The organism is Treponema berlinense, from assembly GCF_900167025.1.
Lineage (GTDB): Bacteria > Spirochaetota > Spirochaetia > Treponematales > Treponemataceae > Treponema_D > Treponema_D berlinense.
In genome coordinates, this window is the sequence record NZ_FUXC01000013.1 from 1 (window position 1) to 57671 (window position 57671).

Consider the following 57671-nt stretch of genomic DNA (forward strand, 5'->3'; position numbering starts at 1 on the left):
CAAACTGGCATAATTTCTGCAAACGGAATTATTCCGCAAGCTGAATCTGCTTATTTTCTTGTCGCGGAAAAATTCCGCAGCCTGCCAGAGCTTAATTCCGGCAAACGGAAAAATTCCGCACTCAAACTGGCATAATTTCTGCAAACGGAATTATTCCGAAAACTAAATTTGCTTTTTTTGCCACGGAAAAATTCCGCGAGCTGCCTCGAAAAGCAGGCTCCTGCCATTTACGTCCCTTGCGTTTCTAAACAGTTATTCCTATGCCAACACGTTGCAAGCCCGAAACAAATAAAAAACCCGGCAAGAGGCAAGTTTCCAAAAACGGAACTTTTGCCTTTTGCCGGGCTGGGATTAACTAAAAGTTAATTATGTAAAAATTAGATTTTTTGAACTAATTTGCAGCCTTTGTTTCAACTTTAAGAAGCTTCATACCGTTCATTGCAATAGTTGCGGTTTTTGCAGCTGTTGTTGTAAGGGTATACTCTTTAGTCCTGTCAGTATCACTTGCCATAGAGTCGGATTTATCTCCAACAGTAATACATCTTACTTTGTCAGCTGCATATGCACCTGCAAATTTATACGTAACGGTAACTGTAAAATCACTGTCTGCAGAAAGTGTAATCATATCTTCAGCAGAACTTCCGTTAGAAACCTGTAATCCACCATTATTCTTAACTTTGCGAGTTGAAGTTGCAACCCAAGTCCAAGTAATATCATTTGTTTCTGGAGCAGCAGTTGGAGCAGCCCAATCTGCTGATACAACAGTATCTGCTTTTGTTGGGAAATCGCTTGGAAGACCTTTAGTTAAATCATAAACAACATCAAGTACTTTTGTCGATGGTGCTGCAGCAGCTTTTACTGTTACATCAACTGCATCTGTTTTTTCTCCGGCTTTTGCTGTGATTGTGGCAGTTCCTGCCGCTACGCCTGTAACTTTACCTGTTGAATCAACTGTTGCAATTGCAGTGTCAGAAGAAGACCATGTAACAGTCTTGTCTGTTGCATCAGCTGGTGAAACTTCTGCTGTAAGAGTTATTGTTTCTCCTGCTGTTACTTCTTTTACTGTCGATGTGATTTTTACTTCTGTAACAGCTATGGTCGTCGTCTCGCCACCGCTAGTTGCAGCAACTTTTACTGTTACTTTAACTGTCGCATTTTTTCCGCCAGCGCTTGCTGTGATTGTAGCTTCGCCTGCTTTTACGCCTGTAACTACACCTTCTTTAACTGTTGCTACTGTAGCGTCAGAAGAAGTCCAGGTAACTGTTTTGTTTGTTGCATCAGCTGGCAAAACTTCTGCTGTAAGAGTTATTGTTTCTCCTACTTTTACTTCTGTTACTGTCGATGTAATTTTTACTTCTGTAACAGCAACGTCTCCATCATCATCGTCGTCGTTTTTACAACCAATAAAATTTGTCATTGCGAGCAGCGCAGCAAGTGCCGCAGCAATTCTCAACATTTTTTTCATATTTTTCTCCTCCAAAAAAAACATTTTGTTAGTAACTATAATAACATCGTTTTATTTTAAAATGGGGGGGGGTATTTGCACAATACTGACTTTTTAAAACAAAACTCTGCAAAAAAAATGTAGTAAAATAACCATATTTTAAAGGTTTTTTAACAAAATCCTGCTCCGTCCTGGAGCCATGCAAAGCAGTGGCAAAGCCACCGAGGGTTACTGAGTGGCGCAAGGACGCTTGAGCGCAATCTCAGCCCGAAATTTTATTTGCCTGTTTAACAGTTTTTTAATATCCTTTTAAATATGTCATAAGAGGCTCCAAATGTTTAAAACCCTTAAATTAAAGCAGTTTTTGCGTTCCAGTATTATCCGTCTTGCCGCAACTTTTTTGTCTTTTGGCGTGCAGTTTTTCTGGCTGTGGACTGTGAGCCGCTGGCTTAAATCGTATTCTGTCTGGATTAGCCTTGCTTCGGATTTTTTGGCTGCAGCCCTTGTTATTCACGTTTACAACAAACAGAATTACAGTGTTTCTCTTAAAATTCCGTGGCTTATTTTGATTCTGGTTTTGCCGATTGTTGGAATTACGCTTTATTTTTTGAGCGAAAATAATCACCAGTCCAAAAGAGTTAAAAATAATACGTCAAAAATCAAGGCGGAAAGCGTCCGGCACATTAAAAGCGACTCAAATGTTCTTAAAACGCTCGAAAATTTGGACAAGAGGGTTGCAAATCAGTTTAAATATTTGTCTCTCGTTGAAAAATTTCCGGCTTTTTTTAACACGGGCGCTAAATTTTATGGAAACACGGTCGAGTGTCTTGATCGCCAGCTTAAAGATTTGGCGACAGCACAGAAATTTATTTTTCTTGAGTATCATGCAATCGAAGAGGCAAAAGCGTTTGACAGGATGCTGCCGGTTTTGAAAGAAAGGCTTGCGGCAGGAGTTGAAATCCGCATTTTGTACGACGATGTTGGAAGCATTGGCTACATAAACAAAAAATTTATTAAACGAATGAACGGGATTGGCATTGAGTGCAGGGACTTTAACCCTCTTTCGCCTCTTTTCTCGCTTTTTATGAACAACCGCGACCACCGGAAAATTATGGTTATTGACGGAAAAATCGGTTTTACAGGCGGTTACAACCTTGCCGATGAGTATTTTAATTATTCGCATCCGTACGGACAATGGAAAGACAGCGGTTTGAGGATTGAAGGAAAAGCCGTAAACACTTTTACAGAACTTTTTTTGGAAATGTGGAACAGCCAGGAAAAAGGCAGGCTTGAAGATGTTTCAAAATATTTTATAGAAGAAACGGACGGGCCGGATAAAAACGGCGAGTTTGCGCTTAATAATGGAAATGGCGCAAAAAACAGCGGAAACAGTCAGCTCAACGAAAAAAATGAAAAATCTCCTGCTCAAACAGAACCTTTGCCTGCAAAAACGGACGGTTTTATTCAGCCTTATGCAGATATGCCGCTCGATTATTTGTATGTCGGCGAAAATGTTTATCTAAACCTCATAAAATGGGCAAAAGATTTTGTCTGGATTACAACGCCTTATTTGATTTTGGGCGACGAAATGAAGCGCGAACTTATTTTGGCGTCTTTTCGTGGCGTTGATATAAGAATTGTAACGCCTGGAGTTCCTGACAAAAAACTTGTTTACAAGATTACGCGTTCTTTTTACGGTGAACTTATCGACAGCGGAATAAAAATTTACGAATATACGCCGGGGTTTATCCACTCAAAGCAAATGATTGCCGACGGAAAACTTGCAACTGTCGGAACTGTGAATATGGATTTTAGAAGTTTTCATCACAATTTTGAAAACGGAGTTTTAATGTACAACACAAGCGCGATTTCCGACATTCAAAAAGACTTTGAGTCGCTTTTTAAAATCTCAGCCGACGTTACGGAAAAATACCACAACAAAAAGCACCATTCGATGAGTTTTACGGACAGGGTTTTGCGGCTTTTTAGCACCTTGCTTTAGTTTCTGTGCTAAAATGTGAATATGAAAAAAATTACGATTATTACAGGCGCAAGTTCCGGAATGGGAGCAGAATTTGCAAGCCAGCTTTTTAACGAATACGAATTTGCAAGCGACAAAAAAAGTGCCGCCCAAAACCGCGAAATCTGGCTCATTGCCCGCTCAAACGAAAAACTCTTGCAAACAGCGGAAAAAATTTTGAGCTCAAAAAGCCCGGATTCTCCTGCAAAAACAAAAATCAGGACTTTTTCGCTCGATTTAACCGGAACTCCGGGCGTTTATAAATTTGACGGGCTTTTAAAATCCGAAGCCGCCAATGAAGATTTTGAAGTTGAATGTCTTATAAACAATGCGGGTTTTGGAACTTATGGTCCTTTTGACGAGACTTCTTCCGAAAAAGAACTTGCTATGATTGAATTGAACTGCACCGCTCTGACAGGAATTTGCAGCTGCGTCCTTAAATATTTAAATTCCGGCTCGCAAATAATAAATGTTTCGTCGCTCGCCGCCTTTATGCCGCTTGGAAATTTTGCAGTCTATGCGGCCACAAAAGCATACGTTCTTTCTTTTACGGTGGCTCTGGCGGCAGAACTCGAACCAAAAGGAATAAAAGTTTGCGCTCTTTGTCCGGGCAGCGTAAGCACAAATTTTGCAAATGTGGCTTCCAACGGCAAGCGCAAGGAAGTTTTGCATGGAAGAGATCCTGTAAAAGTTGTGCGCCACTGTCTTAAAAAAGCAAAAAAAGGCAAAAAAATAATTTTGACCTTTCCAAAATGGAAATTTCTTTCGTTTGCAAGCCGCTTTGCAGGAAAATTTACTGTTGCCAAACTGACATATAAATTTGCAAAACGGCCGCATTAAAAAATTTCGGCAAAAAAATATTTGCGTTCAGGATATTTGCAAAAATCTTACAGAATGTCGATTATTTCGCCGGAAAGAGCTTTGTTCATGCTACGTACTGCGCAGAATTTTCCGCACATTGAGCAAGTGTCGCTGTGATCCTGCTCCGGAGCGCGGCTGTCACGGATTGCTCTTGCGGTTTTTGGGTCTATCGCACATTCAAACTGCTTTTCCCAGTCGAGCTTTCGGCGCGCATCTGCCATTTTGTCGTCTATATCCCTTGCTCCTGGAATTCCCTTTGCAATGTCTGCTGCGTGCGCGGCAATTTTGCTTGCGATTATTCCCTGCTTTACGTCGTCAACATTCGGCAAAGCAAGATGTTCGGCAGGTGTAACATAACAAAGAAAACTTGCTCCGTTCATTGCGGCAATTGCGCCGCCGATTGCAGAAGTAATGTGGTCGTAGCCCGGCGCAATGTCGGTAACAAGAGGTCCGAGAACATAAAACGGCGCTCCCATGCATATTGTCTGCTGAACTTTCATATTTGCGGCAATCTGATCCATTGGAACGTGTCCCGGTCCTTCTACCATTACCTGTACATTGTGCTCCCATGCACGTTTTGTAAGCTCTCCGAGGCGGACAAGCTCTTCTATTTGGCAGACGTCGGTTGCGTCGGCAAGACAGCCCGGCCGGCATGCATCGCCAAGGCTTACAGTTACATCGTACTTTTCGCAAATATCAAGAATTTCATCATAATATTCATAAAAAGGATTTTCATTTCCTGTCATTGACATCCACGCAAAAACCAGCGAGCCTCCACGACTTACAATATTCATCTTTCGTTTGTGGGTTCTTATCTGGTCTATCGTTTTTCTTGTAATTCCGCAGTGTAAAGTTACAAAATCAACCCCGTCTTCTGCATGAAGCCTTACAACATCGATAAAATCTTTTGCGGTCAAAGTTGCCAGATCACGCTGATAGTGAATTACGCTGTCATAAACCGGAACTGTTCCAATCATTGCAGGACATTCCTGAGTAAGTTTTTGACGGAACGGCTGGGTATTTCCGTGGCTTGAAAGATCCATAATTGCTTCTGCGCCCATATCCACGGCTTTGAGAACTTTCTGCATTTCGACATTATAATCTTTGCAATCCCTGCTTACTCCGAGATTAACGTTTATTTTTGTGCGCAATGCGCTTCCAACGCCTTCCGGATTAAGGCATTTATGGTTTTTGTTGGCAGGAATTGCCACCTTTCCTTCCGCCACAAGCTGCATGAGCTTAGAAAGTTCCATTTTTTCTTTTTTTGCTACGGTTTCAATCTCTTTTGTAACAATGCCTTTTCTGGCGGCATCCATTTGTGTCGTGTATTCCATTTTTTTCCTTATCCCCTTATTTTATATTCCAGTTGTGAGCCATTGGCCCGGAACCTTTTCCCAAATCAAGCATTGCGTTTAAAGCTCCGCTTATGTAAGCTTTTGCATTTTTTACGGCAGACACAATTGGCTCGCCTTTTGCAAGATTTGCGGCAATTGCGCTAGAAAGTGTACAGCCTGTTCCGTGAGTGTTCGGATTGTTTATTCTTTTTCCAAAAAACCAGATTCCGTCCGCATTTTTCAGATTTGCGTCGTCAACTTTGCCCGATTCGCCCAAAAACAGAAAATCATTCGCATCGTTAACGCTGTGTCCGCCTTTTAAAAGAACCGCGCTTCCATATTGCTCAAAAATTTTCTTAGCAGCGCTTTCCATATCTTTTTCAGACAAAATTTTAATTCCCGACAAAATTTCTGCTTCGGGAATATTTGGCGTAACCAGTGTTGCAAGCGGCAAAAGTTCAGTTTTTAGAGCCTCAAGGGCATCATCGCCCATAAGTTTTGCTCCGCTCGTTGCCACCATAACCGGATCAACAACCACATTTTTTAGTCCGTATTTTTTTACCGAAAAAGCGACAGTTTTTATCAGAGCGGCGGACGAAACCATTCCCACTTTTACAGAATCCGGAAAAATATCCGTAACAACGGCATCTATCTGTTTTTGCAAGAATTCTGGTTCAACTTCCATAATTCCAAAAACGCCTGTTGTATTTTGTGCGGTCAAAGCGGTAATCGCGCTCATTGCGTAAACTTTATTGCAGGTAATCGTCTTAATATCCGCCTGAATTCCCGCTCCGCCACAAGAATCGCTGCCTGCAATCGTCAATGTTGTTTTAATGATTCCTCCTTACCAGACTCAGTAAGGAACGTAAACAGAATATAGATTAGAAGTCTAAGATTTCCTACGTTGGCATTATCCAAATCAGGTACGGTCAAAGCGAAGAAGCTTCCTCTCAGCCGGTTTGCGCCAGCTCCCAAATTCATTTTTTTCATTCTAAAAAAAAACGGCATAATTTTCAATTAAAAAAACATCAAAAAAATTCTCATGCAAAAACCCCTCAAATGCTATTGCTTTTTTTTGCGTTTATAAACTATCATTCAGTTAATTGCATGGGTACTGTTCCTTTTGGAACGGTTGAGAAATACCATTTGAACCTGTCAGTTAACACTGTAGGAGGGAGCAAGATTTTTTTGGAAAATTTGGCCCGCCCTTGCGCGGGCTTTTTTTTTTGGAGTTTTTATGAATTCAAGCGAAATCAAACAAAGAATCGAAAAAGCGGTAAATGACGCAAAAGCAAAAAAACCGCTTGCACCAAGCATTACAAACACAGTAACCGTAAACCTCGTTGCAAACGCCCAGCTTGCGGTCGGAGGAAGCGCCGCAATGGTTTATCTTCCGGACGAAGGCGAATGTGTAGCGCAAATTGGCGGCGCTGTTTACCTGAATATGGGAACCCTATTTCCAATTTACGAAGAAACAATTCCGCGGACAGCAAAAAAACTTAGCGAACTCAAAAAAAATTGGGTTTTAGATCCAGTTGGCCTGGGAATCGGCTCTCTAAGAACCAAACTTATCCTCGGCTTAAAAGATAATCCTCCGACAATCATCCGCGGAAACGCCAGCGAAATAATCGCCGTTGCAAAATTATGGAACGTTTCAGAATTTGAAAATTCAAACGGACCGGTCGGAGTTGACTCAGTGGATTCTGTCGAATCCGCAGAAAAAGCCGCCCGCGCACTCGCAAAATTTATTCACGGAGCAGTCGCAGTAAGCGGAAAAGAAGATTTAGTCACAGACGGAACAACAACTGTCTTTTCAAAAGGCGGTTCGGCCTACCTGGAACAAATAACCGGAGCAGGCTGTTCTCTTGGCGGTGTATGCGCCGTTTATGCGGCAGTTTCCGATCCTTTTACGGCCGCCCTGACAGCAACACAAATCTACAACTTTGCAGGACAACAGGCAGAAAAAAAATGCCGCGGTTCAGGAAGTTTTCAGGTCTGCTTTTTGGACGAACTTAACAATGCGACCGCACAAGACGTTGCCGAAAATCCATTTACAATAAAAGAGGAATAAAAAATGAATACATTAGTTGCCGTAGCAATTGCGCCTTTTGGAGTCGGCGATGAACTTTCAAAAGAAGTTGCCGAAGTCGTAAAAGTAATCAGAGACTCAGGCCTTCCAAACAAAACCTACTCAATGTTTACAGAAATCGAAGGAGAATGGGACGAAGTTATGAAAGTCGTAAAAAATGCAACTTTCGTACTCGCAGAAAAAGGAATCCGCACCGAAGTCATCATGAAAATGGACATCCGCCCAGGCTACAACAATATGATGACAGAAAAAATCGACCGCATGGAAAATCAAATGCAAAAATAAGCAAAAGGACAAAAAAATGAAATTTGACATAAGCAAATATTTGATTTTGGGACGCGAAAACACAAAAAACAGAACAGTAGAAGAAGTAGTAAAATCCGCAGTCGAGGCAGGTTTTACCTTTATTCAAATCCGCTCCAAAGAAGAATCCGCGGTCGAAATGATAGAAGACTGTCTAAAAGTGTCCGCTCTCTTAAAAAAAATGGGCAAAAGCGAACAGGTTTCTCTCGTTGTAAACGACAGGCTTGACGTAATCCTCGCAGCCCGTGAACGCGGAGCAAAAATCGACGGAATCCATGTTGGCCAGACAGACATTCCAGTCGACATCTGCCGCAAATATCTTGGAAAAGACTCAATTATCGGTCTGAGCGCTCCAACCAAAGATTTAATTTCTTACGTAAAAAGCTACAACGTAAAAGACATTGATTATTTTGGCGCCGGTCCAGTTCACGAAACAGCCACAAAACCAGACTGCGGACGCGACGAAACAGGCAAGGTCATAACAAAACCGCTCGAAGAACTTGCAGAACTCGCAAAAATCAGCCCGGTTCCAGTTGTCGTTGGCGGCGGAGTAAAACTAAAAGACATAAAACCCTTAAAACAGTCGGGAATCGACGGATTTTTCGTAATCACGGCCATAACCGATGCGCAAAATCCATATACAGCGGCAAAAGAGCTGTGTGACGCCTGGAAAAACTAAAAAAGAGAGTTTATCTGGACGAAGTTTTGCGGTCTAACCTGCTTTGCGCAGTTCCGCTTTTCGCTTCATTGCAAAGAAAACCGTGCTTTTTAATCACAGTTTTCTTTGCAACGCTTGCGCGCTGCTCCAATCAGGCGTAGCAAATTCTCAATATGTTCAGTTGCTTCGTCAAAATTTTTACAAAAAATATCGCTGCTTTTCTTTGCAGAACAAATATCCGAATTAGAATGTGTACAAGAGTCATAAATCCCGATTGTATAAAAGCCGGCTTTTTTAGCAGATTTTATTGCGTCGGGAGCGTCTTCAAAAACCAGGATATTTTCCGCTTTTGAATTAAAATTTTTTGCGGCGACAGAATAAATCCCAGGATTCGACTTTGACATCTTTAATTCTGAACAGGTTAAAATTTCCTTAAAAAAGCCGTCCAGCTTGTGCTTTTTAAGGCAGTCTTCAAACATTTGCCTGTCAGAACCGGTTAAAATTACGCACGGAATTTTATTTTTGGAAAGCAATTCTAAAAGTTTTTGAACGCCAGGCTTCGGCTGTATTTTTTCCGTGTAAGTTTTTTTTACAACGCTGGCTGTGCCTTCAATAATTTCTTTTACACTCAAATTTAATTTATATTCTTTTTGAATAAAAAAAGCGCCTTCCTCAACATTCATCTGAAGCAAAGCCGCGCCAAGATTCTTTTTAGCCTTTATTCCCAGCGAATTTAAAAATAATTCGCCGGCATTAAGCCACATTTCCATAGAATCCAGAATCGTTCCGTCCAAATCAAAAATTGCACCATTTATCTGCATATCCAAGTTATACAAAACTATATTCCGAACGTCCAGCGCAAAAAAAAAGCAGTTTCCGCGAAAAACTCACAAGAAACTGCCTTAGATTTTATCAATACGATAAACGCCCTTATTTGTTAACTCTGTCTTTAAGAGCTTTTCCTGCCTTGAATTTTGGACATTTTGAAGCTGCAATTTTAATTGTTTCGCCTGTTTTTGGATTGCGGCCTTCTCTTGCAGCTCTTTCACCAACATCGAAAGTTCCAAAACCGATAAGCTGTACGCTGTCACCTTTTTCCAATGATTTTGCTACATTTTCTGTAAAAGCCTTAACAACTGCGTCTACATCTTTTTTTGTAAGTTTTGTGTCTGCTGCAATAGCATCAATAAGTTCTGCTTTATTCATTACTTTCCTCCAATTTTGAATAAGAATTTAAGTATATATGTAAATTCTAATGTCGTACAGACTTTTGCTATATATTGTAAACAAAACTTAAAAAAACGTGCATCGTGCATCTTGCTTAATTTTCCAAAAAGTTTTATTTTTTGTGTACTAGTTACAAGGTGGCAAAAAATGGCACTTACATTAAATACTCTCCTTAATTTTTCGGAAACTCCTTTTAAACTAAAGCTCGTCGCCGGGCGCGAAGGTCTTAAGCAGACGGTCAGCTGGATTTATTACACGGAAGACCCTTCTTTTAGCGAATTTATCCGTGGCGGAGAACTTGCAATCACAACTGGACTTTTGCTCAAACGAAAATCCGAAAACGAGGGGATAAATGAGTCTGAAAACCTGTGTTCATTTTTAAAGGATTTTATCGAAAAATTTTCTAGCCATAATGCTTCCGGTTTAATTGTCAACACTGGAAAATATATCTTTGAAATTCCTCAGGAGATAAAAACTTACTGCGACCAAATCAACTTTCCGCTTTTTACAATGCCCTGGGAAATTCATACGGTAGATTTAATGCAGGAAATCGGAAATATGATTTCTGCCGACAACCAAAACAGCCACAATGTTGAGAAATTTTTCTATCGTGCAATTTTTGAAACCCAGAAATTTGACCCAAAGCAAATCGAAAATACGGTTTTTCATGACGCAAAAAGTTTTTCAGTCGCGCTCCTGGAATTAAAAGAAAATTTTTTTAACAACGATATTGAGCAGGCAAAGCGATACGTTCAATTTTCGCTAAATCCAAAAATCAATTTTTCACAAAACGACTATTGTTGTTTTATTCACAACAGAAAAGTAATCTACATTATAAAAAACGACAATTCTTTTTTTGCGGAAGAACTTTTCCGCATAACGCGAAATGATAAATTCTTTTGCAATTCCAAACTTTCGCTTTCCGAATACTGCTCTTCTGCCGGAGAACTTGAGGATGCTTTTGTCCACGCAGAAATTACAATGAATCTTTCAAAAAATGCAGAAAAACTTGAAAAGTACGACAATCTCGGAATTTATAAAATTCTGCTTGAAGTAAAAAACAAAAAAGTTCTCGAGCAGCTTTATAAAGCCGTCCTCGGAAAACTGGACCAGCTCGAAACTGCAAAGCGCGAAGACTACTTAAAAACTCTCAAACTTTACTTAAAACTCGGCGGAAACATTCACAGCGTTTCTAAACAAAACAATACTCACAGAAACACAGTTTTGTACCGGCTCCAGCGGCTGCAAGAAATTCTAAATGTCGACCTTTCTGACGGCGACACCCGCTGTCTTTTGCAAATTGCAATTTACATTAAAGAGCTTCTAAAAAAGTAAAAAAAACGGCGCTACCCTCTTTATTAACATTCGCAAAAAAAAAATTTATAATGCCGTTATGAAAATACATATTTTAGAAATGCCTCTCGATTTTGGCGCAAGCCGCCACGGTTCGGACATGGGTCCGTCTGCAATCCGGCTTGCAGGAATTAAACAGCGGCTGGAAGCTCTCGGCCACTCTACTTTTGAACACACAGATATTTTTCATGCAAAACCGCAGGAATATCAAAATATCGGAAATCCTAAAGCAAAATATTTAAAACCAATCGTAAATGCCTGCACAAAACTTGCAGGACTTGTCGAAGAAATTTCCGGCAAAAACGAATTTCCTCTCGTTCTTGGAGGCGACCACTCAATTGCGCTCGGTTCAATCGCAGGAATCAGCGCAACAGCAAAAAAACAAAATAAATCTTTCGGCGTACTTTATGTCGACGCGCACGGAGATTTTAACGATACAAACACAACGCCGAGCGGAAATATTCACGGAGAGTGTCTTGCCGCTTCGGCAGGAATCGGACTTTCTGAACTTACAAACCTCTATTTTGAAGGACAGAAAGTCGATCCAAAAAACATCTGCTTTGTCGGTTGCCGCGACCTTGATTCTGGCGAAAAAACTTTAATGAAAAAAGCCGGAGTTACGGTTTTTACAATGAGCGACATTGACAGGCACGGATTTCCGGCAATTGTCCAGAAAGTAAAAGAATTCTTTCAAAAAATCGACATAATCCACGTAAGTTTTGACATGGACGTTCTCGACCCTATGTTTGCGCCAGGAACGGGAATTCCGCTTCCAGGAGGTCTTACAAACCGCGAGGCTCTTCTGCTAATGGAAGAAATGGCAGGCACAGAAAAAGTAAAATCCGCCGAAATTGTCGAAGTAAACCCGATTCTCGACGTCCGAAACCAAACCGCAATTCTGGCAGTAAGCCTGGCTTCAAGGCTTTTGGGCGAAACCCTCTATTAAAATTCCGGACCGCATCCACTTGTCTTATCCGGCTGCTCCGGATTCGCTAACGCTCATCGTCCTCGGCAGAACTTTGTTCTGCCTGCGGTCGACTGCGTCCTACGCATCCGGGGTAAGCTTTCCGGTCAAAAAACAATGTAACAGTTTTGTTATCCAAAACTATAAAATCCGTTTGTAACAGTTATGTTATCGGTTCAAATTTAATGTAACACTTAAGTTATCTAAAAGACTTGTTTAACGTCTTGTGTCTTTCTTTTATTTTATATGTAACAATCTTGTTATCCACCAATGTAACAGTCTGGTTATATTCATCCACAATCACCTGTGGAAATCTCTTTTTTTATGTAACAGTTACGTTATCATTGTGGATAACTGCTTTTTTATTTATATTATAGAAGAAACTTTCAATTCAATTTTTCTATGTAACAGTCACGTTATCTGAATGTCACAGTTTAGTTATTTCTACTATTATATCTAATAATAATCTAATAATATATTTAAACTAATAATAGAAAACCAAATTCTGTGGATTTCTTAAAAAAAGATAACAACTTTGTTACATAAAATTTTATAACCAAACTGTTACAATCCTCCCAAATCTGAAGAAATAAGGGCATATCTTACATCGTCGGCAAGAACAGGTGTAGGACTTTTAAACAAAGTAATTCCTGCTCCAGTCTTATCAATATCAACCTTTAATTCCGGATAATATTCTTTTTTTATTTCCTTTATCTGATCGATTATCCTGGAATAATTTACATTTGCAATTTTTGGATCAGAATCTTCTGCAACAGGCATAAACTGCTCGACAAGCTTATCTCTTGGAATAAAAACAGGTTTTTCTGCCATAAGTCCATTATTTCTATAAACAAGCCATGCATAAATGTCTTTTCCGACCGGACTTGTAATATCTTTGTAAACAGTGTAGTTAATCGGAACCGCATGAGTCTGACAAAAAGCCGCAAAATTTGCAGAAAGAATAATCTTAAATTTTCCAACCCGCTGGCTTTTTGAGGACGGATCTATAATCTCCTGAAATTGCACTCCATCTGTAAAAAGAATTGTTCCTGTTGTCGTTGTCTTTACTTCGACCGGACCTTTTGGAACTTTTTCTCCTGGCTCATATAATTCCTTAAATAAATTCGCCTGAAGCTGAATCTCTTCTTTTTTTTCAAACGAAAATGTTGCTCTTGTAAAACACGAAAGCTGTTCAAGAATGTCTTTTCCTCTTTGCCGTGGAAGCTGCATTTCGTTTAACAGCTGAGATAAAGAATCAAATTCAACGATAACAGGCACATTTTTTTCTTTTGAAAGAACTGCGTGCGTTGTAAAAACAGAAAGAATCAGCCGTCCATATTTTCCAAAAGGAACATTTGTCGGAGAGTTCAATATCAAAGAAATTCCGTTGCTTGCTTTCCGTATAAATTCTGTTTTATTTATATTCTTAAAAGGCAAAGAAGCTGTCGTAAAAAAACTCGGAATATAACTTAAGACATTCTTTGTTTTTTGAGTTTCCAGTTGATTAAGGGATTCAAACAGTTCGTCCGCCGAAGTATCAATCGGAACAAGGCTGTTTTCCCTGTGTATTTTTTTTCCCATTTTGTCTTTTTCCCACCCGTTTTTTTTAGTTAACGGTACTTGAAATTCCACCTTTTGAGATTACGATTCTTCCGGCGGCAACTTCTTTTGAAAGATATTCAAAAGATGACTCGATGTATTGAGTTATCGAAACTCCGCAGTTTGTGCAGAATTTTTTTATTTCGTCGCGGCGGCCTTCGGAAAGCCTTATGTTCATTACGTCGGCATATTTTCCTTTTTTAGGTTCAGCGGAAGTTTTGGAAACTGATGTTGCGGCAGGTTTTGCCGGAGCTTCTTCAGTTTTTTCTGTTTTTGTAAGGTTTGTTTTTATTTGATTTAAAAATTCTTGAGGTATTTTTTTTGTTGCGATTGGCATTTTGCTCCTCCAATAAAAGTTTTGTCTTACACTGTTATTTTATCAAATCTGCAAGTTTTTTTAGAGCGTCGAGAGTTTCTTTTTTTCCTCCGCGCTGCTGAATTGTCTGTCTTTCGATTGTCGCATATTTAAAATCCTGATCAACCGGAACGTAAACGACATTAAAATCTCCAGCGTTTAAACCTTCAGAAATAATATCTGTAAGTTTTATGCTTCTGTTGATTTCGTTGAGGACTATTGTCTCGAATTTTGGATTTTGAACGCGGCGGCGTTTTTTATAGCTGTCAAGATTGTCTTTAAAAATCTGAAGTCCGTCCTGAGAATATGCGTCTGCCTTTATAACGACAACAACTTCGTCAGACGCTGTCATAATGTCTTCTTCAAAGGCGTCGAATGCTGGAGATGTGTCAAAAATGCAGTATTCAAATCCAAGTTTTTCAACTTCGTCGCAAAGGTCGACAAAGATATAAGGTTCTTTCTGAGCTTCGCTTGAGCGGTATGTTTTTAGAGAGCGGCTTCCTTTTCTGTCGATTGAGTTTGTCGGAATTACAAAAAGATTTTCGACTGTTGTTGCCGATATAACCTGATCAATCGTAACATCGCCGTACAGAGCTTCCGCAAGGTCATGGTCAAAAGATTCCAGCAAGGTTCCTGTAGAGTTTCCCTGAGGGTCTGCATCGATAAGAAGAACTTTTTTTCCTTGCAATGCAAGTTCCGCTGCCAGCGAAAGACTCATTGTTGTTTTGCCTACCCCACCCTTTTGAATGGCAACTGCTATTTTTTTCATTTTGGCCCACCTCAAAATTTTATGAATTTTTATGCTTTTTAATATCTAATCATATTTTTTAGAAAAAATCAAATAAAAAACCTAATAAACATTAGGTTTCTAAAATAAAAACTTAGAAAGATTAGATGAAATCTAATATAAAAGATTGAGAAAAATCAAATAAAAAATCTAATAAATATAATAAAAAAGATTAGAAATATTAGAAAAAATCTAAACAGAAAATTGACGCGCGAGGATTGCCGTAGACGAGCTTATTTTTTGTTTTTGAGTAATTTGTCGGCTGCAGAAAATTGAAGCGGTTTTGAGGGCTTTTTTAAATTTTTAAGTTTTCAAAAAGCTAAAGGAAAAAAAATTTTTTTTGGACAGATAACCAAAGTGTTACAATTAAAACAGACAGAAAATTATGTAACAGTCTGGTTATTTATGGGAATATTTTATTTTAAAATATCAAAAAAAGATAAATGGGACTGTATATGTCCTTTTTGACGGTTTATAATTAAAAAAAAATTATTCAGGGAAAATTTATATTGCGGTAGGGATTGGAGCGGCGCGGAGCGTTGCCGGATTTTCTGCGGAAAATCAGGCAATGAAGGCGAGAGCCGGAACTGCGCAAAGCCCGGCGGCAACTTGTTGCCGAACCGCCCATATAAATAGAAAAAGAATGAAATTTATTCACACGGCTGACTGGCATCTTGGAAACAGGATGCACGATATTGACAGGACTTTTGAGGTCAAGGCGTTTTTTGAGTGGCTCAGGGGCGAGATTGTTTTGGAAAATGCCGAAGCGCTGGTTGTAGCCGGCGATATTTTTGATACTGTAAACCCTTCGACCGAAGCAAAAACGATTTTTCACGATTTTTTGTTTTCGCTTTTGGGAACTTGTTGTAAAAATGTTGTGATTGTCGGCGGAAATCACGATTCTGGAATGTTGCTTGATTCTGAAAAGTCGCTTTTGAGCGCGCTCAATATTTTTATTGTTGGTTCCGCGGCAAATTTAAAGATTGAGGACATGGTTTTTGAATTGAAAAATTCAGAAGGGGAGGCGAGGGCAGTTTGCGCGGCGGTTCCTTTTTTGAGGGAATCGGAGCTGAGAGAATTTTGCGATGAAAATTCGGAAGATGGAACTTTTTGCGACAAGGCTTATGGAAATTTTTATAAAAAAGTTTATGAGGAAGCGGAAAAAGTTAGGGCTGGAAGAAATATTCCGCTAATTGCGACTGGGCATCTTTATGCGGCAGACCTTGAAGGCAGGTTTGAAAACGTAAAAAAAGAAATTTCTGGCGATGATGGGCGAAAAATGCTTGATGTTGTTGGAAAACTTGGGTCGGTTCATGCCGGAATTTTTCCGAAAGAATTTGATTATGTTGCGCTTGGACATATTCATTATTCGACAAGGGTTTGTAAAAATAACAAAATTCGATATTCTGGCTCGCCTTTTGTAATGGGATTTGACGAAGCGAATATTGCAAGGTTTGTCTTGAGCGTGAATGCTGAAAAAAATTCTACAGAAGTAGAAAAAATTGAAATTCCAAAAACCGTGGAATTTAGGCGCTTGAACGGAGATTTTTTGACAATTCGCACGGAACTCGAAAAATATCTGGACAAAAAAACGACCGTCGAGACTTTTTTGGAACTTTATTATAAAAAAGAAGCCGGAATAAATATTTACGATCAGCTTGAAGAACTTATAAATTCGCTCGAAGAAAAAAATGTCTATGTCGTAAACCTTCGGGTTCAAGAAAGCGAAAATTCGGGTGATTTTTTTAACGAAACTTACGACATGGAAGAAATGGCGGCTTTAAAACCTGAAAAAATTTTTGAAAATTTAATTTTGGCAAAAAGCAGGATTGAAACTGAAGGAAAAACTGCGGACGAAGTTGAAAAAGAAAAAAATGAGATTGTAGGAACTTATCTTCCTTTTTTTATGGAAACTTTTGCTGAAATGGAAAATGAGCCGGAAGAATGATTTTTTTGAATTGGCGGCGTTAAAAACGGAGAATTAAGCAGATGAGAATTTTAAAAATAGAAATTGAAAATTTAAATTCACTCAAAGGTTATTGGAGCATTGATTTTGAACATCCAGATTATAAAAAAAATCACGACCTTTTTGTAATAAGCGGTGAGACTGGTTCTGGAAAAACTACAATTTTGGACGCGATAACGCTCGCTCTTTACGGACGGACTCCAAGACAAAAAAGCATAAGGTCGGAAAACGAAGTTATGACCCGCCACACCGCAAATTGTATGGCGCGCGTAACATATTTTTGTAAAAACGGAAAATTTGAGTCGAGTTTTGAGCAAGGCAGGGCGCGCGGAAACTGCAATGGAAATTTAACAAAATGTGAGTTTTATATAAAAAATCTTGAAACTCAGCAAAAAGAAACTTTTAAGACGGAAAAATCGATTTCAGAAAGAACTGCGGAAATAATTCACCTTGATTATGACGAATTTTGCCGGTCGGTTATGCTTGCGCAAGGCCAGTTCGACACTTTTATAAACGGAGATTCTCGAAAAAAAGCGGAAATTCTTGCAAAATTGAACGGAACTCAAAAATACAGAATTTTTGCACAGAAAATTTGGGCGAAGGCAAATGAAGAAATTAAAAAATTTAAGGAATTAAAGGAAAAAACAGAGGAAATTCGGGTTTTGACGGAAGATGAGGTAAACGCGCTTAAAGAAAGCCAGAAAAATTTTTCTGAAAAAACAAGTCAAAATCAAAACAAAACAGCAAAAATTCTTGATTCGATAAATTGGCTGGATTTGCTTGAAAATGCAGGTTTAAAAAAGGATTCCGCTGTTAAGAACAGAAAGTTGTTTGAAGAAGATGAAAAAAAATTCGAGGAAAAAAAGCAGATTCTTTTAAAGGCGGAAAATGCCGGAAAGTGCGAAGTTGAATACGTCACTTTTAAAAATTTAGAAAAACAGCAGGCGGAAAGCGGGGAAAAACTGAATTTTTCGAAAAGTGAATTGAAAAAAATCGAAGCGGAATCGGAAATTGCAGAAAAAAATGCCGGAGATTCAAAAAAACAGAGGGAAAATGCAGAAAAAGAGCTGGAAGAAAATTCTAAAATTTGGAATGAAGTGCGAAAAATTGACGCTGAACTTGTGCCGCTAAAAAATACCTGGAATACTTGCCTTGAGCGAAGAATAACTGCCGAAAACGAATTTATTCAAAAAAAGAGCGCTTTAGAAACACTTTGCAAAAAAATTGAAGAGCTTGACGGGAAAAAACAAAGGCTTTCGGTTTTTGTAAAAGAAAATGCGGCTGACGAAAAATTGCAGCGAATTCTTCCGGTTTTAATTCAATTAAAAGACAGTTTTTTTGCTCAAAAACAAAAATTGGCGGACTTTGAGAGTGAATTAAGACGAGAAGAGCAAAAATTTGAGAAAGCAGATTTTGAAAAAGGCGAAATTTGTTCCGAATTGGAAAAAGCCTCTGAAAAGTTAAAAAATCTCGTAAATTCAAATTATATTTTGGTTTCGACGATTATCCGCGATTCCTTAAAAGAGGGAAATTCCTGTCCTGTCTGTGGCTCAAAATTTCATAAAGAATGTGAAAAAAACGCAAAAAAAGAAGATTTTGTTCAAAACGATAAAAAATCAAGTCTGGTAAAAAACGAAATTCTTGAATTGAATGAAAAAATTGAGGAGGGGAGGGCGGAACTTCAAAAAATTGAACTGCAAATTTCTGCCGGAAAAAACAAAATTGAGACTTTAAGAAAAAATTTTGCGGAAAAAGACGCAGAATCTTCAAAAATTATAGAAAAAATCAATTCGGAAATTTTGCCCTGGTCGCTCGAAGTTCAAAAAAATGAAACTGAAGAAAAAATTTTGGTTTTAATAAGCGGTTTGGAATCAAGAAGCAGAAATTTTATTCAGCAAAAAGTGGAACTTGAAGACTGTGTTGATGAAATTGAAAAACTCAAAATTCAAAAAAATGGATTTGATATAGAGAAGATAAAAGAAAATCTCGAAAAAGAAAAACTTGAATGTGAAAAAGCGGAAAAAATTTATAATTTAAAAAGGCTTGAACGTGAAAAAATTTTTGGCGAAAAAAATGTTGATTTTGAAGAAAAAATTTTAAAAGAAAAAGCTGAAAAATTAAAAAAACTTGCGGAAAATTTTGCTGAAGAAAAAAGCAGGGTTTTGGAAAGAAAAGCAAGAATTTGTTCGGAAGTTGAAAATTTTAAGCTTGCAATTGAAAAAAATGAACCGGTTTTGCAGGAAAAACAGAACGCGCTCGAAAAAAAACTTGCCGAAAACGGTTTTTTGAGTGTTTTGGAACTGGAAAACTGTCTTTTGAGCAAGGAAAAAATTCCTGAGTTAAAAAAAGAGCAGGAAAATTTAGAAAAACGAAATCTTGAAACTTTGCAGGATTTAAAAAATTCAACTGAGGAATTTGAAAAAATTCAAAACGAAAAAAAGACGGATTGTTCTAAAAATGAGCTTTTGGCAGAAAAAAATGAGCTTGAAAAGGAAATTGCCGAGGCAAACCAGCAGATTGGAAGCATAAAAAATCAGCTGGCGGAAAATGAGAAACAGGGAGAAGCTTTAAGAATTGCCCGTCAAAATCTTGAAAAAAGCGCAAGACAAAAGGCTATTTGGGAGCAAATTCAAAAATTTATTGGAAAATCGACCGGCGAAGATTTTGAGGTTTTTGTCGAATCTTTGGCGTTAAAAAATCTTCTGGTAATTGCAAACCGCTATGTTTTTGAAATTTCTGGAAAATATACGCTTGTGCAGAAATCCGGCGAAGTTGATTTTGTTGTTCACGACGAAAATTATCCTGACGAGAGGGATAACCGTTCTGTTACAAATATGAGCGGCGGAGAAAGATTTATAATCAGTCTTTCTCTTGCTTTGGGAATTGCTGAGCTTGCAAGCAGAAATGTGCGCGTTGATTCTCTGTTTTTGGACGAAGGCTTTGGAACTTTGAGCGGAGAACCTTTGACTCAGGCGATCTCCGCTTTAAAATCTCTTCAAAATAAAGGCAAAATGCTTGGAATAATTACGCACATTGACGCTGTAATTCAAGAATTTGACCAGAAAATTCAAGCCGTAAAGAAAAACGGCGGAGTGAGTGAACTGGCCGGTTCTGGAATTACAAGGCAAAAGATGTGATTTAGTTGCTTTTGTTTCCCAAAAAAACGGCAATTGGTTTTAGATAGGAAATATTTTCGCAGACAATTTTTATTATAACCATTAACGGAACTGCAAGAATCATTCCTAAAATTCCCCAGAGCCAGCCGGCAAGAGAGAGCGAAACAAGAATAACAAACGGCGAAATGCCGAGATTGTCGCCTTCAATTTTTGGTTCAATTACGTTTCCAAGAATCATATTTACGGCAATAACCCAGATTCCGATTATAATTGGAGCAACCGGCGACGGATAAAACTGGATGATTGAAAAAAGAATTGTGATTGCGCAGGAAGCTATTGAGCCAAACGTTGGAATAAAATTGAAGCAAAAAGCCAGAAATGCCCAGACCAGAGGAAAGTCCATTCTTGTGAGTGCGCACGCAAAAAAAATAAAAATTCCGGTAAAAAGCGAAATTACGAATTTAATCGAGATGTAATGAGTTGTGTCTTTTATGATGTTGTGCACGATTTTTATGACGCGCAGGTTGTGTTCGTCTGTAAATGCGAGCCGAACCTTGTGCTTTGTCTTTTTAAATTCTGCAAGCAGAAAAATTGACAGCAAGACTACGAGAAAAAGAGTTTTCATAAAAACTACGACAGAACCTGTAAAGTCAATCGCAAGAGATTTTAAATATTCAAGAATATTGAACTGGTTGTTTAAATTTGCAAAAAGAGAAGCTTCTTCATCAAAATTTAAAAGTGCAAAAAATTTGGAATTTGGATGGGCTTCGATTGCGAGACGGATTGAGTCTTGAATTGCATTGAAACGTTCCTGGTAGCGTGGAATTGCAAGAACAACTGCCTTAAAACTTGCCGTAAGAATGTTTGCAACAAGAAAAAATGCGACAAAAAACGCAATGTATACGATTACGGTCGAAAGCCACCATGGAAGTTTTATAAAAAGGCAGAGGCGTCTTATGAGAGGATAAAAAACAAGAGACAGTAAAACAGCAAGCACGACAGGCTTAAAAACATCCGCCATTACCTTAAGAAGCATTCCGCACAAAATTGTTAAAAAGAATAGAAGGATGAAAAAAATCCCTTTTAAAAATTTATTGTTTTGGTTTTCCATTTGTTTTTTCCTTTAGGGTAGTTTAGTAGAGTCGTTGTCTAAATTCAATTGGTTAAATTAAAGCGGAACGGTAATTTTAAGTTTTATTTTTTTAGGCAGGCATTTTCTAAGGTCGTTTTAAGGTCGATTGATAAAACACAAAGTTTGGAGTATAAAATTTAGAATAATTATGAATGAAGAAGATAAATTTTTATTAAAGACATTAAAAAAAATATATTCGCAGATTTTGGATGAGCGGACGGAGCTTTTGCGTTCTGACGGAGAAAATGCACGGATTGCGGCGGAATATGACGATTCAATTGCGCGCTTAAAAAGGCTTTTGCCTGAAATTCACGAAGTTTTTGATATTTACAGGCTTGAAGAAGAGGATTTTGTTTTTATTATCGAAACTTTAGAAATGTACTGCGAAAGTTTTATTATTGACGGTCGGACTAAAGATTCAAAGGAACGCGACGAAAAAGAATTTAAAGAATTGCAAGATTTTTTGGATCAGTTTTATGACGACGAGTCTGACGAAGATGAGGAGTCTGATGAAAATTTTGAGGATGAAGAATAATTTTTATTTATGAAAAATCAGTTTGAAAGAATTTGCCTTACTTTTGGCAAAGACAGAATGGAAAAAATTTTTGCTTCAAGAGTGATCGTTTTTGGAATTGGCGGAGTTGGAAGTTATGTTGTCGAAGCTCTTGTCCGTTCTGGAATTGGAGCAATTGATATTGTTGATGATGATACGGTTTGCCTGTCAAATATAAATCGTCAGCTTTTTGCCCTTCATTCGACGCTTGGAAAAAACAAGGTCGATGCTGCCGAAGAGCGGATTTATGACATAAATCCGGAATGCAAGGTTACAAAGCACAAAGTTTTTTTTACGCCGGAAACCGCCGGTCAGTTTGATTTTTCGGTTTATGATTATGTCGTTGATTGCATTGATACTGTAACTGGAAAACTTGCAATTATTGAAAAGGCAAAAGAAGCCGGAGTGCCGGTTATAAGCAGCATGGGAGCCGGAAACAAGGTTAATCCGTCTTTGCTGGAAGTTGCCGATATTTCGAGGACGAGCGTTTGTCCGCTTGCCAGAGTTATGCGCAACGAACTTAAAAAACGCGGAATTAAACGGTTAAAATGCGTTTTTTCGACAGAAAAAGTAATTCCTCCGAAAGAAGGTGAATTTAATTCTGATGAAATTGAAGAAAAAAATTGCGGACATTTAAAAAGGCAGACTCCAGGAAGCAATGCTTTTGTTCCGCCGGTTGCAGGCCTTATGATTGCAGCAGAAGTTGTAAAGGATTTGACCGGTTTTTTTGTGACGAATCTTTTTAAGAACGGAAAATAAATTTTTTAAGGAAAACTTACGCCTGATTGGAGCAGCGCGCAAGCGTTGCAAAGAAAGCTGTGATTAAAAATCACGGTTTTCTTTGCAATGGAGCGAAAAGCGGAACTGCGCAAAGCAGGTTAGACCGCAGAATTTCGTCCGAATTTAAAAGCTTTTTTTAGAAAACTGTAACAACTTCGCCGTTTGGGTATTTTTTGTTGATGTATTCTTTTACTTTTTCGCTTTCGATTGCCTTGATGAGGGCTTTGATTGCCGGTTTGTTTTCGTTGCCGGCTTTTACTGCGATTACGTTTACATAAGGTGAAGATGAGCCTTCAACAAAAAGTCCGTCTTTTTTTGCAGAAAGTCCTGCTGGAAGAGCGTAGTTTCCGTTGATTACAGCGGCGTCAACGTCGTCGAGTACGCGTGGGAGCGAAGCGGCTTCGATTTCTTTGAATTTAAGTTTGAGAGGATTCTTTTTAACATCGAGAGGTGTTGCTTCGATACCTGCGCCTTCTCTCAAAGTGATAAGTCCTGCTTCCTGAAGGAGCAAAAGCGCGCGTGCTTCGTTTGTAGGGTCGTTTGGAATTGCTACTGAGGCTTTCTTTTTGAGGTCTGAGAGCGACTTGATTTTGTGAGAATAAACTGCGAATGGTTCAACGTGAATTCCTGCTGCGTTTACAAGGTGATAGCCTCTTTCTTTGTTGAACGATTCGAGGTAAGGAATGTGCTGAAAGTAGTTTGCGTCAATGTCGCCTGATTCTACAGCATCGTTTGGTGTTACATAATCAGTAAATTCGATTACCTGAAGGTCGATTCCCTGTGCCTTGAGATCATCTTTTACAAGGTTGAGGATTTCTGCGTGTGGCTCTGGAGTTGCTCCAACTTTGAGAACTGTCTGTGCGTTTACCGCAACTGCTGCAAGTAAAGCCGATGTGATTGCCAGGATTTTTTTCATATCTTACATCTCCTTAATAAAACACCGCGTTAGCGGCGAGACACGGATGGCGAGAATCACAGTTTGTGAAAGCAACGCTTGAGCAAACTGTAATGATAAAAATTACACGGATGTAATTTTTATCATGCCTCCTTTGTCGATATTTTGATTGCCGATAGATATACTAGGTAATAATTTTTATGTCAAGAGTTACAAAAATTATTTTTAAATCGGCATTTGTTAAAAAATGTAGCAAACTTTTTGAACTGCGACAACTGTAATAAAAATTATCGGCCTATCGACAAAAAATTATTTTTTTATTAAAGTTAAAGTATCTTTTTTTGGAGGTGCATGAAAAATGGCAGTTTATTTTGAAAAACTCGTACGCCAGAATTTCCGCAACGGTGTCATGCGCCTTTCTCCTCGTGCCCTTTAATTTTTTAACAGATTAAATTTCCTGCTTTTTAAATTTTTCCGGGCAAATTCTCTTTTTTTATTTATCCTTTTTTTTGACAACAGGCTTATTGTTTTTTTGCCGTGCTGTCTTTTGTTGCGGAGTTTTTATGGAATTTTCAAATTATTGTTTTGATACGCTTTGTGTTCAGGGTAGTCCAGAGGCAAAAGTCTGGGTTGACCGTGGAACAATGTTCGGGATTGAAGGAGAGAAGTTTCAGAGAATAAATTGCGCCACTCCAAGAAAAATTCTCGAAGCGGCGCTTAAAGCGATTTGCGGCGAGTTTAAGAATAATTGAACGGAGGATTGAAGTTTTTAATTAAATTACGTAGTCAAAACCGTTAAATTCGCGGTTTTTTTCGGCAATTTGTTCGAGGGTAATGCTGTCAACGTAGTGGTTTACTGCTTCGTCAAAACCTTGCCAAAAAGCGTCGTTTCCGACGGAAGAAACTGTATTTCCTTCTGATACACCTTTTGGGCTTAAATTGCCTTCCATTGCCCGCAGAATTTCTCCGGCTGTGTATTGGTCTGGAGTTTTTGCGAGCCTGTAGCCGCCGTTATTTCCGCGCAAACCGACAACAAGTCCGGTTTTGCTGAGCTGCATTAAAATTTGTTCGGCATATTTTATGCTCAGGTTGTGGCGGTGGCTTAAAATTTTTAGAGCTACGTATTTTGAAGGGTCTTGTTCTGCAAGGTCGGTCATAAGCAAAAGCGCGTATTGACCCTTTGTTGAAATTTTTAACATAGAAGTATCTCCAGGAAAAATTTTCCTAAAAAGGGATTTTTTAGAAGTGTTATAAGAATAACCTATAGAATTGGTAGTATTATAGCATTTTTTTTGATTTTTCCAAAGCGATATTTATAGAAAAAAATTGCGTGGCAGGCACGCTGCGAGATTTTGCTGGCGCAAAACAGATGGACAAGGGATTTTTGCGTGGCAAGCACGCTGCGAGATTTTGCTGGCGCAAAACTCGATTATCGACGTGTTCGCTGAAGCGAACGGCCTTGTCCTTGCGGACAAGGGATTGAAGTACCGCGGAGGCGTTCCGGAGTAAAACGGAGGAATGGAGCGCTGCGGCGCGGAAGTACGGAAAGCCCGGTTTTTGCGAAAGCAAAAATGGCCCAAAAAATTTAAAATGGAGGTTTTTGTGGCAATTATTGAATTAAAAAACATAACCAAAACCTTTGAGCAGGACGGAAAAATTTTTGACGCGGTTAAAGATGCTTCTGTTTCGGTTGAAAAAGGCGAAATTTATGGAATTATCGGTTTTAGCGGCGCTGGAAAGTCGACTCTGGTGCGGACGATTAACCTTCTTGGAAGACCGACTTCTGGGCAGGTGATTGTAAAAGGAAGGGATTTTCTTTCGCTTTCGGAAAAAGAACTGCGACAGGAACGAAAAAAAATTGGAATGATTTTTCAGCATTTTAATTTGATGAAAAGCCGCAACGTTTTTGAAAATGTTGCTTTTCCGTTAAAACATTCTGGACTTTCTAAGGAGCAGATTTCGCAAAAAGTTCATTCGCTTTTGGAACTTGTAGAAATTAACGACAAGGATAAAAATTTTCCGTCGCAACTTTCCGGCGGTCAAAAACAGCGTGTTGCGATTGCCCGTGCTCTTGCCAACGATCCGGATATTTTGCTTTGCGATGAAGCGACGAGCGCTCTTGACCCGACAACGACAAAGGCGATTTTAAAACTTCTAAAAAAGCTGAATAAAAAACTTGGGCTTACGATTGTAATCATTACGCACCAGATGGAAGTTATAAAAGAGATTTGCGACAAAGTTGCGGTTATGGAACACGGAAAAATTGTTGAACAGGGAGATGTTTTCGATATTTTTGCAAATCCGCAGAACGAAGTTACAAAACGCTTTATTAAGGCGACTTCGAACTTAACAAAAATCGAAGAATTGATTGAAGAAGACAGTCCGGTTGTTCATCTGGAAAAAGGCGAATATCTTGTCCGTTTTTCGTATATTCAAAAAAATGTGAGCGAGCCTTTAATCAGTGCGACTTCGCGAATTTACGATGTGACGATGAATATTATTTTTGCAGAAATTGAAATTGTTCAGAATGCGCCAATCGGTGGAACAATTGCAATTATCAGCGGAAAAAAAGAAGCGATTGAACGCGCTCTTGAGCATATCCGCGAAGAAAATGTTGGCGTGGAGGTTTTAAAAAATGCTTGAGTTTTTGACAAAAATTCTTCCGAACTTGATGGCGAATAAGCGCTATGTGAATTTTGGAATTTCGATTGTTCAAACTTTGCAAATGACGCTCTGGTCTGGCGCAATAAGTTTTGTTTTGGGGCTTGCTTTTGGAATTATCCTTGTTGTTACAAAAAAAGGAGCGATTCTCGAAAACAAGATTGTTTATCAGATTTTGGATAAACTGATAAATTTTTTCCGCTCGATTCCGTTCATTATTTTGCTTACGGGAGTTATGCCGTTGAGCCGGCTTATTATGGGAACTTCGATTGATGTCCGCGGTGCGATTGTGCCTTTGGTTTTTGGAACTGTGCCGTTTTTTAGCCGGCAGATTGAAACCGCTCTTGCAGAAGTTGATTCCGGTCTTGTAGAAGCAGCCGTGAGCATGGGGTTGAGTCCGTGGGATATTGTTCTTCGGGTTTACCTGAAAGAGAGCATTGGGCCTATTGTCCGCGGAACTATGATTACGACAGTAAGTTTGATCGGATTGACGGCAATGGCAGGAGCAGTTGGAGCTGGCGGTCTTGGAAATTTTGCAATTCAGTACGGGCACGATATGAATATGCAGGACATAACCTGGCTTACGATTATTTTGCTTGTTATTGTTGTAAATCTTATTCAATGGGCAGGCACAAATTTTATAAAAAAACACACACATTAAAAAAAATTGCTTAAAAAAGCAAAAATATAAAAAAACTATTGCACAAAAAAAATAAAAGTTGTATAAACAAAATATAGTTTACCTAGCGATTTAGTAGGAAACGAAAAACAAAAAGACGGTTTTTCAGAAATTCTGTCTTTTAAGGGAGATTCTTATGAAAAAAAACATTGCGATTTTGGCGAGTGCGCTTGCACTTATTTCGGTTTTTTTTACTTCTTGCGGTGAAAAAAAATCAAACACAGTAAAACTTGGGGTTGTCGGAGCAATGTACGAAGAAATCTGGAAACCTGCAAAAGAAGCGCTCAAGGCAGAAGGAATTGACCTTCAGGTTGTGCTTTTTACAGATTACAGCACTCCAAATACAGCGCTTGCAAACAACGATATTGACCTTAACGCTTTCCAGCACAGAATTTTTTTGGAAGCAGATTCGGCTTCCCGCGGATACAATTTAAAGATTATCGGAAACACGTTCATTATTCCGCTCAACCTTTATTCAACAAAGGTAAAATCTGTAGCAGAACTTAAAGAAGGTGCAGTTGTTGCAATTCCAGACGACGTTACAAACGGCGGACGCGCTCTCAAAGTTTTGCAGGCGGCAGGACTGGTAACTCTCAACGAAAATGCCGGTTTTAATCCAAGAATCAACGACGTTCTTACGAGCAAAGTTCAAATTAAAGAACTCAAGGCGAACACAATTCCTTCAGCATTGCCAGACGTAGACGCAGCGATTATCAACGGAAACTACGCTCTGAGCTTTGGAATTAAAACAGAAAGCGCAATTTTTGCCGACACAAGCCTTACAGAAAAAAATTACTGGAACTTGATTGCCGCAAATGCCGAAAGCCTCAAAGATTCGGCAAAGGTGGAACTTTTCCGCAAAGTCGTAGCGGCATTTCAGACAGCCGAAACCGAAAAAATCTTTAACGAAAATTACGGCGGATATTTTATCAAGGTGGGCTGGGACGAAGACGAACTTTCTGCCCGCCTCTCAGAATAAAAAATCAGGCTCAAACCTCCGGACTTTTTGTTTGGAGGTTTTTGCAATTAAAAAAGGAGGGGAAAGTCTTCCCCTGCGCGTCCACTTTGTTGGCCGCTACCCCTTCTAGCGGGGACACCCCGCAACGCCCCGGGTTTATCCGTTTAAAAAGGAAATATATTATATGGAAGAAATTAAACAACTTTCAAAAATTATAAAAGACGAAAGCCGGATTATTTACGGTGAAAAAATAGAAAAAAAATTTCTTTCGGACACATTGGGGCGCAAGCAGGGAAAAGCGTCAGCTCTTGTTTTTGTAAAATCGACGCAGGAAGTGAGCGAAGTTTTAAAATTTGCCCACAAAAATAAAATTCCGGTAACTCCGCGTGGAGCTGGAACAAATCTTGTAGGTTCGACAGTTCCGTTTGAAGATGCAATTATAAGCGATTTTTCGCAGATGAACAGAATTCTCGAAATCGACAGGGAAAATTTTACAGCGACTGTTGAACCGGGCGTTATTCTGCAGGATTTTCAAAAATATGTAGAAAGCCTTGGACTTTTTTATCCGCCGGATCCCGGCGAAAAAATGGCATCAATCGGTGGAAACATAGCGACAAATGCCGGCGGAATGCGTGCTGTAAAATATGGCGTTACAAGAAATTATGTAATGGGACTGGAACTTGTGCTTGCGGACGGAACAATAATTCAAACTGGTTCAAAAAACCGCAAAGATACAACTGGTCTTGATATAAAAGACCTTGTGATTGGTTCTGAAGGAACACTTGCCGTCATAACAAAATGTCTTTTAAAACTCGTTGGCAAACCGGAAAGTTCTGCAAGCCTTTTAATTTCGTACGACAGTCTTAAGGCTGGAATTGAATCTGTGCCGCTTATTTTAAATGCAAATATAAATCCGACCGCAGTTGAATTTATAGAACGAAAAGTTGTCGAAATGGGCGAAAATTTTTTGAACAGCATAAGTCCTGCCGAAAAAAATATTCATTATCCTGATGCTGATTGCAAAGCCTATCTTTTGATTACTTTTGACGGAAGCAGGGCGGAAATTGACGCTGCTATTTTAAAATTAAAAGAAATTGTAAAAAATATAAGCCGCGGCGTTTTTGTTCTGAACGGCACCGAACAAAGTGCAAATATCTGGCGGGTGCGCGGTTGTCTTGTAAAATCTGTGGAAGCGGTGAGCGAGCAGGAGCCTTTGGATATTGTTGTGCCGATTAGCCAGGTTGATAAATTTGTGGAGTATGTAAACAGTCTCGAATCAGAAACTGGCATGCAAATGATAAGTTTTGGACACGCCGGAGACGGAAATGTCCATTTGTGCGTGGTTCGTGGCAGCCGGAGCGAAGAAGCCTGGCAAAAAGAACTGCACGAAAATCTCAAAAAATTGTATGAACACACGCACATTCTTGGAGGCCTGATTTCGGGTGAACACGGACTTGGTGTAAGCAAGCGCGAATTTTTCTTTGGGCAGACTCCACAGGAAAATGTAGCATTGATGAATGCTATAAAACAGGCGTTTGACCCGGAAAAAATATTGAACAGAAAAATTAGTTATGTAAAATAATTGGTACAAAACGAGCGGCCTTTGTTTTTAAAGCCAAGGGATTGGAAGGGCGGCAAGGCCGTTGCGGAACGAAGCGGAGCAATGCAGGCGAAAGCCGGAACCCTGCAAAGCCCGGTTTTTGTCAGCCAGCAAAACTGGCTGACAAAAATGGCCCAAAATAATAAAAAAATTTTAGATAAGAGGCAAAACAGCAATGAAATCTTTATCTGTTAGAACTGCAAATTTTACTGATTCGGTTATACGCAGAATGACGCGAATTTCGTTAAAATACGATGCTGTAAATTTAAGTCAGGGATTTCCGGATTTTGAACCGCCAAAGCCCATTTTGGACAGGCTTGCGCAGGTTGCTTACGAAAATTTTCATCAATATTCGTTAACGTGGGGAGCGCAGAATTTTCGCGAAGCGTTGGCGGCAAAACAGTCAAAATTGATGGGAATTCCTGTCGACCCGAATTCCGAAATTGTGACGACTTGTGGCGGAACAGAGGCGATGATGGCGGCAATGATGACGATTTGTAATCCTGGCGACAAAGTTGCGATTTTTTCTCCATTTTATGAAAATTACGGAGCGGACACAATTCTTTCTGGCGCAGAACCGGTTTATATTCCACTTGTTCCGCCAAAGTACAATTTTGATCCGGAAAAACTCGAGGACGCATTCAGGGCTGGAGCAAAAGCGCTGATTTTGTGCAATCCTTCAAATCCGTGCGGAAAAGTTTTTACTCTTGAAGAAATGACGGTGATTGCCGGACTTGCAAAAAAATACGATGCCTATGTTGTAACCGATGAAGTTTACGAGCATATTATTTACGCACCGAACAAAATGGTTTATATGGCGGCGCTTCCAGGCATGAAAGAACGGACAATTGTCTGCGGTTCTCTTTCAAAAACTTATTCGCTTACAGGCTGGCGCCTTGGTTATACAATTGCTCCTCCAGAAATTACCGACCGGATAAAAAAAGTTCATGATTTTTTGACGGTAGGAGCGGCCGCGCCTTTGCAGGAAGCAATAGTTACCGGTTTAAAATTCGGGCAGGAATATTACGACGAATTGACGGAAAAATACACTCACAAACGCGACATAATGTGCAAAGGGCTGGATTCAATCGGTCTTAGGCACAATGTTCCGGAAGGCGCTTATTACATAATGATTGATTTTAAGGATTATATGAAAAAACTCAACGTGACGAGCGATCTTGAGTTTGCAGAAATTCTTTGCCGTGATGTTGGAGTTGGAATGGTTCCGGGTTCTAGTTTTTTTAAGGAAAATGTAAACGACTATCTGCGGATTCATTTTGCCAAAAAAGACGAAACCTTGAACTCAGCCCTCGAGCGGCTTTCAGAAATCAACCGAAAGTTAAAATAAAATTCGGCTGGCGACAGGCAGACAAAAAAACGTTTTAAGAATTCTTAAAGCGCGAAAAAATCTGCCAGACCCAGCCAGACCCGGCTTATCTATGCTCTATACTCGATTTATTTCCTTTGAAATTTAATGCACGATATATTAAAATAAAACCATATTTTGCATAATAACCAATGGGGGTTAGCTGTGTCTGGTTTGATTAAAAAAATTAGTTTGCGCGATCAGGTTTATGAATATTTAAAGAAAGGAATTTTAAATCAGGATTTTAAACGTGGCGAAAATATAAATCTTGACGAACTTTGCCGGACTCTCGGTGTAAGCAACACGCCGATTCGCGAAAGCATAAACTTGCTTGTAAAAGAAGGGTTGATAGAATACAAGCACAATATGGGATTTTTTGTAATCGATCCAGACAAAAAGACGGTAAACGAAATTCTACAGGTTGTTTTTTTTCTTGTAGTTGCAGCGTACCGATTTTGCTATCGCAGTGGAAAAATGCAGAAAGTTTTGCCGGCGCTCGAAGCCCAGCTTCAAAAACAAAAAAAACTTTTGGACGAAGGCAATGCGGTTGGATATATCGACATTACGCACGATTTTGAACGCTGCATAATCGAAGGTGTCGGAAACTCAATGCTGGTTAAAGAATATGATGCCAAAGAAACCTTAATGGCATTTATTTCGACCTATTATTCTGACAACAAGCTGGAAGCCCTAAAAACAATTTACGCACAGCACGCGCATATTCTCGAGCTTATGAAAGCTGAAAAACTCGAAGACGCCGTGCTTGCAATGCGCGAACATTATTATAAACCGGAACTTTATGTAAACGGCCAGAATCAAAAATAAAATTCGGGCGTTCCGGCTAAAGCCGTCGCTATGTTCCAGGTTCCGCTTATGCTCCAGCCGCCTGCGGCGGCCGGCTTTGCCGCCTTGCACAGCGCTAACGCTTTTTTGCCGAACGGGTTCCAATCACTTGGATTATCTGAACAAAAATAATCAAAATTATAACTGTGCTTGTCATTAACGGCGTGTTAAATCTTTGATAACCGTAAGTTAAAGCTAAATCGCCGACTCCGCCGCCACCGACAGCTCCAGCCATTGCTGTTGCTCCGAGCAAGCCAACAGTTCCTGTCGTAATTCCCAAAATAATCGAACCTTTTGCTTCCGGCAGAACAAATTTAAAAATTGTCTGAAAAATTGTCGCTCCCATCGCCTGGCTTGCTTCTATAATTCCCTTGTCAGTTTCAAAAAGCGCGTTTTCTATGAGCCGTGCAAGATACGGAGCAATGTATGCCGTAAGAGGAACAAGCGCTGCTGTTGAGCCTACGCGGGTTCCGACAATTGCTTTTGTAAACGGCATAATGTACACAATCAAGATTATAAATGGAACTGAACGGATTATATTTATAATTGCGCTTATTATATTGTAGACAATTTGATTTTGCTGTATTCCGCCTTTTCGTGTTAAAAAAAGAATTATTGCAAGCGGAAAAGCGATTAAAAGTCCTGCTAAAAGAGAAATTCCTACCATATAAACAGTTTGGCCTATGCTTAGCCAGATTTTTGAAGCGCTGATTCCAAATATCATAGTTTAACCTCCACTGCCGGAACATTGTGTTCCTTAAAAAAAGTTTCTGCTGCCGTTAATTGTTTTTCTTCGCCAGTAATCTGCACTGTCTGAAAACCTACAACTTTTCCTTCAAGTTCTGTGACAGTTCCGTACAAAATCGAAATGTTTACGCCAGTTTCTTTGATTGCAAGCGACATAATCGGGTTGTCGGCGTTTTTTCCGTCAAAACGCAATCGAACAACTTTTTGAGGCTTGTCGTAATCGCGTAAATAAGTTTTTACACTTTCCGGCAACTGGTCGTTAATTACAGTGCGGATAAAACCTTTTGTAGTTTCTTTTTGAGGATTTCCAAACACGTCGATTACATTTCCGCTTTCGACAAGTTCGCCTTTTTCCAGAACAGCAACTTTATTGCAGACTTTTTGAATTACGTTCATTTGGTGTGTAATCATAATAATCGTAACGTTTAAATCTTTATTTATTCTTTGTAAAAGCTCCAGAATTGAATCTGTGGTTCTAGGATCTAAGGCGCTTGTTGCTTCGTCGCAGAGCAAAATTTCTGGATTGAGAGTCAAAGCCCGTGCAATTCCAACGCGCTGTTTTTGACCGCCGGAAAGTTCGTTTGGAAAGAAATTTGCTTTTTCGTCCAGTTCAACAAATTTTAAAAGCTGGTTTACGCGGGCTGTAATTTTTGATTTTGGCCAATGCTCAAGTTCCAGAGGAATTGCAATATTTTGAAAAACCGTGCGGCTTTCGAGCAGATTAAAATGCTGAAAAATCATTCCAATATTTTTCCGAAAACCGCGAAGGTTTTCGCCTCTTAATTCAAGGACATTTTCGTCATTTACAATTACGCTTCCCGAAGTTGGTTTTTCCAGGGCATTTATCATACGCACAAGAGTTGATTTTCCAGCTCCAGAAAAACCGATTACGCCAAAAATGTCGCCTTTTTGCACAGAAAGCGAAATATTTTTTAGAGCGTGAACTTCGGAATTTTTGGATTTGAAAGTTTTGCTGATATTTTTAAATTCGATAATATTTTTCATAAAAACTCCTGCGATTTTGCGTTAGGGATTGGAAGGGCGGCAAGGCCGTTTGCGGTTGCAAGCAACCGCAAATGCAGGCAAAAGCCGGAACCCTGCAAAGCCCGACCGCCGCTTGCGGCGGTAACGCCCTTAACTTTTGCAAATTTTAATTGAATTCGTATTCTTTTGGAACCCAGAAAAGTCCGTTTTCGTAATTTGTTTTTTCGAGATAAGCTTTAAATTCTGCGCTGTGGTAGGCGGCAACTAAGTCCTTTGCCCACTGGGAGTTTACATTGTCTTCGCGGACAACAACCTGCAAAATCAAGTGTGGAAGAACATCTTCCTTTGCGAGAGCTGTGCTGGCGTCAATTCCGGCATTGTAAACGATTGAACCCGTGATTATTACAAAGTCAAAATCGTCCTGAACCTGAGGAATGTTCAGGCTTTTCATTTCGGTAAACTGAATGTTGTACGGATTTGACGCAATATCTTCGCTTGTGACCGTCGAAAGATTTACATTTTCGCGCAAAGTAATCCAGCCGATTTTCTGAAGCAGAACATAAGCCCGGGCTGTGTTTGCCGGGTCGTTTGGAACGGCAACTTTCGGTTTTTTAATATTCTTAATTTCGTCCGCCGATTTGTAATGGCTCGAAAACATGCTTGCCGGAACTGTCGGAATCGGTGTAATCGGAACAAGATGTCCGTTGTTTCCTTTGTTGTAGTTTTGAGCGTAAGCTGTGTGCTGTTCAACGTTAAAATCAACATCGCCGCCATTTACAGCATCGTCCGCCAAAGCAAGTTCAGAATAGTCGTAGCCTTTTAAGCTGTAGCCTTTTTCTTCCAGAATCGGTTTGATTGCGTTTTCAAAAAGCACGGTGTAAGGTCCTTGCGAACGGCTGTAAGTGAGCGTTTTTTTTGCCGGATCCGCATTTTTGTTGGACTCAGCCTTTTTTGTGCAGCCCATCAATGCCGCTCCAGAAATAATTAAAGTTGTTAATAAAAATAATTTTGTAACTCTCATAAAAACCTCCTGTGAGTTGCATTTTTTTGGGTGCTTCCTTCGCCTTGCTCAGGCCGGGTGTTCCAACGTTGCGCTTTCGCTCCAGCCGCTTCCTTCGCTCTGCTCAGTCCAGTGGCCGCCTTCGGCGCGGTTCCATACCCTAGCACTTTTTTACTTCCCTAAAACCTATTGACTAACTAGGTAAAAGCGATGTATAACAAATACATCAAAAAAACCTAGTATGTCAATAGGTTATGCAGAAAAAAAATATAAAAAATATTTTTTTGCATAAACGGATAAAGCGGAGTGTTTACAAGTTTGCGTTGCAAGCTTTATAGGAGGCAAAAAATGAACAATTTATCGGCAAAAGAAAATTCTGCAACGTCAGAAAATAATTCATCATCCTTTATAGAAGCAAAAAATCTTTTGGAATACATGTGGGAACAGCGTTGCTATTTTCATTCTCATCCGGAACTTGGCCTTAAAGAATTTGAAACTTGCAACAGAATCGAACAGGAACTTAAAGCTTTAGGTTTATCTCCTTACAGGGTTGGCCAGACAAACGTAATCGCCGAAATTGACAGCGGACGTCCCGGCAAAACTCTTTTTTTGAGGGCAGACATAGACGCTCTTCCTGTTCAGGAAGCAAATAATGTTCCATATAAGAGCCAAAATCCTGGAATTATGCACGCCTGTGGACACGACGGCCATGCGGCTTATCTTCTTGGAACGGCAAAACTTTTATTAAGCCACAAGGCGGATTTTTTTGGAAAAGTTATTTTGTGCTTTCAGGCTGCGGAAGAAATTGGCAAAGGCGCCCGCCAGATTATTGAAGCAGGTGTTTTGGACAAGGTTGACAGGACTTTTGGAATTCACTTTCAGGCGGGAATGGAAGTTGGAAAAATCGGCGTAAAAACTGGAGCGGACATGGCGAGTTGCGACCGGATAAAAATCAAAATTCACGGAAAAGCGGCTCATATTACAAGACCTCAGGACGGAGTGGATTCTGTTTTTATTGCAAGTTTAATCGTTGCAAAACTTCATACTGTTGTTTCGAGAGTGATTTCGCCGGTTGAAGGAGCGATTTTGGGAATCGGTTCTGTTCATTCTGGAACAACGTACAACATAATTGCCGGTGAAGCCGAAATTGAAGGAACAATCCGCACTTTTAGCGCAGACAGCCGAAAAAAACTTGCAGAAAAAGTTGAAAAAATCGCAAAAAATACGGCAGAAGAATTTGGGGGCAGAGCAGAAGTCGAGATTGAAGATATTTGCGATCCTTGCACAAACCCAAAAGAAACAGCAGAAGAAGTTGTAGAATCGGCAAAAAAAATCACAGCGCCAGAAAATGTAATTACAGACTTGGAAAAACGTTTTGGTTCGGACAATTTTGCAGATTATTCAAGAAAAGCTCCTGGAACATATGTCCACGTAGGCTCTTCCGACAACGAAAAAAACAGCTGGCCGCATCACAACGAACATTTCGACTTGGCAAAAGAAAGTCTGGCGTATGCCGCTGCCCTGGCATTGCAGTATTCGCTGGATTATCTGAACAAAAGTTTGTAAAAATGCATGTGTTCAGTAAGTTTTAGTGTGCAAAAAGCGCATTTGGCCTCTTCTCTTACACAGCAAAATGCGCTCAAAAAGATTTTAACGCGCTTATAAATTTACTTTATTTTTTATAGCCGTTTTGTTATAATTACTATAAATAGAAACGAAAGAATCTGCCAGATTTGTGCGGATTTTTGCGGAGGAAAATTTTATGGATATGCAGATGAACTTTGTTCGCAAACTTCCAGTTCCGGCTGAATTAAAAAAACAGTTTCCGCTCGGAGAAGAAGTTACAAAAATTAAAGAAGAACGCGATCAGATTATAAAAAATATTTTTGAAGGCAAGGACGACCGCTTTTTGCTGATTATCGGTCCATGTTCTGCCGACAACGAAACTGCCGTTCTCGACTACATGAACCGCATGGTAAAAGTTCAGGAAAAGGTTAAGGATAAGATTTTTATTATTCCACGCGTATACACAAACAAACCGCGCACAAAAGGAACTGGCTATAAAGGCATGTTGCATCAGCCTGACCCGACAAAAGGCGAAGATATGCTTGCAGGAATCATTGCAATCCGCGAAATGCATACACGCGTCGTAAAAGAAACAGGCTTTACCTGCGCCGAAGAGATGCTCTATCCAGAAAACCACCGTTATCTTTCTGACTTGCTCGCTTACGTTGCAGTTGGCGCTCGTTCAGTCGAAGACCAGCTGCACAGAATTGTCGGAAGTGGTGTTGGAATTCCTGTCGGAATGAAAAATCCAACTTCTGGCGACATTTCCGTAATGATGAATTCAATCACAGCCGCTCAGGCGCATCAAAAATTCTTGTACCGTGGCTGGGAAGTAACGACAGACGGAAATCCTCTCGCACATGCAATTTTGCGCGGATATGTGGATGCTTACGGCCGGGCTCATGCAAACTATCATTACGAGGATTTGCGTGCGCTGATTGACGCTTATGCCGAATCAAAACTTCAAAATCCTGCCGTAATCGTAGACTGCAACCATTCAAATTCCGGCAAAAAATATCTTGAACAGATAAGAATTTCAAAAGATGTAATCCATAGCTGCCATTCGTCTGAAGACATAAAAAAAATCGTAAAAGGCCTTATGATTGAAAGTTATCTCGAAGACGGCGCGCAGGCAATTGGCGACGGAGTTTACGGAAAATCAATTACCGATCCGTGTCTTGGCTGGGAAAAAACCGAAAAACTGATTTACGACCTGGCAGATTATCTGTAATTTTTGTATTCGGGCGGCTTTTAGACAGTCTTGCGACAGTCTAAAACCGGGCTTTACGTACTTCCGCGTCTTCGCGCTCCATCGTTTTGCTTTGCAAAACGACGCCTTCGGCGGTACTCCAATCCCTGCCGCAAAAATTGACCAAAAAATATTAGTTTTTGTTTAAAAAAAGGTTAAAATTTCATACAAATGAAATTTTAACCTTTTTTAATGTTATAATGGCATTATGAAATCTGTAAAAGAAATGTCGGTTGACCAAAAATTGGTTCAGCTTGCAAAAGAAATAATTGAACTTACGCCAGAAAAAGACGAGCTTCCGCTCAAAGTAATCGAAATTTTAATCAACGATGAAGAAGTGCAGGCGATTCAGGATTATGCAAATACTGTTTCGATAGTTCGACTTGGCTTTAACGACCATGGACCTGTTCATATGCGCACAGTCTGCCGGAATGCGCTTAAAATGCTTAAAATTCTCTACACTTGCGGCATAAAAACCAGCCTCGAAAACGAAAATGCCGGAAGTTTTTCTGACAGCGTAACAGCGGTTGTAATTGCAAGTTTTTTTCACGATTTTGGAATGACGATTGGCAGACAGGATCATGAGCTTTATTCAGGAATTCTTGCATTCAACATGATAGAAAGAATTTTAAAAACTGTGCTTCCAGAATCAAAAGACCTGAACCGGCGGGTTATAATCCGTTCTATGGCGCTTGAAGGAATCCTTGGTCACATGGGAACAAGAAAAATTCATTCTATAGAAGCAGGGCTTATTCTTATTGCCGATGGTTGCGACATGACAAAAGGACGCGCCCGAATTCCTATGGAAATGAATTCAAAACCGTCTGTTGGCGATATTCACAAATATTCTGCAAATTCAATCGAAAAAGTAAAAATTCTTCAAGGTAAAGAAAAACCAATAAAAATCGAAGTGCATATGAGCGCTGACGTTGGATTCTTTCAAATTGAGGAAGTTCTTCTGCAAAAAATAAACAACAGCCCGGCAAAAAACCTTGTGGAACTGTTTGCAGGCGTTGAAGGGCAGGACGAAAAGCAATATTTATAAATTTTAGTTACAAAATCTACAAAAGTAGTTTTTTTTGATAAAATTTCAAACTTAATATTGCAAAAAACAGTTTGAAAATTTATCATAGGCTCATAGGCTCATAGGCTCATAGGCTCATAGGCTCATAGGCTCATAGTGTGTATTTTGGAGGAGTTTAGCATGCTTTTAGCCATTCTTGGCACATTTGTATTGTCTCTAGTTTTTTGTCCGCTGATTATTAAAATTTGCAAGAGATTAAGTCTTTATGATGAAGTTGATCCGCGCAAAATTCATACGGGAAACATTCCTCGTCTTGGCGGAATTGCAGTTTTTGCCTCTCTTTTAATTGTCTGGTTTTTTGTCCGTTTTGTTTTTAAAATCGTCGTGCTTAGTTCTTATTGGCCTTTATTCATAGGTTTTGCAATTATTCTTATTTTTGGAATTTTGGACGACATTTTTAATATGCGCGCAAAATTAAAGTTTTTAATGCAGATTTGTGCAGCTTTAATTGTGAGCGTAAGTCCTTATCATTTTACAACATTTTTATATTGGAAATTTCCGCCTTTTGTCGGCGAAATTCTTACTTTTTTCTGGATTATTTCAATTGTAAATGCTTATAACCTGATTGACGGAATGGACTGTGTTTGCTCAGGAATCTCATTTTTTGCCTGTTTTTCAATAGGTTTTATGCTTTTTAAAGCACATAACGGCATGAGCCTTATTTATTTTATGCTCTGCGCTTCTTTGCTCGGATTTATGTATTGGAACAAGCCAAATGCAAAGATATTTTTGGGCGATGGCGGAAGTCAAACTTTGGGATATTTGATTGCCGTTTCTCCATTTTTCTTTTTTGACAATCCAAGGTTTAATTTCCGTGAAATTCCAATGATGGTTCTTATGTGCTCAATTCCGTTGACAGACGTAATTGCTGCGGTTTGGAGACGATTGCGTGAGCACAGAAAGATTTTTAGTCCTGACAGGGCACATATTCATCACAAACTTTTGAATATTGGTTTTTCAAAAAATGCGGCAATTTTGTTTTTGCTGTTAATTCAGGCAACTGTTACACTTGCAATTATTATTTCATATTTTATGAAGGATCTTGCGGCAATTTGTCTTATGGCATTCTGTCTGATTTTTGTATGGGTAATTTTTATTATTTTCCATTATTTAAACAGAGCGGTCAATCTTTCGCATAAAGGCAAGTTGGAAGACCATCCAATGGCTGAACATTAAAATCGGCTTAAAAAAATGAACTTTTTTTTCGTAGCCTTAGGCGGAGCCGCAGGTGCCTGCGGCCGATATGCCATTAGCCTTATTCCTGTCAAAACACAATTCCCGGTTCTGACGCTTGTTACAAATTTTTTAGGTGCGGTTCTCATTGGGTTTGTCGTTGGAATCGCAGAAAACAAAAATGTTTCAAAAAACGCAATACTTTTTCTAAAAACAGGAGTTTGTGGCGGATTTACAACATTTTCAACATTCAGTCTCGAAGCCTATAACCTTTTTATGACCAAAAATTACGGACTTTGCGGGCTGTATGTTTTTTTGAGCGTGGCAGGCTGTATAGCTGGAGTCTGGCTCGGGAAAAAAATTTATTTTTAATTTAAAAAATCTCAGTCAAAAAATTACAGCGATATTCCTTGTCATTCTTGCGGTTTATAATGTAAATCAGATCATCTGTTGTTACTCACTTCGTTGCGAAATAACTTAAAAAGTTAATCCTAAAACTGAAGTTTTAATCTTGACTTTTTATTGGAGGACGAAAATGGGAATTATTATAGGATTTATATTTTTTTGTATCATTTTTTTTATAGTTTGCGCATGTATCGGAACAAAAGGACAGTCGCCAAGACAATATCATAATTATGGACACGATTACGACGACGAAGATTTTGACGATGAACGTTCAGATTATGCAGATTTTGAAATCAGATCAGCAAAGGGAAAACGGGATTATTTTTCTGACGATCCTGCACAGGATTATTGCTCGTATTATTCTCAAGTTGCGGACAATGCGGATATGGGCGATCGGGATTCTATAGACGAGATGAACGGAGAATGGTGATTTTTAGCCTTTAAGGTCAAAACGTTTCAATTCTGCAAATGGCGAGCATTGATAAACTGCGACTTCGGAGATATTTGATTCTAAAGGTAATTTAATTTTACTGGCAATGTTTAAAATTTCAGTATGCTGTTTTTGTTTTAATCTTGTGGCGAGGGTAGTGTGAGAAACCCAATTTTCAGGCGTATAATATCCGTTTTCGCCTTTTTCAAATTTTGGAAGAATAAGCTCGTGTAATTTTTTATTTATTTCAGACAAAAATTCATCTTTCTCAGGTTTTAAGAAAAGAACTTTGTTGTTGAAGTTTCCAATTTCGGTGAATTGAATAATGCCTGATTTTTGAGTTTTTGAGAATTCTCCTACAAGTTTTGCGAAAAGTGAAGTGAAACCGCGTATGTAATTAAGGAAGAATCGAAACTCATAACTCTCATTAGATGTTGCTTCTCGCTGTTTACAAAAACAGGAAATAATTTTTGAGCTAATTTATATTCATTTAAGGCGTTTTCTTTATATCTTACCAAGTAGACATAAAAACTTCATAAAAATAATTATACTACGTTTTTATGTTTTTTCTTGGACAGATTATTGTTCCTAACCATGCAAGTTTTATTTTATGATAGACAGAATACACATTACAAGAAGTCAAATGTATCATAGCAAAAAATCATATTTTTCTACTATGATACTTTTTTTATTCTGCTATTGTTTATTCCACCAGGCTTTCATTGTTTCTATTACTTGTGTCAGTTCTGTATCGGTTATTATATATGGAACCATTGCGTACATGATGTTTGAAAAAGGTCTTGCGAATATTCCATTTTTATAGGCAAAGTCCTGATAGCCTGTCAAATCTGCAGGATTATTTGCTTCCACTGCAATGCAGCCGCCCATTATTCTGATTTCTTTTATTTTTGGATTTTTATAGCCGGACAATAGTTTTTTTGAGAATTCCTCAATATGGGAAATTTTTTTCATGCAATTTTCACGTTTGAAAATTTCTAGTGATTTTATTCCTGCGGTCATTGCCAAGGCATTTCCCATAAAAGTTGGTCCATGCATCAATGCTTTTCCGCTTTCATCGGAATAAAACGCTTCGTAAACTTTATCTGACGCAACTGTTGCCGCATGTCCGATATATCCGCCGGTAAGGGCTTTTCCAAGACAAACTATATCTGGAAGAACTAAATCCGAAACAAAACGGTTGCCTGTTCGTCCAAAACCTGTCGCAACTTCATCAAAAATTAAAAGAACGCCATATTCGTCGCAAAGCTCTCTTGCCCGCTTTAAAAAAGAAATATCATACATTTTCATTCCGCCAGCTCCCTGCAAAAGCGGTTCGACAATCATGCAATAATATTCTTCGCCGTGATTTTTAAATGCATCTTCAAGCTCTTCAATATTCGTGTTTATGTGATCGACATTTGTCTTTTGTTTAAAGGCGAAATGATATTCGCTCGAATCGCCTACTTCCATTGTTTTGAATGTATCTCCGTGATACGAATTTTTCAAAGAAAGAACTTTTTCGCGGCGCTGTTTTTTGTTTATATAATATTGCATTGCTATTTTGAGCGCCACTTCGACAGAAACGCTGCCAGAATCAGAAAAAAATACATGGTTCAATGTTCCTGGAAGAAAATCAGCAAGTTTTTCGGCGAATTCCACGGCTCCGTCGTGCGAAAGATTGCACAGCATAACATGAGAGAATTTTTCTGCCTGAGCTTTTATTGCATCCGTAATTTCTGGATTTTTATAACCGTGAATCATGCACCACCAAGAGGAAATTGAGTCAATCATTTTATTGTCGTCCGTATAAAGATATACGCCATTTGCGTCAACAATGTGATACGGAGTTTTCATGTGCTTCATCTGCGCATAAGGATACCAAATTCTCTGATTTTTCATTTTTTCAAATTCTTGTTCGTTCATTTTATTTTCCTATAAAAAATCTGTATTTTTATTCAAAAAGCGAAATCAGGTTTTCTTTTGTTATTTCGATTGAATTGTCGCCGTCTTTTACTTTTGCAACCGTTTTTATACCCGTAAGATGTTCGCACATAAAAATATTGTCTTCTTCCATTACGTTTCCTGGATGATAATGATTGAATATCAGACCGTTTATTTTAAGGTTTTTTGATTTCATGTAATTCACTGTCAGAAGAACATAATTTATCGTTCCAAGTCCGGCATCCGCAACTATTACAGAAGAAAGTCCGAGCGACTTTACAATTTCGTCAAGATAAAGTTCTTTTTTGTCAAAATCAATCGGACAGGTTATTCCGCCGCTTCCTTCCATCAAAACAAAATCGTAATTTGAGCAGGTTTTGTCAAACCATTCGCTTACGACATAAAAATCGACAGGATTTCCTTCGATTCTTGAAGCAAGATGGGGAGAATACGCATTTTCGTAAACATAAGGGCACATTTTGCTGACAGGCTGCTCAATTCCTGAAATTTTCTTTACGAATTCCGCATCGCCTGGAACCAGATTTCCGTCTTTGTCACGGACATTTCCGCTCATTGCGGCTTTAAAATATGCGCAATTTAACTTATATTCGTTCATTTTTTTTAACAAAAGAGCGGAAATATAGGTTTTTCCAACATCGGTTCCCGTTCCTGTTACGAAAAGTTTTTTGCTCATTTTTGAGCCTCGCTTTCGATAAGACCGTTTGCTTTTAGAATCGGAAGAAGTTTTTTTGAAAGAATCGCTGCAACAACGCAAAGAACAATGTCTCCTGGAACTGCAAGCACAAAACAGTAAAGAATCAGCGCTTTAAATCCAATTGGATTTCCAATATAAAAAGTTTTGATAAGCCAAAAATAAACAATTCCCATCAAATATACGACCAAAAGTCCTGCAAAATTTGCAGCCAAAAGTCTTAAAAAAGAGCAAGATTCCATGTTTTTTCCGGCAATAAGTCCTGTCAAAAATGCTCCGGCCGCAAAACCGACAAGATAGCCAAATGTCGGCTGAAGAACATATCCAAAACCGCCGCCAGTTGCAAAAACCGGAACTCCGATAAGACCGAGCATAATATAGCAGAGAACCGAAATTCCGCCGTAAACTGGACCAAGCACAAGTCCTGCGAGCGTCGTAAACAAAAGTTGAAGCGTAAAAGGACAAACTGGAATTGGAATTACAACTTTTGCTCCGATTGTAATAAGAACGATAAAAAGCGCCACATAGACAAGATTTCTAACATTTGATTTCATTTTTTTACTCCCATAATGAAAATTATTAAAATGTAAATTGTGTATATAACAAAAAACAATTTTTCAGAATTTTTGAGCCTGAGTTTTCGTAGACAGGTTCTTTTTTCGCCAAGTCCGTAACATCGCGATTCAAGTGACTGCGAAATTTCATCAGCCTTTCTAAAGGACGAAACTATAAGCGGAATAAAAACTTCTGTATAAGCCATTACCCTTTTGAGCGGATTTTTGTCTTCAAGCCGCGCTCCACGAGATTTTTGAGCCAAACAGATTGAATTATATTCTCCGGAAATTACAGGAATAAATCTTAAGGCAAGCAGCAAAACCGTCACAAAATCATCCGCCGGAAAAGAAAATTTTTTTAACGGAGAAACAAAAGAAGAAATCGCCTTCATCATTTCTCCGGGCGTTGTCGTGTAAGAAATAAGCATTCCGCCAAAATACAAAAGCAAAAAGCGGATTGCGTTTATAAGAGCGGTTTTTAAGCCTAAATCGGTTATTTTGATTTTCCAAATTTCAAGCAGAACATTTCCGTCAGAAATAAACAAATTAAAAAAAACAAGCACAAAAATAAGAATCGCAATTTGCCTGAATCCGCCAAAGGCGACTGAGAGCGGAATTTTTGAACTTATGAGCGCAAAAAAAATAAACAGAACAAAAAAGCGCGACCTGAATTAAAGGCGAATTAACTTTTAGACAGATTGATGCAATCGAATAAAACAAAAGCGCAGATAATTTAATTCTCGGATCCAAAGAATGAACAAAAGAATCCGTCTTGTAATAAACTCCTATGACGTTATTTTTGCTCTTCATGCTACAACCTTTGATTTTTGTTTTGCCTTGAATTTGTGGCAATAACGCAGCACATTCCGTTTGTTTTTTGCATAAAAGAAACCGTTTCTGTAATTGCGTTGACAAATTTATAATCCAGTCCGGCGTCCGATTCATCAAGCAGAAGAATTTCCGGTTCCATTACAAGAATTCCTGCAATCGCCACTACGCGTTTTTGTCCGCCAGAAAGACAGTTTGGCGAAACAGAAAATAATTTTTCTGGAAAATTGAGACGCAAAAGCATTTCTTTGGATTTTTTAATTGCAGAATTTTCATCAAAACCCAGATTTTTAAGTCCGTAAGAAACATCGTCCAAAACAGTTTCTGCAAAAAGATTTTGTTCCGCCACCTGAAAGCAAATTCCCGTTTTTAGAAAATAATTCCGCCTGTCAAATTTTTTTGAATTGATGTTTTTTCCTTTATAAACTACTTCGCCTCTGTCCGGAATTAAAAAACCTTTTATAGTTTTGAGAAGCGCCGACTTTCCACATCCGGAATTTCCTTCAATAAAAACAGTTTCGCCTTTTTTAAGTTCAAATGAAATTCCAGAAACGTCCTGCACCTTAAGGCAAAGTTCGTCTTGAGAATTTTCATTTTCCTGAATTTTTCTATTTTCCATAAAAATTGTCTTATATGGCAAAAAACGTTCTTTAAATTCGCTGATTGAACTTTTATTTTCGTCAGAAAAATAATTTGAATCAAAGACGATTTTTCCTTTTTCGATCTGCAAAATAAAGTCCGCGAGTTCCGCTTCGTCCGGGTGATGAGTTATAAGTATGACCGTGATTTTTTTTTCTGAATGAATTTTTTTTATAAGTTCGAGAACGGTTTTTCTTTCTGTTTCGTCAAGAAAAGCCGTCGGCTCGTCAAAAATCATAATTTTTGGTTGAGAAGCGATTGCGGCGGCTATTGCAACAAGCTGTTTTTTTCCAGCCGGCAATGTTTGAATCTGCGAATGCCGAATTTCTTCAATGCCGCAGTCTTTCAGCGCATTTATAACATTTTCTTCGATTTTATCAGCTTCAAAACCCAAATTTTCGGACATAAAGGCAACTTCTTCTTCAACAAAACTGTTTAAAAGCTGGGTGTCTGGATTTTGAAAAACAAATCCTTCAATTCGTCGGATTTTGGCGAGATTTTCTTTTTTAGAAGTTTCAAGTCCGTCGATAAAAATGCTTCCCGAAGACGGAGTTAAAAGCACATTCATCAGTTTTGCCGCAGTTGATTTTCCAGAACCGTTCTCTCCAGCAATTGCCACAAAACTTCCATCTTCGATTTTAAAATTCATATTATCGAGCACGTCAATTTTTTTATTGTCCGTGCTCAAATAACTGAATGAAACATTTTTAAATTCAATCATTTTTAAATTCCGTATTCACATAAAAGACGATTTTAAAAAGCGTTTTCTTAACAACCGCAGCTTTTTCCGCAGTCGCAGGAACATCAATTTTCGGTATTTGGCTCAAAACTCCTTCCAAGAGAAGCAAGAAGTTTTTTGTCAATTTCGATTGTTGTTCCGCAAGTTGTAAGCATATCTCCTGTAATCGAAGCGCTTGCTCCAGAATTGAACGCTTTTTCTCCCGAATTGCTAAGAAGTTTTCTTCCTGCCGCAAGGCGAATATTTGCCTGAGGATTTATATAACGGAACATTGCAATAGTGCGAAGAATTTCATCTTCCGAAAGAGATTTTATATTTTCGTAAGGAGTTCCAGGAATCGGCATAAGAGCGTTAATCGGAATAGATTTGATTCCAAGTTCGGAAAGAGAAATTGCCATATCAAGGCGGTCTTCAAAAGTTTCTCCCATTCCAATAATTCCGCCAGAACAAACGCACAGCCCCTCTTTTTGCGCAGCTTTTATTGTCGCAATTTTCATTTCGTAAGTGTGAGTTGTACAGATGTTCGGAAAATTTCTTTTTGAAGTTTCAATATTGTGATGATAGCTCGTAACTCCAGCTTCCCGAAGCGCACGAAACTGTTCTGAACTCAAAAATCCCATTGAAGCGCACAAATTGATTTTTAACTGCGAGTGCATTTTTTTATAAACCGAAAGAGCTTTTTCAAAATCATTTCCGCTTACAGATTTTCCGGCGCAAACAATTGCAAAACGATTTACTCCGGCGTTTTGATTTTTTTCTGCCTCGCTTATAATTTTTTCTTCGTCAAGAAAAGGATAAACTTCGCAGGAAGTATGATTAAACGAACTCTGTGCGCAAAATTTGCAGTTTTCCGAGCAATGTCCGCTCCGTCCGTTAATAATCGAACACAAGTCAACGCGGTTTCCTGAATATTTTTTTCTGATTAAGTCCGCACCTTCTGTCAGTTTTTGAAGATTGCAGTTTTTAAAGAATGAGAGATTGTCTGTTCTCAAAAGCCTTTTTCCGTCACCAATTTCTTCAGCAAGGGCAAATACATCAAATAAATTTTCTGTTTCAGCCATTTTTTTTACCTTTAATTTGATATGGCTGAGATTGTAAAACATTTGAAAAGTATTGTAAACCGCTTGTTAAAAATATTTGGTTTACAATTCAAAAATAAAACTTTATATAATAGAAGACTTTTATCGTTTTTTCAGATTTACAAAGTTTGCTTTTATGATACACTATTGCGAATTCATCACTTTAATTGAGCAAAAAATGAAAAGCATTGAAATGGATATGACCCAGGGTTCGCTTTTTAAAAAGATTTTTATCTTTAGCGTGCCTCTTGTAATTACAAATGTTCTCCAAATTTTATTCAATATGACGGACACGGCAGTCGTAGGACGTTTTGCCGGTTACCTGCCTTTGGGTTCTGTTGGTTCTACCGGACAAATGGTCTTTTTTTGTTCGGGAATTTTAACCGGACTTGGCGGCGGAGTAAACGTTTTGGCGGCAATCTGCGTTGGTCAAAAAAATTATAAAGATTTTGAAGTTACAGTCAGAGCGTCTGCCGTCGCATGTTTTTGCATTGGAATTTTGCTTTTGGTTGCCGGTATATTTTCTGCCACAGGAATTCTCAAACTTTTAAACACCAAACCAGAACTATTGCACGATGCGGTCGTTTATTTTAAAATTTATATGCTCTGTATGCCGGCAATGGCAATGTACAATTTTGGAAATGCCATTTTAAGCGCCCAGGGCGACACCCGCTCTCCCCTTCTCTACCTGATTGCGGCAGGAATTGTCAACGTTTTTCTCGATTTGCTGCTCGTAATTGCTTTTAAACTTTCAGTTATTGGAGTTGGCGTTGCAACCGTAATTGCGCAGTACATTTCTTGTATTCTTACTTTATGGAAAATCTACAAAGTTCTGTCAAAAAACAATTTTGATTTTAAGTACAGACAGATTTCTAGTTACAAAATTTTACAGATAATCAAAATCGGCGTACCAGCAGGCCTTCAAAACGCAATTTTTGCAATTGCAAACCTTTTTATCGTTGCAGCCGTAAACTCTTTTGACGCTGCCATGGTTGCCGGAAATGCCGCTACAATGAATGGCGACAACCTCGTTTTTAACATTATGTCCGCATTTTACACTGCCGGCGCAACTTTTATCGGACAAAACCTCGGAGCGCACAAAAAAAAGCGAATTCTTAATTCATATTTTATAAGCATGGGTTACGCTGCCATTGCAGGCTTTGTGCTTGGAGGCGTTCTCTTTGCCTTTGGACAGGAATTTTTATCACTCTTTACAAAAGACCAGACCGTTGTCGACTATGCAATGCAAAAATTCAAAATTATGACTTTTAGTTTTGGAATTTCTGCCTTTATGGACGGAACAATTGCCGCAAGCCGAGGACTCCGCAAAACTTTAGTGCCTTCAGTTATGGTTTTTATAGGTTCTTGTGTTTTGCGCGTAATCTGGGTTTTTACGATTTTTGCACATTTCAGAACAGTCGAAAGCCTCTTTTTGCTTTATCCGTTCAGCTGGGCGGTTACCGCGGTTTTTGAAATCGTTTATTTTGCAATCATTTACAAAAAAGAAACAGCCGACATGTAAACAGACAAAAATCTGTTTTTTGAGGGTTTTGACAGGAGTTTGAATTGAAAAAAGACGATTTACTTTTGATAGTCGATATGCAAAATGTTTATGCCCGTGGCGGAAAATGGGAATGCCTTGACACCGAAGGAGCGGCTCAAAACCTCCAAAAAATTATTGCCCACGGACTAAAAAACGTAATTTTTACACGTTTTATAGCAAACGAAACTTCTCCAAAAGGCGTTTGGGCAGACTACAACAAAAAGTACAGCGATGTAAATTCAGACTTTTACGCAAACCAAATGTTAAAAGAATTTGAACCTTCCTTAAAAAAATTTCCTCTTTATACAAAAAGCGTCTATTCTTCGCTTGCAATTCCAGAAGTTTTAGAAGCCTGCAAAAAAGCAGGACGCGTCGTTATTGGCGGAGTTGTTGCCGAATGCTGCGTTTTGTCCACCGTTTTTGCCTTAATTGACGAAGGAATTTACACAGTTTATTTGACGGACGGAACAAGCGGACTCGACAAACCAAAAGAAGACGCCGTCAAACTGACATTCTCCGGCCTTTCTCCTCTGCACCTAAAAATGATGACAACTCAAGAATATCTTCAGGAAAAATAAAAACCAAAAAACTTGAAAAACCTAAAGCCATAGGTTATATTGAAAAAATGAGCAAAAAAACACAGGAAATCCGTTCCATTTTTCAAGAACTTGGCAGTTTACAAAAAAGAATCGAAAACCTAAAATCTCAAGCACCCGAACTCGAAGAAAAAAACAGCCGCGAAATAGACGAAATCAGTTTTAATCTCGCCCAAAACCTGACAAAACTGGAATTCTGGTTCAACTCGCTCTACGCCTACAACGGAAAATCAAAAAGCGTCGCCAAAAAACTAAGCAGCCGGCAAAACGGAAAAAAAGGCGGCCGCCCGCCAAAAAAAATAACGCTCCTCCGCCAGCGAAAAACCGAACTCGAAGAAAAAATCCTGCCTTCTCTCGAACACGAACTAAAATTCACCGACAGCAGCTTGCGTTTAGAGCAGTTGCCCGAAGAAATAAAAAATGCCGGCCTGGAACTCCAAAAAATAATCCAGGAACTCGAAAACTAATTTTTATTTCGGGCGGCACGGCAACAAGTTGCCGTCGGGCTTTGCGCAGTTCCGGCTTTCGCCTTCATTGTCGGATTTTCCGCAGAAAATCCGGCAACGCTGCGCGCTGCTCCAATCCCTGCCGCAAATTAAATTTTCTTAAAAAGATTTATCATTTCAAGAGCGCCCAATGCGCAGTCATAGCCTTTATTTCCGGCTTTTGTGCCTGCACGCTCAATCGCCTGCTGAATTGTATCTGTTGTTAAAATTCCAAACATTACCGGTAAACCTGTATTAAGAGAAACCTGAGCAATACCCTTTGAAACTTCTGCACAAACGTAGTCGTAATGGCTCGTAGCTCCGCGGATTACCGCACCAAGACAGATTACTGCGTCATATTTTTTGCTTTCTGCAAGGTGTTTTGCCGCTACAGGAATTTCAAAGCTTCCTGGAACCCAGCACAAATCAATGTTTTCTTCTTTTACATCGTGGCGTAAAAGTCCGTCACGTGCTCCTTCAATCAATTTGCTTACGATAAATTCGTTAAAGCGGGCTGCAACAATTGCAATTTTTGGATTTCCTTCAGAAACCAGTTTTCCTTCTAAAATATTCATTTATTCTCCTACAAAAATATGTTATTTAAACGGGCAATTCCTGCGTTAGGGGGTGGAGCCATGCCAAAGGCAGTGCGCAAGCACCGCGCGCAGCAAGTGACGGAACACCCGACTTTGGCGGCAAACCGCCAAAGGAACGCCCTTTTTTTGTATAAATTACAGAAAATGTCCCATTCGCACGCGTTTTGTCGTCAAATACTGAATATCCTGAGGTCTTGTCGGAACCGCCAAAGGAATGCGCTCTGTAATTTCGATTCCTGTGTCTGCGCCGTTTATCTGGTTTATTTTGTCAGGATTGTTCGTCAAAAGGCGGATTTTTTTGATTCCAAGTTCCTTGAGCATCTGGATTCCGCAGTTATAGTCCCGTGCGTCTGCCGGAAGTCCGAGAGCCAGATTTGCATCGACGGTGTCCATTCCGCGGTCTTGAAGCGCATACGCTTTTATTTTGTTTAAAAGACCGATTCCACGGCCTTCCTGACGGAGATACAAAAGAACTCCACGGCCTTCTTCTGCAATTTTTGTCATTGCCGCAGAAAATTGATCGCCACAATCGCATTTTAAAGAGCCAAATGTATCGCCTGTCAAACATTCGCTATGAACGCGGCACAAAATGCTGTCTTCGCCGTTTACATTTCCCATTATGAGAGCCGCGTGTTCCGCTCCTGTGATTTTGTCCAAAAATCCGACGAGCTTAAAATTTCCCCATTTTGTCGGAAGTTTTGCTTCAGCAACTTTTTCCACGATTTTTTCGTGAGTTTTTCTGTATTTTATGAGCTGTTCAATCGTAACGAGCTTTAAATTCCATTCAGCCGCCATTTTTTTGAGTTCTGAAAGGCGCGCCATGTGTCCGTCTTCACTCATAATTTCGCAACAAAGTCCTGCCTGAGTCAAACCTGCAAGCCTGCAAAAATCAACTGTCGCTTCTGTGTGCCCTGTCCGCTCAAAAACTCCGCCCTCTTTTGCAACAAGCGGAAACATATGGCCCGGACGGCGGAAATCTTCCGGTTTTGAAGTTTTGTCGGCAACTGCCATTGCTGTAACGGAACGGTCAAAAGCGCTGATTCCTGTCGAAGTTTTTATGTGGTCGATACTGACGGTGAATGCGGTTTCGTGGTTGTCCGTATTGTCCGCAACCATCTGCCCAAAACCAAGATTTTTTGCAATCAGACGGCTCATTGGCATACAGATAAGGCCTTTTGCCTTTGACGCCATGAAATTTAAAATTTCTGGAGTTGCAAATTCGGCGGCACAAATTAAATCGCCTTCATTTTCTCGGTCTTCGGCATCCGTAACCATAATCATTTTACCGGCTTTTAAATCTGCCAAAGCCTCTTCTATTTTATTGATTCCTTCTGTCATTTTTTCTCCTTATAAAACACCGCGTCAGCAGTGAGCCATGACTCCCTGTAAAATTCAATGAAAACTCGTAAAACTTGTCATAAAATTTTCGAGCAATTTTTCTTCATCATCTGCGTTTTTAGAATTTTTGTAATTTACAAAATGTTCGATGTATTTTCCTACGAGATCACATTCAATATTCACGTAAGAGCCATTTTGCATTTTGCTCAAAGTCGTATTCTTCCATGTATGCGGAATTACGGCAACGCTAAAAACAGTTTCGCTTTCTCCGTAATTTACGCTTGCAACCGTCAAGCTTATTCCATCAACACAAACCGAACCTTTTTCGATTATGAATTTTCCAATTTCCGCCGAAACCGCAATCTTTATGTTTACGGCGTTTTGTTCGTTTTGAGAAGAAACAAAAATTCCTGTTCCGTCAATGTGTCCGCTTACAATGTGCCCGCCGAACCGTCCGTCTGCCTTCATCGCGCGTTCAAGATTTACTTCGCAGCCTGATTTTAAGCCGCCGAGGCTTGTTCGTCTAAAACTTTCTGGAGTCACGTCGGCTGTAAAGCTGTCCGAACTTTTTGAAGTTACTGTCAGACAAGTTCCATTTACGGCAACACTTTCGCCCAAAACCAAAGAACTGGCAAAAGAACATTTTATGTTCAAAACAAGAGAAGAAGAGCTTTTTAAGATTGAATTGATTTTTCCTTTTTCTTCAACAATTCCTGTAAACATTTTGATTTTTGCCTTCTTTTTTAATTTTGGAGAACATATTTTAGAAGAATATCTTCTCCAAAAACTTCAATTTGCGGTTTTCCAAGATTTATACATTCCGACGGAAGCTCAATTCCCTTTCCTTTTACAGGATTAAAAATTGTGTGACCGTCGTTTCCAAAAATTTTTGGCGCAATGTAAACCTGCAATTCCTGAACAAGTCCTTTTTCTTCAAAGAAAAAACTTCCGTTCAAAGTTCCGCCGCTTTCTACCAAAACAGAATCTATTCCCATCTCGCCCAAAACCTTAAGCTGGCTGTAAAGAAGCGAATGATTTTTTTCCGGTTTTGCAGACAAGACTTTTACTCCACGGATTTCCAAAACCTCTTTTTTTATAAGTTCAGTTTTGGTCAGTTCAGGCTTGCAAAAAACAATTACAGGAATTTCTTTCGCCGTCTGAACCAAAGCGCTTTCCGGATTAAGCTTTAAATGGCTGTCTAAAACCACGCGAACCGGCTGCCTGTGCTCCAAACCGTCGTCAAGGCGGACATTGAGCATTGGATTGTCTTTCTTTGCAGTTCCAATTCCTGTCAAAACCGCCATTACGTTTGCGCGGGTCTGGTGCACATTTTTGCGCGCCAACTGTCCTGTAATCCAGCGGCTTTCGGCTTTTGAAGTTGCAGTCTGTCCGTCCGCCGTTATTGCGTATTTTAAAATTACATAAGGCATCTTGTTTTTTATGTAATGAAAAAATACTGGATTCAATTTATCACATTCTTCTTTCAAAAAACCAGCCGTAACTTTAATTCCGGCAGCTTCGAGAATTTTTTTCCCTTTGCCGTTTACAAGAGGATTTGGGTCGCTGCTTCCATAGATTACTTCCGAAATTCCACTTTCGATAATGGCCTGAGTGCACGGAGGTTGTCGTCCTGTATGACAACAAGGCTCAAGGGTTACATAAATTGAAGCGCCGCGAACATCGACATTTTTTTCGGCAGCATTTTTTAGAGCGTCGCGTTCGGCATGCAGACTGCCAAGTTTATGGTGCCAGCCTTCTGCAATAATTTTACCGTTTTTTACAATCACTGCGCCGACAAGCGGATTCGGATTTGTAAAACCACGGCCTTTTTCTGCAAGGGCAATGGCACTTTTCATAAATTCTTCTTTCATCAAAATAGTTTTATATCAAACTAAATTATAATTCAAGAGCTTATATCAATTTTTCAGCAAAATTTTCAAGCTGCTTTTCAACTTCTTCGTTTACGGCAATTTTAATCGTAACCTTTTCTTCCAGAATTTTTATTTCTTTCAAAGGCTCGAACATTTTTGCCATAGTTTTTGCTGCAAGTGGCGCCCAGGAACAATTTTCAATAAAACCAACCGTTCTGTTTTGAAAATTTCTCTCTACAAGGTGAGCGATAAATTCCCGCATTTTAGGAAAAACTTCGGTATTGTAAGTTGTCGAAGCCAAAACAAGTTTTTTATAACGGAAAGCGTCGGCAACACATTCAAAAATGTCATTTCGCGCAAGATCTTTTATCAAGACATTTTTGCAGCCTTTTTCTTTTAAAATTTCTGCAAGTTTTTCGGCTGCCTGCTTTGTATTTCCATAAACAGAAGTATAAGCAATAAAAATTCCGTCTGTTTCCGCTTCGTATTTTGACCAGGTATCATAATATTGAATATATTTTTCCAGATTTGAATCAAGAACCGGTCCGTGCAAAGGGCAAATTTTTTGGATTTCAAGGTTTGCCGCCTTTTTAAGAACTGCCTGAACATTCGCGCCAAATTTTCCAACAATTCCAAAATAATAGCGTCTGGCTTCGTCCGTCCAGTCATTCGCAGAAGGAACATCCAAAGCTCCGAATTTTCCAAATCCATCTGCGCTAAAGAGAATTTTTTCCGTACTTTCGTAAGTGAACATAACTTCCGGCCAATGCACATTTGGAGCGGCAATAAAATTCAAGACATGTTTTCCAAGTTCAACTTTAGAGCCTTCCGAAATTACAATCTGCCGCTCAGAAAAATCCGTACCGAACATATTTTTCATCAAATTAAACGCCATTTTAGACGAAACAATTTTTGAATCCGGATATTTTTTCATAAAAGCGGCAATATTTGCCGAATGATCCATTTCCATGTGCTGCACAACCAAAAAATCCGGCTTTTTACCAGACAACACGTTTTCGATATTTTTGAGCCATTCTTCTCCAAAATTCCTATCAACGCTGTCCATAACGGCAATTTTTTCATCAAGAATAAGATAAGAATTATAAGACATTCCCTCAGGAACAGAAAACTGTCCTTCAAACAAATCGATTTTGTGGTCATTAACACCAACAAATTTAACCGAATCCGAAATTTTCATATCATTCATGGCACCGCCTCCTATAAAAATGTGTCAAAATTTTAGAGTAAAACTTCGCTTATAACCTTCCCCGACAATTTTTTTACAGTATCCTTGCCAGCATCAATATCGCTTCCGATTTTTTGGCCAGTTTTAGCAGCAATACTGCAAAAATCATTTTTAAAATCTTCCAGATGAACCGTGTCCGTCAATTGCAGCAGAAGCGAAATAAAAAACATTACGATATAAAGAGCACCGTAAATTCCCATCGCCTCACTTATTTCCGTTATATGCGAAATTCCAATAATTACCAGAATAATCCACAAAAATCCGGAAATCGACCTTGCTCCAATCCAGGAAAGAAGAATTATGAGCAAAAGGCAGGTCTGACTGTTTATGTTCAAAACCGGCACATTCCAAACCTCGTTTCCGACAAACATTGAACAAAGTCCGGAAATAGCCCAGATATTTAAAATCGCCTGCACAACCGAAAAAAACACCTGTTCCGCCGAATCTTTCTTAAAAAAATTATACCGCAAAAGATAAGAACCATAAATAAAAACCGCGGCAATCGCAGTCAGCATTGTAGCCTGCACAGAAACATCTTTTTCGATTTTATGTGTAAAAAACCAAAAATAAGTTTTGGAAATTTCGCTTTTAAAAGTAAGAAAGGAAATTATAACCGGCACAAGCATTAAAAAAACGCCTGCAATTTCCATCCAACGCTTGTTTTTTTGCACCGAAGACAGATTTTTTCCAAGAAGCTTTTCAAAAAAAGTCGGTTCGCCGAATTTTTTATGCCGGAACGTATCCACCGTAATAAAGCCAGTCAAAATCAAAAGAAGAATAATTCCAAAACCAGCCATAAAACACAAAGGCCGCCTCAAATCCTGCATCTGTTTTTGTTTTAGAATATTTTCCTGAACAGTCTTGTCGTAACGAACCAGCCAGTCTCTTTCAATCCGGTTCTGTTTTTTAAACTCGATTACAAGATTTTCCGTTTTTCTTTCTATATAAATGTCGTCCCTCAAAAATAAATCGCCGTTTTCGCTCTTAAAAAGAATTCTGTATTTAACTCCATTTTTTAATTGCCAGTTTTTTTCGCAAGCAATGCTTTTTTCGTCAAATTCTTCGCCGTAAAACTCAGCCTTGCGCTGCATTTTTCTTAAAGTTCTTTCAAATTTTGACGCCGGCAAAAGATTTACACTCTGCTGAACCGGAGGTTTTTCGCCTTCGATTACAAAAATTGACGTTATTACAGAATTTGTGCCGTTTCTTAAAATCACATTGCTTGCCGCACTCAAAAAACACAGCCCAAAAACAGCAGACCAGCAAAAACAAAAAAATCTCTTCATTCAAACTCCAAAAACCTCAGTTTTTTCGCTTCGTAAAAAACCATATATTAAATAATAACCGCGGTTTAAAAAATCATCAAATATAAACTTGCACGCAATCAACTCAATGCAATCAATCTATTTAAACAACCTTTCTTTTCTGTTATTCTAATAATCCAACTAAAAATGAACAGGAGTTTACAATGAACTTTGAAAATACACAGGTCTGGGGTTTTGAACACGCAATCCGCGGAATGAGAAATCCAAAAAACAGCTGGGCAAAATCTGACAGCACTTTTAACGGTATTCAGGCAAATATCGGTTCCGCCGACTTAAAACTTATGCAGACACTCATAAAAAGCGGCTCAGAACATCGAAAATTTTTGCGCCAGATTTTTGTTTCTGTAGATATTACCGCACCAATGTACTGGTGGAGCGAATTTGACACTTACAAAGTTTCGACAGTTGCAAATTCAACAAGCAAAATGCACAAACTCGCTTCAACGCCAATCACTTTTGACTGTTTTGAACACGACGATTTTATAAACACCGATTGCGGTTCAACCTTCAAAGACGCTCAATCTGCCTGGCAGTCTTTAATTGAAGTTCTCGAATCACTCAGAAACAAATTCAACGAAACAAAAGAAAAAAAATACTGGAAAGAACTAATTCGCCTTCTTCCGGAAAGCTGGCTTCAAAAACGCACAGTAACAATGAATTACGAAAATCTTCTCGGAATGTGCTCGAACGGACAAAGACGGCACCACAAACTAAACGAATGGTCGGGCGAAGACAATCCATCTCTTAAAAATTTCATTTCCTGGGCAAAAACACTTCCATACGCACAGGAACTGCTCTTCCAAAAAACAAGAATGGAAGAACTTGCCGAAGAAAATGTAGAATTAAAATCGGCCTTAAAAAAACTTGAAGCCAATTCTTAACAAAAAACCGGTTTGAAAAACTTCAAACCGGTTTTTTGCTTTAATTTATTACTCCAGTCACTGCAAGAACAGAAATACTTGTCGAAACTGCCGACAAAATCGTTGTTATTACAGGAGCGTATTGATTAAAATAATACAGTCCGCTGTTTGCTTTTGCGTCAATTGTCATTTCCGGCAAAATAAATTCAGTCTTTTTATGTTTTTTCCCGTTAAGGTCAATTATTGTTACTGCATCCATTGTATTCTTTTCTTTAATAAATCCACCAGCAAGCCCAACGTAGTAATCCCAGGTTCTGTCAGGAATATACGGATACCGTCCAGGAGAATAAACTGCGCCGGAAACCGTCACAAAGAACTGCTTAAAAGGAACAATAAGACGGTCATTGTATTTAATTTCAATCTTACTGTAATAAGTTGCATCATAAAGCATTTTTGAAAGATCAACAGGAATAGTTTCTGATCCCCGCAAAATATAAGCGTTTTCCAAATCCGAAACATTTGTAAACATATTTTTATTTTTTCTTAAAAAAAATGCGTAATCTTCACCATTGTTAAATCTCATGGCAATTTTTGTAGAAGCGACAAGATTAGTGTTAGTGTTAGTGTTAGTGTTAGTGTTAGTGACTGCGCCTTCGACAAAAACTACAGGCTTTAAATCTTCAAAAGTGGAAATTTTAATTTCATCATAACAAATAAGCTTAAAATCGTCCACATAAGACTGTTCGTTCAAATACAATTTTTCACCAGAATCATGATTTCCTGTAACAGAACGATAAAGTTCAATTCTTGAAAGGTCAGCCAAAGATTTTAAACCATTGCCATAATAATCGATAAGTTTTTTTAAGTTTTCTCCATCAAGAAGTTCATAAACTCCAGGACGTTCAACAGCCCCATTCAAGGCAACACGGCGAGTAATTCTGTTTACGACAATTTTGTCGCCAGGACGCAAATAAGGATTCTGCGATAAATCACCTTTTCTGTCAGCGAGAAATAAATCATAAGTTTTTTCTTCGCCACTTTCCGAAATAATTTTTATATTCCTTGAAGACGAATAATCCGTAAAACTTTCTTTTATAAAAGTAGAAAGTCTTGTCAAAGCCCAGGCATTTTTCTGAAC

At 39.0% G+C, this 57671-nt stretch carries 56 protein-coding genes and 1 riboswitch (1 of these 57 running past the window's edge); of the genes, 28 read left to right on the forward strand and 28 right to left on the reverse strand.

Going from position 1 to position 57671, the window contains the following annotated elements:
• Positions 1-391 precede the first annotated feature (391 nt).
• Positions 392-1465, reverse strand: coding sequence for an Ig-like domain-containing protein (locus B5D47_RS09705; RefSeq protein WP_159443524.1), 1074 nt, complete (start codon positions 1463-1465; stop codon positions 392-394).
• Between the two features lie 313 nt (positions 1466-1778).
• Between B5D47_RS09705 and B5D47_RS09710 the strand changes: the two genes are divergently transcribed.
• Both B5D47_RS09710 and B5D47_RS09715 read left to right on the forward strand, forming a co-directional pair.
• Positions 1779-3446, forward strand: coding sequence for a phospholipase D-like domain-containing protein (locus tag B5D47_RS09710; protein ID WP_078931650.1), 1668 nt, complete (start codon positions 1779-1781; stop codon positions 3444-3446).
• Between the two features lie 21 nt (positions 3447-3467).
• Complete coding sequence (locus B5D47_RS09715; RefSeq protein ID WP_078931651.1) at positions 3468-4304, forward strand: SDR family NAD(P)-dependent oxidoreductase; 837 nt, start codon at positions 3468-3470, stop codon at positions 4302-4304.
• A gap of 47 nt (positions 4305-4351) precedes the next feature.
• Here the strand turns inward: B5D47_RS09715 and thiC are convergent, their stop codons facing one another.
• Both thiC and thiD read right to left on the reverse strand, forming a co-directional pair.
• Complete coding sequence (gene thiC / locus B5D47_RS09720) at positions 4352-5659, reverse strand: phosphomethylpyrimidine synthase ThiC (protein WP_078931652.1); 1308 nt, start codon at positions 5657-5659, stop codon at positions 4352-4354.
• 16 nt (positions 5660-5675) lie between these two features.
• The gene (gene thiD, locus B5D47_RS09725; protein WP_234970011.1) at positions 5676-6482 is read right to left on the reverse strand and encodes a bifunctional hydroxymethylpyrimidine kinase/phosphomethylpyrimidine kinase; all 807 of its coding nucleotides are present in this window, start codon (positions 6480-6482) and stop codon (positions 5676-5678) included.
• A gap of 56 nt (positions 6483-6538) precedes the next feature.
• A riboswitch (TPP riboswitch) is annotated at positions 6539-6644 on the reverse strand.
• Between the two features lie 252 nt (positions 6645-6896).
• Between thiD and B5D47_RS09730 the strand changes: the two genes are divergently transcribed.
• Genes B5D47_RS09730 through B5D47_RS09740 form a run of 3 tightly spaced genes read left to right on the forward strand, consistent with a single transcriptional unit; the run spans position 6897 to position 8730 of the window.
• Complete coding sequence (locus B5D47_RS09730; RefSeq protein ID WP_078931654.1) at positions 6897-7730, forward strand: hydroxyethylthiazole kinase; 834 nt, start codon at positions 6897-6899, stop codon at positions 7728-7730.
• Between the two features lie 3 nt (positions 7731-7733).
• A complete protein-coding gene (locus tag B5D47_RS09735) occupies positions 7734-8033 on the forward strand; it encodes an MTH1187 family thiamine-binding protein (RefSeq protein ID WP_078931655.1) in 300 nt (99 codons plus the stop codon).
• 16 nt (positions 8034-8049) lie between these two features.
• Complete coding sequence (locus tag B5D47_RS09740) at positions 8050-8730, forward strand: thiamine phosphate synthase (RefSeq protein WP_078931656.1); 681 nt, start codon at positions 8050-8052, stop codon at positions 8728-8730.
• 89 nt (positions 8731-8819) lie between these two features.
• On the opposite strand, the gene B5D47_RS09745 is transcribed toward B5D47_RS09740, so the two are convergent.
• On the reverse strand, positions 8820-9530 hold the full coding sequence (locus B5D47_RS09745) for an HAD family hydrolase (protein WP_078931657.1): 711 nt from the start codon (positions 9528-9530) through the stop codon (positions 8820-8822).
• Between the two features lie 109 nt (positions 9531-9639).
• Complete coding sequence (locus B5D47_RS09750) at positions 9640-9915, reverse strand: HU family DNA-binding protein (protein WP_078931658.1); 276 nt, start codon at positions 9913-9915, stop codon at positions 9640-9642.
• 168 nt (positions 9916-10083) lie between these two features.
• On the opposite strand from B5D47_RS09750, the gene B5D47_RS09755 reads away from it, so the two are divergent.
• Both B5D47_RS09755 and rocF read left to right on the forward strand, forming a co-directional pair.
• On the forward strand, positions 10084-11271 hold the full coding sequence (locus tag B5D47_RS09755) for a PucR family transcriptional regulator (RefSeq protein WP_078931659.1): 1188 nt from the start codon (positions 10084-10086) through the stop codon (positions 11269-11271).
• Between the two features lie 58 nt (positions 11272-11329).
• Positions 11330-12235, forward strand: coding sequence for an arginase (gene rocF, locus B5D47_RS09760; RefSeq protein WP_078931660.1), 906 nt, complete (start codon positions 11330-11332; stop codon positions 12233-12235).
• Positions 12236-12817: 582 nt separating this feature from the next.
• Here the strand turns inward: rocF and B5D47_RS09765 are convergent.
• Genes B5D47_RS09765 through B5D47_RS09775 form a run of 3 tightly spaced genes read right to left on the reverse strand, consistent with a single transcriptional unit; the run spans position 12818 to position 14976 of the window.
• Positions 12818-13834 (reverse strand): replication protein RepA, encoded by a 1017-nt coding sequence (locus tag B5D47_RS09765; RefSeq protein WP_078931661.1) that lies wholly within the window; start codon positions 13832-13834, stop codon positions 12818-12820.
• Positions 13835-13859: 25 nt separating this feature from the next.
• A complete protein-coding gene (locus tag B5D47_RS09770) occupies positions 13860-14189 on the reverse strand; it encodes a hypothetical protein (RefSeq protein WP_078931662.1) in 330 nt (109 codons plus the stop codon).
• A 34-nt stretch (positions 14190-14223) separates the two neighbouring features.
• Positions 14224-14976 carry a ParA family protein gene (locus tag B5D47_RS09775; protein WP_078931663.1) on the reverse strand — a complete coding sequence of 251 codons (753 nt, stop codon included), beginning with the start codon at positions 14974-14976 and terminating at the stop codon, positions 14224-14226.
• Positions 14977-15637: 661 nt separating this feature from the next.
• On the opposite strand from B5D47_RS09775, the gene sbcD reads away from it, so the two are divergent.
• Both sbcD and B5D47_RS09785 read left to right on the forward strand, forming a co-directional pair.
• Positions 15638-16942: an exonuclease subunit SbcD gene (gene sbcD, locus B5D47_RS09780; RefSeq protein WP_159443525.1), complete on the forward strand. Its 1305-nt coding sequence runs from the start codon at positions 15638-15640 to the stop codon at positions 16940-16942.
• Between the two features lie 41 nt (positions 16943-16983).
• Entirely contained in the window at positions 16984-20097 is a 3114-nt protein-coding gene (locus tag B5D47_RS09785) for an AAA family ATPase (RefSeq protein WP_078931665.1), read from the forward strand.
• 1 nt (position 20098) lies between these two features.
• Here B5D47_RS09785 and B5D47_RS09790 read toward each other — a convergent pair whose 3' ends face one another.
• Positions 20099-21187: an AI-2E family transporter gene (locus tag B5D47_RS09790; protein ID WP_078931666.1), complete on the reverse strand. Its 1089-nt coding sequence runs from the start codon at positions 21185-21187 to the stop codon at positions 20099-20101.
• 169 nt (positions 21188-21356) lie between these two features.
• On the opposite strand from B5D47_RS09790, the gene B5D47_RS09795 reads away from it, so the two are divergent.
• Positions 21357-21743, forward strand: coding sequence for a hypothetical protein (locus B5D47_RS09795; RefSeq protein WP_078931667.1), 387 nt, complete (start codon positions 21357-21359; stop codon positions 21741-21743).
• A 9-nt stretch (positions 21744-21752) separates the two neighbouring features.
• Positions 21753-22520 (forward strand): tRNA threonylcarbamoyladenosine dehydratase, encoded by a 768-nt coding sequence (locus tag B5D47_RS09800; protein ID WP_078931668.1) that lies wholly within the window; start codon positions 21753-21755, stop codon positions 22518-22520.
• 157 nt (positions 22521-22677) lie between these two features.
• Here B5D47_RS09800 and B5D47_RS09805 read toward each other — a convergent pair whose 3' ends face one another.
• Positions 22678-23457, reverse strand: coding sequence for a MetQ/NlpA family ABC transporter substrate-binding protein (locus tag B5D47_RS09805; protein WP_078931669.1), 780 nt, complete (start codon positions 23455-23457; stop codon positions 22678-22680).
• A 542-nt stretch (positions 23458-23999) separates the two neighbouring features.
• Here B5D47_RS09805 and B5D47_RS09810 point away from each other — a divergent pair.
• Complete coding sequence (locus B5D47_RS09810) at positions 24000-24188, forward strand: hypothetical protein (RefSeq protein ID WP_078931670.1); 189 nt, start codon at positions 24000-24002, stop codon at positions 24186-24188.
• A gap of 21 nt (positions 24189-24209) precedes the next feature.
• Here the strand turns inward: B5D47_RS09810 and B5D47_RS09815 are convergent, their stop codons facing one another.
• Entirely contained in the window at positions 24210-24635 is a 426-nt protein-coding gene (locus B5D47_RS09815; RefSeq protein ID WP_078931671.1) for an RrF2 family transcriptional regulator, read from the reverse strand.
• A 403-nt stretch (positions 24636-25038) separates the two neighbouring features.
• Here B5D47_RS09815 and B5D47_RS09825 point away from each other — a divergent pair, with 403 nt between their 5' ends.
• From B5D47_RS09825 to B5D47_RS09855, 6 genes are all read left to right on the forward strand, one after another.
• Positions 25039-26079, forward strand: coding sequence for a methionine ABC transporter ATP-binding protein (locus B5D47_RS09825; RefSeq protein WP_200806574.1), 1041 nt, complete (start codon positions 25039-25041; stop codon positions 26077-26079).
• Entirely contained in the window at positions 26072-26758 is a 687-nt protein-coding gene (locus B5D47_RS09830) for a methionine ABC transporter permease (protein WP_078931673.1), read from the forward strand. Before B5D47_RS09825 ends, B5D47_RS09830 begins: the two co-directional genes overlap by 8 nt.
• Positions 26759-26912: 154 nt before the next feature.
• Positions 26913-27755 (forward strand): MetQ/NlpA family ABC transporter substrate-binding protein, encoded by an 843-nt coding sequence (locus B5D47_RS09835; RefSeq protein WP_078931674.1) that lies wholly within the window; start codon positions 26913-26915, stop codon positions 27753-27755.
• Between the two features lie 163 nt (positions 27756-27918).
• Entirely contained in the window at positions 27919-29316 is a 1398-nt protein-coding gene (locus B5D47_RS09840) for an FAD-binding oxidoreductase (RefSeq protein ID WP_078931675.1), read from the forward strand.
• 193 nt (positions 29317-29509) lie between these two features.
• Complete coding sequence (locus tag B5D47_RS09850) at positions 29510-30682, forward strand: pyridoxal phosphate-dependent aminotransferase (protein ID WP_078931677.1); 1173 nt, start codon at positions 29510-29512, stop codon at positions 30680-30682.
• 183 nt (positions 30683-30865) lie between these two features.
• Positions 30866-31525 (forward strand): GntR family transcriptional regulator, encoded by a 660-nt coding sequence (locus B5D47_RS09855; protein ID WP_143592673.1) that lies wholly within the window; start codon positions 30866-30868, stop codon positions 31523-31525.
• A gap of 94 nt (positions 31526-31619) precedes the next feature.
• Here B5D47_RS09855 and B5D47_RS09860 read toward each other — a convergent pair whose 3' ends face one another.
• The 3 genes from B5D47_RS09860 to B5D47_RS09870 form a co-directional block, all read right to left on the reverse strand.
• Complete coding sequence (locus B5D47_RS09860; RefSeq protein WP_078931679.1) at positions 31620-32267, reverse strand: methionine ABC transporter permease; 648 nt, start codon at positions 32265-32267, stop codon at positions 31620-31622.
• Complete coding sequence (locus B5D47_RS09865; RefSeq protein ID WP_200806575.1) at positions 32264-33295, reverse strand: methionine ABC transporter ATP-binding protein; 1032 nt, start codon at positions 33293-33295, stop codon at positions 32264-32266. The genes B5D47_RS09860 and B5D47_RS09865 overlap by 4 nt, the downstream gene beginning before the upstream one ends.
• Before the next feature lie 145 nt (positions 33296-33440).
• On the reverse strand, positions 33441-34295 hold the full coding sequence (locus B5D47_RS09870) for a MetQ/NlpA family ABC transporter substrate-binding protein (RefSeq protein WP_078931680.1): 855 nt from the start codon (positions 34293-34295) through the stop codon (positions 33441-33443).
• Positions 34296-34622: 327 nt separating this feature from the next.
• On the opposite strand from B5D47_RS09870, the gene B5D47_RS09875 reads away from it, so the two are divergent.
• The 6 genes from B5D47_RS09875 (at position 34623) to B5D47_RS09900 (ending at position 40181) form a co-directional block, all read left to right on the forward strand.
• On the forward strand, positions 34623-35840 hold the full coding sequence (locus B5D47_RS09875; protein ID WP_078931681.1) for a M20 metallopeptidase family protein: 1218 nt from the start codon (positions 34623-34625) through the stop codon (positions 35838-35840).
• Between the two features lie 196 nt (positions 35841-36036).
• Positions 36037-37071 carry a 3-deoxy-7-phosphoheptulonate synthase gene (locus tag B5D47_RS09880; RefSeq protein WP_078931682.1) on the forward strand — a complete coding sequence of 345 codons (1035 nt, stop codon included), beginning with the start codon at positions 36037-36039 and terminating at the stop codon, positions 37069-37071.
• 226 nt (positions 37072-37297) lie between these two features.
• Positions 37298-38134: a phosphohydrolase gene (locus B5D47_RS09885; protein ID WP_078931683.1), complete on the forward strand. Its 837-nt coding sequence runs from the start codon at positions 37298-37300 to the stop codon at positions 38132-38134.
• A gap of 159 nt (positions 38135-38293) precedes the next feature.
• Positions 38294-39349, forward strand: coding sequence for a glycosyltransferase family 4 protein (locus B5D47_RS09890; RefSeq protein ID WP_078931684.1), 1056 nt, complete (start codon positions 38294-38296; stop codon positions 39347-39349).
• Positions 39350-39364: 15 nt separating this feature from the next.
• Complete coding sequence (crcB, locus tag B5D47_RS09895) at positions 39365-39718, forward strand: fluoride efflux transporter CrcB (protein WP_078931685.1); 354 nt, start codon at positions 39365-39367, stop codon at positions 39716-39718.
• A 163-nt stretch (positions 39719-39881) separates the two neighbouring features.
• Positions 39882-40181: a hypothetical protein gene (locus tag B5D47_RS09900; RefSeq protein ID WP_078931686.1), complete on the forward strand. Its 300-nt coding sequence runs from the start codon at positions 39882-39884 to the stop codon at positions 40179-40181.
• A 3-nt stretch (positions 40182-40184) separates the two neighbouring features.
• Here the strand turns inward: B5D47_RS09900 and B5D47_RS11875 are convergent, their stop codons facing one another.
• The 7 genes from B5D47_RS11875 to bioB all read right to left on the reverse strand — a co-directional run bounded on the left by B5D47_RS11875 (position 40185) and on the right by bioB (position 46655).
• Complete coding sequence (locus tag B5D47_RS11875; protein WP_327192347.1) at positions 40185-40661, reverse strand: 2'-5' RNA ligase family protein; 477 nt, start codon at positions 40659-40661, stop codon at positions 40185-40187.
• Positions 40662-40877: 216 nt separating this feature from the next.
• Complete coding sequence (gene bioA / locus B5D47_RS09910) at positions 40878-42104, reverse strand: adenosylmethionine--8-amino-7-oxononanoate transaminase (RefSeq protein ID WP_234970013.1); 1227 nt, start codon at positions 42102-42104, stop codon at positions 40878-40880.
• Positions 42105-42132: 28 nt separating this feature from the next.
• Complete coding sequence (gene bioD / locus B5D47_RS09915; protein ID WP_078931688.1) at positions 42133-42816, reverse strand: dethiobiotin synthase; 684 nt, start codon at positions 42814-42816, stop codon at positions 42133-42135.
• Complete coding sequence (locus tag B5D47_RS09920) at positions 42813-43388, reverse strand: biotin transporter BioY (protein ID WP_078931689.1); 576 nt, start codon at positions 43386-43388, stop codon at positions 42813-42815. Before B5D47_RS09920 ends, bioD begins: the two co-directional genes overlap by 4 nt.
• Complete coding sequence (locus tag B5D47_RS09925) at positions 43385-44038, reverse strand: energy-coupling factor transporter transmembrane component T family protein (RefSeq protein WP_078931690.1); 654 nt, start codon at positions 44036-44038, stop codon at positions 43385-43387. The genes B5D47_RS09920 and B5D47_RS09925 overlap by 4 nt, the downstream gene beginning before the upstream one ends.
• A 161-nt stretch (positions 44039-44199) precedes the next feature.
• Positions 44200-45576 carry an ABC transporter ATP-binding protein gene (locus B5D47_RS09935; protein WP_078931692.1) on the reverse strand — a complete coding sequence of 459 codons (1377 nt, stop codon included), beginning with the start codon at positions 45574-45576 and terminating at the stop codon, positions 44200-44202.
• A gap of 83 nt (positions 45577-45659) precedes the next feature.
• The gene (gene bioB / locus B5D47_RS09940; protein WP_078931713.1) at positions 45660-46655 is read right to left on the reverse strand and encodes a biotin synthase BioB; all 996 of its coding nucleotides are present in this window, start codon (positions 46653-46655) and stop codon (positions 45660-45662) included.
• A gap of 196 nt (positions 46656-46851) precedes the next feature.
• Between bioB and B5D47_RS09945 the strand changes: the two genes are divergently transcribed.
• Genes B5D47_RS09945 through B5D47_RS09955 form a run of 3 tightly spaced genes read left to right on the forward strand, consistent with a single transcriptional unit; the run spans position 46852 to position 49279 of the window.
• Positions 46852-48195 carry an MATE family efflux transporter gene (locus B5D47_RS09945; RefSeq protein WP_078931714.1) on the forward strand — a complete coding sequence of 448 codons (1344 nt, stop codon included), beginning with the start codon at positions 46852-46854 and terminating at the stop codon, positions 48193-48195.
• A 44-nt stretch (positions 48196-48239) separates the two neighbouring features.
• A complete protein-coding gene (locus B5D47_RS09950) occupies positions 48240-48794 on the forward strand; it encodes a cysteine hydrolase family protein (RefSeq protein ID WP_078931693.1) in 555 nt (184 codons plus the stop codon).
• Between the two features lie 47 nt (positions 48795-48841).
• The gene (locus tag B5D47_RS09955) at positions 48842-49279 is read left to right on the forward strand and encodes a hypothetical protein (RefSeq protein ID WP_078931694.1); all 438 of its coding nucleotides are present in this window, start codon (positions 48842-48844) and stop codon (positions 49277-49279) included.
• 128 nt (positions 49280-49407) lie between these two features.
• Here the strand turns inward: B5D47_RS09955 and ribH are convergent, their stop codons facing one another.
• From ribH to B5D47_RS09985, 6 genes are all read right to left on the reverse strand, one after another.
• On the reverse strand, positions 49408-49872 hold the full coding sequence (ribH, locus tag B5D47_RS09960) for a 6,7-dimethyl-8-ribityllumazine synthase (protein WP_078931695.1): 465 nt from the start codon (positions 49870-49872) through the stop codon (positions 49408-49410).
• A 156-nt stretch (positions 49873-50028) separates the two neighbouring features.
• Positions 50029-51231: a bifunctional 3,4-dihydroxy-2-butanone-4-phosphate synthase/GTP cyclohydrolase II gene (locus tag B5D47_RS09965; protein ID WP_078931696.1), complete on the reverse strand. Its 1203-nt coding sequence runs from the start codon at positions 51229-51231 to the stop codon at positions 50029-50031.
• A 54-nt stretch (positions 51232-51285) separates the two neighbouring features.
• Positions 51286-51954 carry a riboflavin synthase gene (locus tag B5D47_RS09970; RefSeq protein WP_078931697.1) on the reverse strand — a complete coding sequence of 223 codons (669 nt, stop codon included), beginning with the start codon at positions 51952-51954 and terminating at the stop codon, positions 51286-51288.
• Between the two features lie 20 nt (positions 51955-51974).
• Positions 51975-53102, reverse strand: a complete 1128-nt coding sequence (gene ribD, locus B5D47_RS09975) for a bifunctional diaminohydroxyphosphoribosylaminopyrimidine deaminase/5-amino-6-(5-phosphoribosylamino)uracil reductase RibD (RefSeq protein ID WP_200806576.1) — start codon at positions 53100-53102, stop codon at positions 51975-51977.
• Between the two features lie 40 nt (positions 53103-53142).
• Positions 53143-54309 (reverse strand): FprA family A-type flavoprotein, encoded by a 1167-nt coding sequence (locus tag B5D47_RS09980; RefSeq protein ID WP_234970015.1) that lies wholly within the window; start codon positions 54307-54309, stop codon positions 53143-53145.
• A gap of 32 nt (positions 54310-54341) precedes the next feature.
• Complete coding sequence (locus B5D47_RS09985) at positions 54342-55634, reverse strand: hypothetical protein (RefSeq protein WP_078931699.1); 1293 nt, start codon at positions 55632-55634, stop codon at positions 54342-54344.
• A gap of 182 nt (positions 55635-55816) precedes the next feature.
• Between B5D47_RS09985 and B5D47_RS09990 the strand changes: the two genes are divergently transcribed.
• Positions 55817-56554, forward strand: coding sequence for a hypothetical protein (locus B5D47_RS09990; RefSeq protein WP_078931700.1), 738 nt, complete (start codon positions 55817-55819; stop codon positions 56552-56554).
• Positions 56555-56594: 40 nt separating this feature from the next.
• Here B5D47_RS09990 and B5D47_RS09995 read toward each other — a convergent pair whose 3' ends face one another.
• Positions 56595-57671, reverse strand: the 3' portion of a protein-coding gene (locus B5D47_RS09995) for a polysaccharide biosynthesis/export family protein (protein WP_143592677.1). It continues 438 nt past the right edge of the window; only the last 1077 of its 1515 coding nucleotides appear in the window; its start codon lies off the right edge, out of view; the stop codon is at positions 56595-56597.

Excerpts from the sequence above, each read along its gene's own strand:
- B5D47_RS09705 (WP_159443524.1), bottom strand. The coding sequence starts at position 1,465 with ATGAAAAAAATGTTGAGAATTGCTGCGGCACTTGCTGCGCTGCTCGCA.
- B5D47_RS09710 (WP_078931650.1), top strand. The coding sequence starts at position 1,779 with ATGTTTAAAACCCTTAAATTAAAGCAGTTTTTGCGTTCCAGTATTATC.
- B5D47_RS09715 (WP_078931651.1), top strand. The coding sequence starts at position 3,468 with ATGAAAAAAATTACGATTATTACAGGCGCAAGTTCCGGAATGGGAGCA.
- thiC (WP_078931652.1), bottom strand. The coding sequence starts at position 5,659 with ATGGAATACACGACACAAATGGATGCCGCCAGAAAAGGCATTGTTACA.
- B5D47_RS09730 (WP_078931654.1), top strand. The coding sequence starts at position 6,897 with ATGAATTCAAGCGAAATCAAACAAAGAATCGAAAAAGCGGTAAATGAC.
- B5D47_RS09735 (WP_078931655.1), top strand. The coding sequence starts at position 7,734 with ATGAATACATTAGTTGCCGTAGCAATTGCGCCTTTTGGAGTCGGCGAT.
- B5D47_RS09740 (WP_078931656.1), top strand. The coding sequence starts at position 8,050 with ATGAAATTTGACATAAGCAAATATTTGATTTTGGGACGCGAAAACACA.
- B5D47_RS09745 (WP_078931657.1), bottom strand. The coding sequence starts at position 9,530 with ATGCAGATAAATGGTGCAATTTTTGATTTGGACGGAACGATTCTGGAT.
- B5D47_RS09750 (WP_078931658.1), bottom strand. The coding sequence starts at position 9,915 with ATGAATAAAGCAGAACTTATTGATGCTATTGCAGCAGACACAAAACTT.
- B5D47_RS09755 (WP_078931659.1), top strand. The coding sequence starts at position 10,084 with ATGGCACTTACATTAAATACTCTCCTTAATTTTTCGGAAACTCCTTTT.
- rocF (WP_078931660.1), top strand. The coding sequence starts at position 11,330 with ATGAAAATACATATTTTAGAAATGCCTCTCGATTTTGGCGCAAGCCGC.
- B5D47_RS09765 (WP_078931661.1), bottom strand. The coding sequence starts at position 13,834 with ATGGGAAAAAAAATACACAGGGAAAACAGCCTTGTTCCGATTGATACT.
- B5D47_RS09770 (WP_078931662.1), bottom strand. The coding sequence starts at position 14,189 with ATGCCAATCGCAACAAAAAAAATACCTCAAGAATTTTTAAATCAAATA.
- B5D47_RS09775 (WP_078931663.1), bottom strand. The coding sequence starts at position 14,976 with ATGAAAAAAATAGCAGTTGCCATTCAAAAGGGTGGGGTAGGCAAAACA.
- sbcD (WP_159443525.1), top strand. The coding sequence starts at position 15,638 with ATGAAATTTATTCACACGGCTGACTGGCATCTTGGAAACAGGATGCAC.
- B5D47_RS09785 (WP_078931665.1), top strand. The coding sequence starts at position 16,984 with ATGAGAATTTTAAAAATAGAAATTGAAAATTTAAATTCACTCAAAGGT.
- B5D47_RS09790 (WP_078931666.1), bottom strand. The coding sequence starts at position 21,187 with ATGGAAAACCAAAACAATAAATTTTTAAAAGGGATTTTTTTCATCCTT.
- B5D47_RS09795 (WP_078931667.1), top strand. The coding sequence starts at position 21,357 with ATGAATGAAGAAGATAAATTTTTATTAAAGACATTAAAAAAAATATAT.
- B5D47_RS09800 (WP_078931668.1), top strand. The coding sequence starts at position 21,753 with ATGAAAAATCAGTTTGAAAGAATTTGCCTTACTTTTGGCAAAGACAGA.
- B5D47_RS09805 (WP_078931669.1), bottom strand. The coding sequence starts at position 23,457 with ATGAAAAAAATCCTGGCAATCACATCGGCTTTACTTGCAGCAGTTGCG.
- B5D47_RS09810 (WP_078931670.1), top strand. The coding sequence starts at position 24,000 with ATGGAATTTTCAAATTATTGTTTTGATACGCTTTGTGTTCAGGGTAGT.
- B5D47_RS09815 (WP_078931671.1), bottom strand. The coding sequence starts at position 24,635 with ATGTTAAAAATTTCAACAAAGGGTCAATACGCGCTTTTGCTTATGACC.
- B5D47_RS09830 (WP_078931673.1), top strand. The coding sequence starts at position 26,072 with ATGCTTGAGTTTTTGACAAAAATTCTTCCGAACTTGATGGCGAATAAG.
- B5D47_RS09835 (WP_078931674.1), top strand. The coding sequence starts at position 26,913 with ATGAAAAAAAACATTGCGATTTTGGCGAGTGCGCTTGCACTTATTTCG.
- B5D47_RS09840 (WP_078931675.1), top strand. The coding sequence starts at position 27,919 with ATGGAAGAAATTAAACAACTTTCAAAAATTATAAAAGACGAAAGCCGG.
- B5D47_RS09850 (WP_078931677.1), top strand. The coding sequence starts at position 29,510 with ATGAAATCTTTATCTGTTAGAACTGCAAATTTTACTGATTCGGTTATA.
- B5D47_RS09860 (WP_078931679.1), bottom strand. The coding sequence starts at position 32,267 with ATGATATTTGGAATCAGCGCTTCAAAAATCTGGCTAAGCATAGGCCAA.
- B5D47_RS09865 (WP_200806575.1), bottom strand. The coding sequence starts at position 33,295 with ATGAAAAATATTATCGAATTTAAAAATATCAGCAAAACTTTCAAATCC.
- B5D47_RS09870 (WP_078931680.1), bottom strand. The coding sequence starts at position 34,295 with ATGAGAGTTACAAAATTATTTTTATTAACAACTTTAATTATTTCTGGA.
- B5D47_RS09875 (WP_078931681.1), top strand. The coding sequence starts at position 34,623 with ATGAACAATTTATCGGCAAAAGAAAATTCTGCAACGTCAGAAAATAAT.
- B5D47_RS09880 (WP_078931682.1), top strand. The coding sequence starts at position 36,037 with ATGGATATGCAGATGAACTTTGTTCGCAAACTTCCAGTTCCGGCTGAA.
- B5D47_RS09885 (WP_078931683.1), top strand. The coding sequence starts at position 37,298 with ATGAAATCTGTAAAAGAAATGTCGGTTGACCAAAAATTGGTTCAGCTT.
- B5D47_RS09890 (WP_078931684.1), top strand. The coding sequence starts at position 38,294 with ATGCTTTTAGCCATTCTTGGCACATTTGTATTGTCTCTAGTTTTTTGT.
- crcB (WP_078931685.1), top strand. The coding sequence starts at position 39,365 with ATGAACTTTTTTTTCGTAGCCTTAGGCGGAGCCGCAGGTGCCTGCGGC.
- B5D47_RS09900 (WP_078931686.1), top strand. The coding sequence starts at position 39,882 with ATGGGAATTATTATAGGATTTATATTTTTTTGTATCATTTTTTTTATA.
- bioA (WP_234970013.1), bottom strand. The coding sequence starts at position 42,104 with ATGAACGAACAAGAATTTGAAAAAATGAAAAATCAGAGAATTTGGTAT.
- bioD (WP_078931688.1), bottom strand. The coding sequence starts at position 42,816 with ATGAGCAAAAAACTTTTCGTAACAGGAACGGGAACCGATGTTGGAAAA.
- B5D47_RS09920 (WP_078931689.1), bottom strand. The coding sequence starts at position 43,388 with ATGAAATCAAATGTTAGAAATCTTGTCTATGTGGCGCTTTTTATCGTT.
- B5D47_RS09935 (WP_078931692.1), bottom strand. The coding sequence starts at position 45,576 with ATGATTGAATTTAAAAATGTTTCATTCAGTTATTTGAGCACGGACAAT.
- bioB (WP_078931713.1), bottom strand. The coding sequence starts at position 46,655 with ATGGCTGAAACAGAAAATTTATTTGATGTATTTGCCCTTGCTGAAGAA.
- B5D47_RS09945 (WP_078931714.1), top strand. The coding sequence starts at position 46,852 with ATGAAAAGCATTGAAATGGATATGACCCAGGGTTCGCTTTTTAAAAAG.
- B5D47_RS09955 (WP_078931694.1), top strand. The coding sequence starts at position 48,842 with ATGAGCAAAAAAACACAGGAAATCCGTTCCATTTTTCAAGAACTTGGC.
- ribH (WP_078931695.1), bottom strand. The coding sequence starts at position 49,872 with ATGAATATTTTAGAAGGAAAACTGGTTTCTGAAGGAAATCCAAAAATT.
- B5D47_RS09965 (WP_078931696.1), bottom strand. The coding sequence starts at position 51,231 with ATGACAGAAGGAATCAATAAAATAGAAGAGGCTTTGGCAGATTTAAAA.
- B5D47_RS09970 (WP_078931697.1), bottom strand. The coding sequence starts at position 51,954 with ATGTTTACAGGAATTGTTGAAGAAAAAGGAAAAATCAATTCAATCTTA.
- ribD (WP_200806576.1), bottom strand. The coding sequence starts at position 53,102 with ATGAAAGAAGAATTTATGAAAAGTGCCATTGCCCTTGCAGAAAAAGGC.
- B5D47_RS09980 (WP_234970015.1), bottom strand. The coding sequence starts at position 54,309 with ATGAATGATATGAAAATTTCGGATTCGGTTAAATTTGTTGGTGTTAAT.
- B5D47_RS09985 (WP_078931699.1), bottom strand. The coding sequence starts at position 55,634 with ATGAAGAGATTTTTTTGTTTTTGCTGGTCTGCTGTTTTTGGGCTGTGT.
- B5D47_RS09990 (WP_078931700.1), top strand. The coding sequence starts at position 55,817 with ATGAACTTTGAAAATACACAGGTCTGGGGTTTTGAACACGCAATCCGC.